Source organism: Lichenicola cladoniae, from assembly GCF_013201075.1.
Taxonomy (GTDB): Bacteria; Pseudomonadota; Alphaproteobacteria; order Acetobacterales; family Acetobacteraceae; genus Lichenicola; species Lichenicola cladoniae.
Map to the genome: position 1 here is coordinate 57672 of NZ_CP053711.1, position 57034 is coordinate 114705.

At 61.9% G+C, this 57034-nt stretch carries 50 protein-coding genes and 13 pseudogenes (2 of these 63 only partly in view); 27 read left to right on the forward strand and 36 right to left on the reverse strand.

The genetic code is table 11. The features are described 5' to 3' along the window. A protein-coding gene (locus tag HN018_RS26200; protein WP_171835199.1) for a substrate-binding domain-containing protein crosses the window boundary here: on the reverse strand, positions 1-798 show its 5' portion. 279 nt of this gene lie to the left of the window's left edge; the window shows 798 of its 1077 coding nt (coding positions 1-798); the start codon lies at positions 796-798; its stop codon lies off the left edge, out of view. Between the two features lie 235 nt (positions 799-1033). Here HN018_RS26200 and HN018_RS26205 point away from each other — a divergent pair, with 235 nt between their 5' ends. The 4 genes from HN018_RS26205 to HN018_RS26220 are packed head-to-tail and all read left to right on the forward strand — an operon-like array spanning position 1034 to position 4915. Continuing rightward, on the forward strand, positions 1034-2077 hold the full coding sequence (locus tag HN018_RS26205) for an ABC transporter substrate-binding protein (RefSeq protein ID WP_172443599.1): 1044 nt from the start codon (positions 1034-1036) through the stop codon (positions 2075-2077). A 23-nt stretch (positions 2078-2100) separates the two neighbouring features. Continuing rightward, positions 2101-2925: an ATP-binding cassette domain-containing protein gene (locus HN018_RS26210; RefSeq protein ID WP_171837530.1), complete on the forward strand. Its 825-nt coding sequence runs from the start codon at positions 2101-2103 to the stop codon at positions 2923-2925. After that, a complete protein-coding gene (locus HN018_RS26215) occupies positions 2922-4166 on the forward strand; it encodes a sugar ABC transporter permease (RefSeq protein ID WP_172443589.1) in 1245 nt (414 codons plus the stop codon). Before HN018_RS26210 ends, HN018_RS26215 begins: the two co-directional genes overlap by 4 nt. 20 nt (positions 4167-4186) lie before the next feature. Further along, positions 4187-4915, forward strand: a complete 729-nt coding sequence (locus HN018_RS26220) for an SDR family oxidoreductase (RefSeq protein ID WP_171837662.1) — start codon at positions 4187-4189, stop codon at positions 4913-4915. Between the two features lie 351 nt (positions 4916-5266). On the opposite strand, the pseudogene HN018_RS26225 reads toward HN018_RS26220, so the two are convergent. Together HN018_RS26225 and HN018_RS26230 are read right to left on the reverse strand one after the other, a co-directional pair. Beyond that, positions 5267-6286: pseudogene (locus tag HN018_RS26225) on the reverse strand (DDE-type integrase/transposase/recombinase). 108 nt (positions 6287-6394) lie between these two features. After that, a pseudogene (locus tag HN018_RS26230) lies at positions 6395-6577 on the reverse strand (transposase); the annotation flags it as partial. 175 nt (positions 6578-6752) lie between these two features. Between HN018_RS26230 and HN018_RS26235 the strand changes: the two are divergent. Then, positions 6753-7103 (forward strand): transposase, encoded by a 351-nt coding sequence (locus HN018_RS26235; RefSeq protein WP_171837926.1) that lies wholly within the window; start codon positions 6753-6755, stop codon positions 7101-7103. Further along, positions 7103-7900: an IS3 family transposase gene (locus HN018_RS26240; protein ID WP_239479430.1), complete on the forward strand. Its 798-nt coding sequence runs from the start codon at positions 7103-7105 to the stop codon at positions 7898-7900. Before HN018_RS26235 ends, HN018_RS26240 begins: the two co-directional genes overlap by 1 nt. 83 nt (positions 7901-7983) lie before the next feature. Here the strand turns inward: HN018_RS26240 and istB (HN018_RS26245) are convergent, their stop codons facing one another. From istB (HN018_RS26245) to HN018_RS26275, 7 genes and pseudogenes are all read right to left on the reverse strand, one after another. Then, on the reverse strand, positions 7984-8712 hold the full coding sequence (gene istB / locus HN018_RS26245; protein ID WP_171837801.1) for an IS21-like element helper ATPase IstB: 729 nt from the start codon (positions 8710-8712) through the stop codon (positions 7984-7986). Next, positions 8699-10200, reverse strand: a pseudogene (istA, locus tag HN018_RS26250) (IS21 family transposase). Before istA (HN018_RS26250) ends, istB (HN018_RS26245) begins: the two are co-directional and overlap by 14 nt. Before the next feature lie 126 nt (positions 10201-10326). Then, positions 10327-11091 carry an IS21-like element helper ATPase IstB gene (istB, locus tag HN018_RS26255; protein WP_171837082.1) on the reverse strand — a complete coding sequence of 255 codons (765 nt, stop codon included), beginning with the start codon at positions 11089-11091 and terminating at the stop codon, positions 10327-10329. Beyond that, the gene (gene istA / locus HN018_RS26260; RefSeq protein ID WP_172443508.1) at positions 11088-12611 is read right to left on the reverse strand and encodes an IS21 family transposase; all 1524 of its coding nucleotides are present in this window, start codon (positions 12609-12611) and stop codon (positions 11088-11090) included. Before istA (HN018_RS26260) ends, istB (HN018_RS26255) begins: the two co-directional genes overlap by 4 nt. Positions 12612-12842: 231 nt before the next feature. Further along, positions 12843-13508, reverse strand: coding sequence for a site-specific integrase (locus HN018_RS26265; protein ID WP_171836903.1), 666 nt, complete (start codon positions 13506-13508; stop codon positions 12843-12845). A 58-nt stretch (positions 13509-13566) separates the two neighbouring features. Further along, positions 13567-14273, reverse strand: a pseudogene (locus HN018_RS28935) (IS110 family transposase); the annotation flags it as partial. Positions 14274-14484: 211 nt separating this feature from the next. Next, positions 14485-14853 (reverse strand): hypothetical protein, encoded by a 369-nt coding sequence (locus HN018_RS26275; RefSeq protein ID WP_171836901.1) that lies wholly within the window; start codon positions 14851-14853, stop codon positions 14485-14487. Between the two features lie 100 nt (positions 14854-14953). Here HN018_RS26275 and HN018_RS29205 point away from each other — a divergent pair, with 100 nt between their 5' ends. Continuing rightward, positions 14954-15907, forward strand: coding sequence for a helix-turn-helix domain-containing protein (locus HN018_RS29205; protein WP_171836900.1), 954 nt, complete (start codon positions 14954-14956; stop codon positions 15905-15907). A 162-nt stretch (positions 15908-16069) separates the two neighbouring features. Here HN018_RS29205 and HN018_RS26285 read toward each other — a convergent pair whose 3' ends face one another. The 4 genes from HN018_RS26285 to HN018_RS26300 all read right to left on the reverse strand — a co-directional run bounded on the left by HN018_RS26285 (position 16070) and on the right by HN018_RS26300 (position 20469). Beyond that, positions 16070-16477, reverse strand: a complete 408-nt coding sequence (locus HN018_RS26285; RefSeq protein ID WP_171836899.1) for a VOC family protein — start codon at positions 16475-16477, stop codon at positions 16070-16072. Between the two features lie 613 nt (positions 16478-17090). Further along, entirely contained in the window at positions 17091-17822 is a 732-nt protein-coding gene (locus tag HN018_RS26290) for an alpha/beta fold hydrolase (RefSeq protein ID WP_171836898.1), read from the reverse strand. A gap of 554 nt (positions 17823-18376) precedes the next feature. Next, complete coding sequence (locus tag HN018_RS26295) at positions 18377-19738, reverse strand: ATP-binding protein (protein WP_171836897.1); 1362 nt, start codon at positions 19736-19738, stop codon at positions 18377-18379. After that, on the reverse strand, positions 19735-20469 hold the full coding sequence (locus tag HN018_RS26300) for a response regulator (protein ID WP_204259810.1): 735 nt from the start codon (positions 20467-20469) through the stop codon (positions 19735-19737). Before HN018_RS26300 ends, HN018_RS26295 begins: the two co-directional genes overlap by 4 nt. A 273-nt stretch (positions 20470-20742) precedes the next feature. Here HN018_RS26300 and HN018_RS26305 point away from each other — a divergent pair, with 273 nt between their 5' ends. From HN018_RS26305 to HN018_RS26315, 3 genes are all read left to right on the forward strand, one after another. Further along, on the forward strand, positions 20743-21498 hold the full coding sequence (locus HN018_RS26305) for an MlaA family lipoprotein (protein ID WP_171836896.1): 756 nt from the start codon (positions 20743-20745) through the stop codon (positions 21496-21498). A 184-nt stretch (positions 21499-21682) separates the two neighbouring features. Beyond that, a complete protein-coding gene (locus HN018_RS26310) occupies positions 21683-21970 on the forward strand; it encodes a YciI family protein (protein ID WP_171836895.1) in 288 nt (95 codons plus the stop codon). 20 nt (positions 21971-21990) lie between these two features. Further along, the gene (locus HN018_RS26315) at positions 21991-22224 is read left to right on the forward strand and encodes an LpxD N-terminal domain-containing protein (RefSeq protein WP_171836894.1); all 234 of its coding nucleotides are present in this window, start codon (positions 21991-21993) and stop codon (positions 22222-22224) included. A 28-nt stretch (positions 22225-22252) separates the two neighbouring features. Here the strand turns inward: HN018_RS26315 and HN018_RS26320 are convergent. Both HN018_RS26320 and HN018_RS26325 read right to left on the reverse strand, forming a co-directional pair. Further along, a pseudogene (locus HN018_RS26320) lies at positions 22253-22598 on the reverse strand (IS3 family transposase); the annotation flags it as partial. Continuing rightward, the gene (locus tag HN018_RS26325; RefSeq protein WP_171836893.1) at positions 22567-22920 is read right to left on the reverse strand and encodes a DUF6880 family protein; all 354 of its coding nucleotides are present in this window, start codon (positions 22918-22920) and stop codon (positions 22567-22569) included. The pseudogene HN018_RS26320 and the gene HN018_RS26325, both read right to left, overlap by 32 nt. Positions 22921-22993: 73 nt before the next feature. On the opposite strand from HN018_RS26325, the gene istA (HN018_RS26330) reads away from it, so the two are divergent. Continuing rightward, positions 22994-24535 (forward strand): IS21 family transposase, encoded by a 1542-nt coding sequence (gene istA / locus HN018_RS26330; protein ID WP_171836892.1) that lies wholly within the window; start codon positions 22994-22996, stop codon positions 24533-24535. A gap of 65 nt (positions 24536-24600) precedes the next feature. Continuing rightward, positions 24601-25310 (forward strand): annotated as a pseudogene (gene istB, locus HN018_RS26335) (IS21-like element helper ATPase IstB). Positions 25311-25413: 103 nt separating this feature from the next. Here the strand turns inward: istB (HN018_RS26335) and HN018_RS26340 are convergent. Beyond that, positions 25414-26136: pseudogene (locus HN018_RS26340) on the reverse strand (DUF6880 family protein); the annotation flags it as partial. A 116-nt stretch (positions 26137-26252) separates the two neighbouring features. Between HN018_RS26340 and HN018_RS26345 the strand changes: the two are divergent. From HN018_RS26345 to HN018_RS26360, 4 genes and pseudogenes are all read left to right on the forward strand, one after another. Further along, positions 26253-27956 (forward strand): annotated as a pseudogene (locus tag HN018_RS26345) (ISL3 family transposase). A 117-nt stretch (positions 27957-28073) separates the two neighbouring features. Then, a complete protein-coding gene (locus HN018_RS26350) occupies positions 28074-28280 on the forward strand; it encodes a hypothetical protein (protein WP_171836890.1) in 207 nt (68 codons plus the stop codon). A gap of 346 nt (positions 28281-28626) precedes the next feature. Beyond that, positions 28627-30624 (forward strand): sensor domain-containing protein, encoded by a 1998-nt coding sequence (locus HN018_RS26355; RefSeq protein WP_171836889.1) that lies wholly within the window; start codon positions 28627-28629, stop codon positions 30622-30624. A 133-nt stretch (positions 30625-30757) separates the two neighbouring features. Next, a pseudogene (locus HN018_RS26360) lies at positions 30758-31712 on the forward strand (IS5 family transposase). A 75-nt stretch (positions 31713-31787) separates the two neighbouring features. Here the strand turns inward: HN018_RS26360 and HN018_RS26365 are convergent. Next, positions 31788-32408, reverse strand: a complete 621-nt coding sequence (locus HN018_RS26365; RefSeq protein WP_239479473.1) for a TetR/AcrR family transcriptional regulator — start codon at positions 32406-32408, stop codon at positions 31788-31790. A 99-nt stretch (positions 32409-32507) separates the two neighbouring features. Here HN018_RS26365 and HN018_RS26370 point away from each other — a divergent pair, with 99 nt between their 5' ends. Then, positions 32508-33245 (forward strand): 3-oxoacyl-ACP reductase family protein, encoded by a 738-nt coding sequence (locus tag HN018_RS26370; RefSeq protein WP_171836904.1) that lies wholly within the window; start codon positions 32508-32510, stop codon positions 33243-33245. A gap of 108 nt (positions 33246-33353) precedes the next feature. After that, on the forward strand, positions 33354-33641 hold the full coding sequence (locus tag HN018_RS26375) for a DUF1330 domain-containing protein (RefSeq protein ID WP_171836888.1): 288 nt from the start codon (positions 33354-33356) through the stop codon (positions 33639-33641). Between the two features lie 472 nt (positions 33642-34113). Here HN018_RS26375 and HN018_RS26380 read toward each other — a convergent pair whose 3' ends face one another. From HN018_RS26380 to HN018_RS29635, 3 genes and pseudogenes are all read right to left on the reverse strand, one after another. After that, entirely contained in the window at positions 34114-35187 is a 1074-nt protein-coding gene (locus HN018_RS26380) for an IS110 family RNA-guided transposase (protein ID WP_171837916.1), read from the reverse strand. Positions 35188-35358: 171 nt separating this feature from the next. Beyond that, positions 35359-36240: an IS3 family transposase gene (locus tag HN018_RS26385; RefSeq protein ID WP_275434471.1), complete on the reverse strand. Its 882-nt coding sequence runs from the start codon at positions 36238-36240 to the stop codon at positions 35359-35361. Continuing rightward, positions 36138-36371, reverse strand: a pseudogene (locus tag HN018_RS29635) (transposase); the annotation flags it as partial. The gene HN018_RS26385 and the pseudogene HN018_RS29635, both read right to left, overlap by 103 nt. Positions 36372-36470: 99 nt before the next feature. On the opposite strand from HN018_RS29635, the gene HN018_RS26395 reads away from it, so the two are divergent. Further along, on the forward strand, positions 36471-37295 hold the full coding sequence (locus tag HN018_RS26395) for an IS5 family transposase (protein WP_171837377.1): 825 nt from the start codon (positions 36471-36473) through the stop codon (positions 37293-37295). A 246-nt stretch (positions 37296-37541) separates the two neighbouring features. Continuing rightward, complete coding sequence (locus HN018_RS26400; RefSeq protein WP_171837378.1) at positions 37542-37814, forward strand: PRC-barrel domain-containing protein; 273 nt, start codon at positions 37542-37544, stop codon at positions 37812-37814. Positions 37815-37961: 147 nt separating this feature from the next. Here HN018_RS26400 and HN018_RS26405 read toward each other — a convergent pair whose 3' ends face one another. The 7 genes and pseudogenes from HN018_RS26405 to HN018_RS26435 all read right to left on the reverse strand — a co-directional run bounded on the left by HN018_RS26405 (position 37962) and on the right by HN018_RS26435 (position 44976). Further along, positions 37962-39047, reverse strand: a complete 1086-nt coding sequence (locus tag HN018_RS26405) for an IS5 family transposase (protein ID WP_171837379.1) — start codon at positions 39045-39047, stop codon at positions 37962-37964. 81 nt (positions 39048-39128) lie between these two features. Beyond that, positions 39129-39944, reverse strand: a pseudogene (locus HN018_RS26410) (IS5 family transposase). A 529-nt stretch (positions 39945-40473) separates the two neighbouring features. Next, positions 40474-41136 (reverse strand): annotated as a pseudogene (locus tag HN018_RS26415) (SOS response-associated peptidase). Positions 41137-41431: 295 nt separating this feature from the next. Then, on the reverse strand, positions 41432-43003 hold the full coding sequence (gene tnpC, locus HN018_RS26420) for an IS66 family transposase (protein WP_172443600.1): 1572 nt from the start codon (positions 43001-43003) through the stop codon (positions 41432-41434). Positions 43004-43057: 54 nt separating this feature from the next. Further along, positions 43058-43405, reverse strand: coding sequence for an IS66 family insertion sequence element accessory protein TnpB (tnpB, locus tag HN018_RS26425; protein WP_171837380.1), 348 nt, complete (start codon positions 43403-43405; stop codon positions 43058-43060). 209 nt (positions 43406-43614) lie between these two features. After that, the gene (locus HN018_RS26430; protein WP_172443453.1) at positions 43615-44661 is read right to left on the reverse strand and encodes an IS30 family transposase; all 1047 of its coding nucleotides are present in this window, start codon (positions 44659-44661) and stop codon (positions 43615-43617) included. A 9-nt stretch (positions 44662-44670) separates the two neighbouring features. After that, positions 44671-44976, reverse strand: a complete 306-nt coding sequence (locus HN018_RS26435; protein WP_338034058.1) for a transposase — start codon at positions 44974-44976, stop codon at positions 44671-44673. A 117-nt stretch (positions 44977-45093) separates the two neighbouring features. On the opposite strand from HN018_RS26435, the gene HN018_RS26440 reads away from it, so the two are divergent. Next, positions 45094-45363 carry an HU family DNA-binding protein gene (locus HN018_RS26440; RefSeq protein WP_171836886.1) on the forward strand — a complete coding sequence of 90 codons (270 nt, stop codon included), beginning with the start codon at positions 45094-45096 and terminating at the stop codon, positions 45361-45363. A gap of 458 nt (positions 45364-45821) precedes the next feature. Here the strand turns inward: HN018_RS26440 and HN018_RS26445 are convergent, their stop codons facing one another. Then, positions 45822-46175: a hypothetical protein gene (locus HN018_RS26445; RefSeq protein ID WP_171836885.1), complete on the reverse strand. Its 354-nt coding sequence runs from the start codon at positions 46173-46175 to the stop codon at positions 45822-45824. Between the two features lie 357 nt (positions 46176-46532). Here HN018_RS26445 and HN018_RS26450 point away from each other — a divergent pair, with 357 nt between their 5' ends. Then, entirely contained in the window at positions 46533-46706 is a 174-nt protein-coding gene (locus tag HN018_RS26450; protein ID WP_171836884.1) for a hypothetical protein, read from the forward strand. Between the two features lie 56 nt (positions 46707-46762). Next, positions 46763-47089 (forward strand): hypothetical protein, encoded by a 327-nt coding sequence (locus HN018_RS26455; protein WP_171836883.1) that lies wholly within the window; start codon positions 46763-46765, stop codon positions 47087-47089. 331 nt (positions 47090-47420) lie between these two features. Here HN018_RS26455 and HN018_RS26460 read toward each other — a convergent pair whose 3' ends face one another. The 7 genes from HN018_RS26460 to HN018_RS26490 all read right to left on the reverse strand — a co-directional run bounded on the left by HN018_RS26460 (position 47421) and on the right by HN018_RS26490 (position 53506). Then, positions 47421-48188, reverse strand: a complete 768-nt coding sequence (locus HN018_RS26460) for a plasmid pRiA4b ORF-3 family protein (protein WP_239479474.1) — start codon at positions 48186-48188, stop codon at positions 47421-47423. Continuing rightward, positions 48140-49792: an IS66 family transposase gene (tnpC, locus tag HN018_RS26465; RefSeq protein ID WP_172443592.1), complete on the reverse strand. Its 1653-nt coding sequence runs from the start codon at positions 49790-49792 to the stop codon at positions 48140-48142. Before tnpC (HN018_RS26465) ends, HN018_RS26460 begins: the two co-directional genes overlap by 49 nt. Positions 49793-49855: 63 nt before the next feature. Then, a complete protein-coding gene (gene tnpB, locus HN018_RS26470) occupies positions 49856-50203 on the reverse strand; it encodes an IS66 family insertion sequence element accessory protein TnpB (RefSeq protein ID WP_172443524.1) in 348 nt (115 codons plus the stop codon). Further along, on the reverse strand, positions 50200-50544 hold the full coding sequence (gene tnpA, locus HN018_RS26475) for an IS66-like element accessory protein TnpA (protein WP_172443593.1): 345 nt from the start codon (positions 50542-50544) through the stop codon (positions 50200-50202). The genes tnpB (HN018_RS26470) and tnpA overlap by 4 nt, the downstream gene beginning before the upstream one ends. Before the next feature lie 46 nt (positions 50545-50590). Then, entirely contained in the window at positions 50591-52195 is a 1605-nt protein-coding gene (locus HN018_RS26480) for a histidine kinase dimerization/phosphoacceptor domain -containing protein (protein ID WP_171837932.1), read from the reverse strand. A gap of 34 nt (positions 52196-52229) precedes the next feature. Next, positions 52230-52568 carry a hypothetical protein gene (locus tag HN018_RS29640; RefSeq protein WP_171837931.1) on the reverse strand — a complete coding sequence of 113 codons (339 nt, stop codon included), beginning with the start codon at positions 52566-52568 and terminating at the stop codon, positions 52230-52232. Positions 52569-52714: 146 nt separating this feature from the next. Beyond that, on the reverse strand, positions 52715-53506 hold the full coding sequence (locus HN018_RS26490) for an SOS response-associated peptidase (RefSeq protein ID WP_239479475.1): 792 nt from the start codon (positions 53504-53506) through the stop codon (positions 52715-52717). A gap of 845 nt (positions 53507-54351) precedes the next feature. Between HN018_RS26490 and HN018_RS29210 the strand changes: the two genes are divergently transcribed. The 4 genes and pseudogenes from HN018_RS29210 to istA (HN018_RS26510) all read left to right on the forward strand — a co-directional run. Next, positions 54352-54486 (forward strand): YecA/YgfB family protein, encoded by a 135-nt coding sequence (locus tag HN018_RS29210; protein ID WP_275434456.1) that lies wholly within the window; start codon positions 54352-54354, stop codon positions 54484-54486. 62 nt (positions 54487-54548) lie between these two features. After that, a pseudogene (locus HN018_RS26500) lies at positions 54549-55710 on the forward strand (IS3 family transposase). Between the two features lie 25 nt (positions 55711-55735). Further along, positions 55736-55963, forward strand: coding sequence for a hypothetical protein (locus HN018_RS26505; RefSeq protein ID WP_171837928.1), 228 nt, complete (start codon positions 55736-55738; stop codon positions 55961-55963). A 409-nt stretch (positions 55964-56372) separates the two neighbouring features. Then, a protein-coding gene (istA, locus tag HN018_RS26510) for an IS21 family transposase (protein ID WP_408886729.1) crosses the window boundary here: on the forward strand, positions 56373-57034 show its start. Its footprint extends 850 nt past the window's final position; the window shows 662 of its 1512 coding nt (coding positions 1-662); its start codon is at positions 56373-56375; its stop codon lies beyond the right edge, outside the window.

The following is a 57034-nucleotide window of genomic DNA, read 5'->3' on the forward strand; positions in this document are numbered from 1 at the left end:
TTCGAATGTGATGGTTGAATTGACGAAGAGCCCAGCCGGGAGCAGGTTGCCGGCGGCGACAAACGCGTCAAGCGCTTTCTCCGCCTTCTCGGCGGCATACCCGCACGGCAGAACATGATCGCCGGAGACAGCCATGCCGACCTCTGCATGCGCGGCATGAAATCCGCGCAGCCGCTCGAGCGTATTGTGGTCGTGCGCACGGCCGCCGATGAACAGGAGCGAGGCGCCATCATCACGACGCTTTTCGATACGCTTTAGAATGCAGGCAGTGAGGTTGCGTGCGCCGGTGTAATTGTCCGAGATCACGGACGGTGCCTTGTGGCCGGGAAGGTCAAGGTTAATCGTCCGCACGCCCGCGGGCGCGCAAAGATCAGCGATACGATCGGGGTTAGTTGCGCCGGTGGCAACGATGCAGGTGACTTGGTGCGATATCATCGCACGCGCCGCCTCTTCCTCAAGCTTCGGATCGCGCAACGTGCAGGTGATGATCGGAAAGAGGTCACGCTCTCGCGCCATGCTTTCAAAGCGTTCAGCGATTGCGCCAAAGTAGCGGTTATCATATTTCGGTACGATCATCCCAATAATGCGCGATGTTTCACGACGCAATGCGCTTGCCGGCAAATTGATGGCGTAACCTTGTGCATCGGCTGCCGACCGGATCCGGTCGGCCAACGCCTCGCTGATCCGCCGCTTCCGCCACGTTCCGTTTAACACCGCGCTCACCGCCGTAGGCGAGGTGCCCACGACGTCCGCGAGGTCGTAGATGGTTAGGCGGCGGCTCAGGCGACGATTGTTCATCGATGTGTGTTGACACTTAGCGCCGACTATCGCAACGATGCTCAATCGATTGAGCGCGTGGGCGTCGTTGATACGTGCGGGACTCGTTCGCATGAGGGAGGATATTGTCCGGTGACCAGCCCTGCGAAGACGGGGCCTCGTCGGGTCAGCAGGATATCGGCGCGCATCTTGCGCCGTGACGGCCTCGCCTCGCGGCGATCGGTTCCCTACCACATAAACGGAGGGAATGCGAATGATGCGGAATTTCACGCTGCTTGCAGCAACAGTGAGCGTTATCGGACTGACCAGTCCGCCAGCGTTTTCTGCGACGTCGGGAACGGTGGCGTTCCTGATGCCCGATCAGGCTTCGACCCGATACGAGCAACATGATTTTCCGGGTTTCAAGTCGGCGATGGCAAAGCTTTGCCCGGGCTGCCACGTCGTCTACCAGAATGCGAATGCGGACGCCTCGCTCCAGCAGCAGCAATTCAACTCGGTGATCGCGCAGGGCGCCAAGGTGGTTGTGCTTGATCCCGTCGACAGCGCGGCCGCGGCCTCTCTCGTGCAGATTGCGCATGGACAGGGAGTCAAGGTGATCGCCTACGACCGGCCAATCCCGAAGATGCCGGCCGACTTTTACGTCTCCTTCGACAACAAGGGGATCGGACGCATGATCGCGCAGTCGCTCGTGGCCGACCTCAAGGCACATGATGCCTCGACGTCGAAGGGTGGCGTGCTCGAGGTGAACGGCTCGCCGACCGACGCCGCTGCCGGCCTTATCCGGGATGGCATTCACGAAGGCCTGGCTAGCAGCGGCTACAAGACGCTCGCGGAATACGACACGCCGGACTGGGCGCCCCCCAAGGCGCAGGAATGGGCGAGCGGGCAGGTCACGCGTTTCGGCGACAAGATCGTCGGCGTCGTCGCGGCCAATGACGGCACGGCGGGTGGCGTCATCGCGGCCTTCAAGGCGGCCGGCGTGAACCCGGTGCCCCCAGTGACCGGCAACGACGCCACGATTGCGGGCCTGCAGCTCATCATCGCCGGCGACCAGTACAACACAATTTCGAAACCATCCGAGACGGTCGCGGCGGCGGCGGCAAAAGTTGCGGTGGCATTGCTGGACGGACAGAAGCCCGCCGCCTCGACCACGCTGTTCGACACGCCGACCGAGTTATTCACGCCTGCCCTCGTGACCGCGAAAAACATCAAGTCGGTGATCTTCGACACGCACCTGCAGACGCCGGCACAGGTCTGCACGGGCGACTACGCCGCGCCCTGCCACGCGCTCGGCATCTGAACGGTCTAGGTCGGAGACACGCCATGACGATGACCGCTTCCGTCACGCCACCGCGCGGCGCGCCTATTCTTAGCCTTCGAGGCATTACCAAGAAGTTCGGCGCGGTCTCCGCACTCACTGACATCGATCTCGACGTGCATGCGGGCGAGGTCGTGGCGCTGGTGGGCGACAACGGCGCCGGCAAGTCGACGCTGATCAAGGTGCTCGCCGGCGTGCATCAGCAGACCGAGGGCGAGATCAGCTTCCTCGGCGAGCCCGTCACGCTCGACGGGCCCTCAAGCGCGCTCAGTCTCGGGATCGCAACCGTGTTCCAGGATCTCGCCCTCTGCGAGAACCTGGACGTGGTCGCCAATCTCTTCCTTGGCCAGGAGAGGAACCCGTGGCGGCTCGATGAGGTGGAAATGGAGGTGCGCGCCTGGACGCTATTGCGCGAGCTCGCAGCGCGCATTCCGTCGGTGCGCGAGCCGATCGCCTCGCTGTCGGGCGGCCAGCGCCAGACCGTCGCGATCGCCCGTTCGCTGCTGCTGGACCCCAAGATAATCATGCTTGACGAGCCGACCGCAGCGCTCGGCGTGGCGCAGACGGCGGAGGTGCTAAACCTCATTGAGCGCGTGCGCGACCGCGGCCTCGGCGTGATCGTCATCAGCCACAACATGGAAGACGTGCGTGCGGTGGCCGACCGCATTGTCGTATTGCGGCTGGGCCGCAACAACGGCGTGTTCACCGCCGAGACCGGTAACCACGAACTGATCGCCGCGATCACCGGCGCCACCGACAACTCCGTGTCGCGCCGCGCCGCATCGCGTGACCTCGAAGCGACCAACGTCAACGAAAGAGGTGCAGCATGACCGTCTCCGCACCCGTGCCGTCACTGGATCGCGGCGACGAGCGCGTCCGTCACGATGAAGGCCTGCGCGGCGAGCTCCGTGCCTTCCTCGACCGCGTCCGCTCGGGCGATCTCGGCATGTTGCCGGTGATCGTCGGCCTGATCGTCATTACCATCGTGTTCACCAGCCTAAACCCGATCTTTGTCGCCCCCAACAACCTCGTGAACCTGCTGTTCGACTGCTCCTCCGTTGGGCTGATCTCGCTTGGCGTCGTGTTCGTGCTGCTGCTGGGCGAGATCGACCTGTCGATTGGCTCGATGAGCGGGTTGTCCTCGGCAATGCTCGGCGTGTTCTGGGTCAGCTCCGGTTGGCCTGTCTGGGCCGCGATCGTGGCCGCACTGGTCGCCGGAGCGGTGATCGGCCTCGTCTATGCCGAGCTCTACAATCGGTTCGGCATGCCGAGCTTCGTGGCGACGCTGGCGGGGCTTCTGGCGCTGCTCGGCCTGCAGCTCTACTTGCTGGGTGACACCGGCTCGATCAACCTGCCGTACGGCTCACCGATTGTGCGTTTTGGGCAAACCCTGATCCTGCCGACATGGTTGTCGGTCGTGCTGGCACTGGTGCCCGGTGCTGCGATGCTAGCCACCGGGCTTGCCGAGCGCGGGCATCGCGTGGCCGCGAATCTGTCGGCTAAGCCGCTCCGCATCCTGTCGCTTAAGGCCGCCGCCACCACAATCCTGCTGCTGCTTGCCATCTTCTATCTCAGCCTCGGGCGCGGCGTGCCCGCGATCTTCGTGCTGTTCGCATTGCTCGTGATGGCGACCGAATACGCTCTGCGCCGCACGAAATGGGGCCGCTCAATGTTCGCAATTGGTGGTAACCGCGAGGCGGCGCGTCGCGCCGGCATCAACGTTCGCAACATCTATCGCTCAGCTTTCATGCTGTGCAGCGCGTTCGCGGCAGGGGGCGGCATCCTGGTCGCCGGTCGCCTTGCCTCGGCCAGCCGCCAAGCGGGCACCGGCGACGTCAATCTCAACGCTATCGCGGCTGCCGTGATCGGAGGTACCAGTCTGTTCGGCGGCCGCGGCAGCGCCTATTCCGCCCTCCTGGGTGTCATTGTAATCCAGGCGATCTCCAACGGCCTCACGCTCCTCAATCTTTCATCGAGCCTGCGCTACATGATCACCGGCGCCGTGCTCGCGGTCGCGGTGATCGTCGACTCACTCGCCCGCCGCTCGCGCGCCTCACACGGCCGCGCCTGACGCATTACGAAGGGTTCATCATGGCTTCCTCGATCAGCGGCAAGGTGGCCGCCATCACCGGTGCCGCGTCCGGCATCGGCCTCGAATGCACCCGCCATCTCCTCGCCGAGGGTTGTCGCGTGGTGATGATTGACCGGGCGGCGGACAGGCTCCGCGAGCTCTGCACGGAGCTCGGCGCAGGAGCGATGCCACTCACCGTCGACCTGCTCAACCCCGCAGACGTGTCCAGCATCCTGCCGCGCATCCTCGATCTTGCAGGCGGCCTTGACATCTTTCATGCAAACGCGGGCACCTATATTGGTGGTGCCATCGCCGACGGCGATCCGGATGCTTGGGATCGCCTTCTCAGTCTTAACGTTGCCGCTTCTTTTCGGTCGGTCCATGCGGTGGTGCCGCATATGATCGCGCAAGGCTCCGGCGACATCATTTTCACGTCTTCCATCGCCGGTGTCGTGCCGGTGGTCTGGGAGCCGATCTACGTCGCATCGAAATACGCTGTGCAGGGCTTCGTGCACGCGACGCGCCGTCAGCTCGCGCCGCACGGCGTGCGGATGGGTGCGGTGCTGCCGGGTCCCGTGGTCACCGCGTTACTCGCGGACTGGCCGAAGGCGAAGATGGAGGAGGCGCTCGCGAATGGCAGCCTGATGCAGCCCAGCGAGGTCGCCGAGGCGGTGGTGTTCATGCTGACGCGCACAAAGGGTATTACAGTGCGCGACCTCGTCATCCTGCCCAGCAGCGTCGAGCTCTGACACCGTGGATCCTTACTTCCTCGGCATGGTTCTGTCAGCCTTTGAGCCAATGACGGATCTGGTAGCCGCTGGATGGTTGACGTAGCATCGCCAGTCATGGCAACGGGCGGGTTATCGGGATAAGCCGCGCGTGCCTCGGGTTTGCTGCCGTTACAGGGAGGCCGGAGGTGATGGCGGGCGGCTATCGGCTGTCCGCTACTGGACCTGTGGGCGGCAGTTCAACGAGCGCAGCACCGGGTTCTCAAACAGACCTCTCTGTCCAGCGACATCGTCGCCTTCGTGGTGTTCTGCCGGCGGCGCTACCGGCTGACTCAGCATTGCTTGAGATCCTGGCGCTGCGCGGAACCGAGGTCACCCATGAGGCCAATCGTGACTGGGTATGTCTGGTTGTGAGACCTCCTTGGCGGCTTCTACGATCAGTCGAGCCTTGGTGAGGTCGCATGGACCTGCTCTGGTGTTTGCCTCGCGATGATCGGTTGAACACATAGAAGCCAGTTGTTCCTGCACGACCTGGTTTGGTTTTCTGGCAGCGAGGACCCGCTGTCTGCGCGCGTTGTAGGCGACGTTGAAGCCGCGGAGAACCTGCTCGAGAGCACGATGCGAATAGATGTTGATGCCCAATACCTCGCTGCTAATGCGGCCGTTGAAGCGCTCCACCATGCCATTTGTTTGTGGGGTTCGCGGCTTGGTATGGCGATAGTGCGCGCCCAGGCTCGCGCGTACCTTTGCGAAGGCCGGCGTGAAGCAGCTGCCGTTATCGGTCAGCACGTCGGTGAGCGGGGATGGAAAGGCAGTGGACGCCTCGCGGAGGAAGGCAATGGCGCTCTTTTCGGTTTCGTCGTCTTTGACGGCAAGGTGGACCGAGCGTGAGCATCGGTCGATGGCCACGTAGAGAAACCGTTTGCGCCTTTCGCCATTGGCCGTTTTGCAGCTTTGGCAGTTGCTTGATGTCGATATGCACGCAGCCGAGGTCGTATTCGCGGAACGTTCCCTGGCCTTTGGTGGGCTGCTCGGATGAGGGTTTAAAGGTCTGCGATTGAGGCCAGCTGCCTTGAGAATACGCCAGATACTGTCGCGTTTGAGGTGTAGCAGGAAGTGGCAGACGACGAAAGTCAGATCATCCAGAGGAAAGTCAGTTTCACGTCGCATGGTGCAGACGATCGCACGCTCTTCATCAGTCGCCTTCCAGGGAAGTCGGTGCGGGCGCGCTGAGTGATCGAGGCAGTCAGCGGCACCTCGCTTGCGCCACTTGCATACCGTTTCGGCGCTGATGCCGTAGCGCCTGGCTACAGTGCTACTCGGCTCCGTGGATCGGGCGATCTCGATGCGGGTGGTGGGTGTGGTACGGGCTTGCGGATGGATCTGCGGCATGCGTCTCCTGTGTCCGGTTACAGCGGCAAGGCGGTTAAACCTGTAGGCCTAGTCCTGGATCGCCAACCCTACCGGATCCCAACAATGTTCCGCAACCAAACAGCGCCGGATAGCAAGACAAGGCTTGGTTGCGAAGGCTGTTCCATCGGGCACATGTGCCGCCGTCATCCGCGCAGCGTCACCGGTCCAGGCCTTGGGTAGATACAGGGCCCGGTCGATGAAGGCATGTCCGTGCCGCGACACGTAGGCTGCAAACACACCAATCTGACAGTTGGTAATCTTGCCGGCGTTGGTGCATGGACCATCCGGCTGACGCGACTTTCGTGAGCTGGTAAATGGCTGGGATGCCCTTCAAGCTGTCAAACAGCATTGAAAATTGACCCCCATCTGGAGTGCGCCCCTGCGGGTGGACAGGATGGGGCGATCTGGTTGACCCCCTGCTGGAGGGCTTTACAGGAGTAAGGTCATGGCCAAGCATCGCGTCCACAGTATCGAGTTCAAGCGCCAGCTTGTCGCTGAATACACCGCAGGAGAGACGCTGCACGCGCTTGCCAGGCGGCACGACATCAGTCGGAACCTGATCCGCATCTGGATCGCCAAGGCAGAGGCCGGCGCGTTCGACGATGAGGCGGAGGCAGCGGATCTATTGTCTGGATACGAGGCGAAGATCGCAGCGCTTGAGCGGCTCGTTGGACGACAGGCACTCGAACTCGAGTATCTAAAGGGGGCTCTCAAGCACGGACGATCGAGCAGAAACGTTTCTATGTCCGTCATCACCGGCCCGGTGGTCTCAGCATTACCCAGGGATGCCGGCTGATGGGCATAGCTCGTTCGACTTACCACGACACGGTTGTCGCTCCTCGGCAGGATGATGAGATTATCAGCCGGATCCGGGCGATCGGCGAGGAGTTCGAGGCGTATGGCTACCGCCGGATCTGCGCGGAACTGCGTCACCAGGGGCTGGTGGTGAACAGCAAGAAGGTGCGTCGCCTGATGCGCGAGCATGACCTGCAGCCCAAACGCCGCCGGCGATATGTCGCCACAACCGACAGCGACCACGAGCAGCCGATCCACCCGAACCTGGCGCCTGGGATCGACACGAGCAGCCCTGATCAGCTCTGGGTTGCCGATATTACATACATCGCCATCATCGGCGGTTTTGTGTATGTTGCGGTGATCCTGGATGCCTGGTCTCGGCGTGTCGTCGGCTACGCAATCAGCCGCTCCATCGACGCTCGCCTAGCTATCGCTGCCTTGAATGCAGCCATCCAGGCACGACGTCCAACGGCAGGATGTGTGCACCACAGCGATCGCGGGTCGCAATACGCAAGTGCCGCGTATCGCAAAGTTCTGTCAGATCACAAGCTCGTCGGCTCCATGAGCCGCCGCGGTAATCCTTATGACAATGCCAAAGCAGAAAGCTTTATGAAGACGCTCAAGGTCGAGGCCGTCTACCCCATGGCGTACGAGACGTTCAGCGATGTCGCTGCAGATCTTCCCCGCTTTATCGACCATGTCTACAACGCTCGTCGACTACACTCAGCGCTGGGCTACGTCAGCCCTGTTACTTTTGAAGATCAACACGCCCGCCAGCAGGTCAAAGTCGCCGCCTGAAATCGTGCACCCGCAGGGGCGCACTCCAATCGGCGCCGAATATTGACCCCCTTCCGGGTGCCCGATCTTGCTGCTGAGTTTGCCTAGTTCCGGTTGCGAAACCGCCAGCTGTCGTTGCCGGTCTCGATGATGTCACAGTGATGCGTCAGGCGGTCGAGCAGTGCTGTCGTCATCTTCGCGTCGTTGAACACCGTGGGCCATTCGGCAAACAACAGGTTGGTCGTCACCAGGATCGAGGTCTGCTCGTAGAGCCTGCTGATCAGGTGGAACAGCAGTTGGCCGCCGCTCTGGGCAAACGGCAGGTAGCCCAACTCGTCCAGTACGATCAGGTCGAGCCGGGTGAGCTGCTCGGCAAGCCGTCCAGTCTTGCCGGTGCGGGCTTCGGCTTCGAGCCGGTTCACCAGATCGATCACAGTATAGAACCGCACTCGGCGCCCGAGCCGGATGCAGCTCAGCGCTATCGCCACCGACAGGTGCGTCTTGCCGGTGCCCGTGCCGCCGACCAGCACCGCGTTACGCTGCCCGTCGAGGAACGATCCGGTCGCCATATCGCGCACCAACCCCTCGTTGATCGGAGTGCCGGAGAAATCGAAGTCGGCAATTTCCTTGATCAGCGGCAGCTTGGCGGTGGTCACCTGGTAGCGGATCGAACGTGCCTGTTTCTCGGCAATCTCGGCCTGCAGCAGGTTGCCGACGATCTGGCCTGCGGGATGCTGGCGCTTGAGCGCGTTGCTCATCACCTCGTCGTAGGCGGCTTTCATGCCGGCAAGCTTGAGTTCGCTCATCAGCGTCAGAACTTCATGTCGTTCCATGGTTCATGCTCCGTAAGGTGTCGTAGCGCGCGCAATCTGCCAGCGGCTCATGCCGGAGGCGCAGTGCGTCGGGGGTGATGATGTTGGCCGGTGTCAGGGTCGGACGCAGGCGTGACAGGGCGTTGAGCACCACGTCGCTGCTGCACAGACCGGCGGACAGCGCCTCGCCACAGGCAGCCTCTACCGCCGGTAGTCCGTCCAGCGGCACGGCATTGAGGATGGCCACCATCTGGCGGTCGCCATCGACGGATCCGCGCAGTTTGCCCTGAATGCGACCGAGCGCGCCAGGCAGCACCCAGCCTTTGAACGGCGCGCCGTTGCGCAACGCACCTGGCTTGCGTGCCAGCACCGGCACGTAGTGCCAGGGATTGTAGACCGTCTGCTCGCGGCCAAAGCAGCGCGGATGATCGGCTACCGTCTGACCATCCTGGCGAATGTTGATGTGCTCGGCATAAGCATGCACCTCGACCGGCCGTCCGACCGCCTGCGACATGACCGAATACTTGTTGCGATCGAACGTCACCAGGCAGGTCTTGGACACCGCCGCGGTGCGCGCATTGAACCCGTCGAAGCGACCAGCATATGGCACCAGGTTGGGTCGCTCCTGCTCGAACATCTCCCACACCGGACAGTCCCGCCGCTCGGGGTGCGGATGCCCACGCGCATACAGCACGCACTGCTCGAGCAGCCAGCTGTTCATCTCGGTAAAAGTATCGAACCGCAGACGTGGTTTGAATAAACGTCCCCGCATGATGTTGACCTGGTTTTCGACCTGGCCTTTCTCCCAGCCCGACGCCGGCGTGCACGCGGTAGGCTCAACCAGGTAGTGGCTGCACATTTGCGCAAAGCGGCGGTTGAACTGCCGCTCGCGGCCGATCAACAGCGCATCCACTGCGGTGCGCATGTTATCGTAGATGCCGCGTTGGCAGGTGCCGCGGTAAAACGCGAACGCCTTGTCGTGCGCGTCGAACACCATCTCCTGCGCCTGGCGCGGATAGGCGCGTACGAAAGGCATCCGGCTGTGACAGAGCCGAACCTGCGCGACCTGCACCGAAGTGGTAATGCCGTGCATGACCACGATCTCGGTCGACCAGTCGAACTGGTAGGCCTCGCCGGGGGCAAAGCTCAGCGGGATGTAGGCGTCTGAGGATCCGGTGCCGCGCTTGCGTTGTCGTGTTTGGGCATAGCGGCGGACGGTGTCGTAACCGCCCTCAAACCCCTGGGTACGCAGGTCCTCAAAAATCCGAACCAGATCCAACCGCTCCCGGTTCGCCAGCCGGTCATTGGCGCCAAGTCGCTGCTCGAGTTCCTCAGTCCAGGCACCGAGCTTGGGTCGCGGCTGAACCTCGCGCTCGTAGGAAAAGGCGGTCTCACCGGACCGCAGCACACGCCGCACCGTGTTGCGCGCAAGATCGAATTCCGCGTGATCTGCTTGATCGACTTGCCGTCGACGAAGTGCGCCCGCCTGATCCGGGCAATCGTATCCACTTGGCTGTGACAACGAATTTTGGCCCAGTTGTGCTGATGAATTCTGGCCCACCTCCCGGTGTTTGACGTGCTGGTCCTGGCCGCGGCCAGGACCAGCACGTCGGTCGTCTTCTTGGGTTCGCGGTGTCAGGGCTTGGGCGCTTTGCGCTGTGCCGTCGTACGGCGGAACCGATAGGAGTCTGTGCCGGTCGTGATGATGTGCGCGCGGTCAGTCAGGCGATCGATCAGCGCCTTGCACAGACGCGGGTTGGGGATGACCTGTGACCATTCGGAGAATGGCAGGTTGGTTGTGACGATCACCGCCGCCTTCTCCGCCCTGTCGGCGATGACCTGGAACATCAGCTCGCAAGCGGTTTCGGCGAGCGGCACGTAGCCCAGTTCGTCGATGCAGATCAGGTCCAGCCGCTCCCAACGACCCAGCGCGCGGCTGAGCTGGTTGGCGTGCGCCGCCTCGGCCAGCTCGTTGACCAATGCCGTTGCCGTGGTGAACCGGACCCGTCGCCGCTGCCGGCAGGCGGCCACGCACAAGCCCGTCGCCAGATGGGTCTTTCCCGTGCCGGCATCGCCGACCAGCAGGATCGGCTCTGCCCTGGTTATGTAGTCGCCTTCGGCCAATGTCCGCAGTTGAGTGGCGGCAACCCCGGAGCGGTCGAATTCGAACGCGTCGAGGGTTTTCATGCGCGGCAGTCTGGCCTCGTGCAGCAGCCGCGCAATCGCCCGGCTCTCGCGCTCCTCCATCTCGGCGGCCAGCAGCGCCTCGAGGTAGCCGATGTGGGAGTGTCCCTCGCGGGTGGCGGCGTCTGCCAGCCGCGCGAACTGGCCGCCGATCGTCGGCATGCGCAGCGCCTTGCAGTGCTGCCGGATGGCTTGGTCCTGGAGGTCGGCCATCATGCCGTGCCCGCGCAGGGCGCCGAGAGCAGCACGTCATACTCGGCCATCGTCGGCATCGGCCGGTCGTAACGGGCCAGTTCGCCAACATCGACCGCACAGGGTTGGCCTTTGCGCAGCGCTGCTTCTGTCAGCAGATAACGCACCGCCGCCACGTCACAGGCCCCAAGCGACACCGCCGCGGTGACCGCGACGCGCAGCTTGTCGTGGCCGAACTCCTGCCCCAGCGCCACGACCGCCACCATGGCGCGGGTGCCATTCTGTTTGCCGTGCCTGGCCAGCAGCCGCTCCCAGAGTTCGTCGTAGCAGGCGGGCCAGCGACCGGCCGCGCGCCATTGTGCCAGCGGCTTGGAGCCTGCAAAGGCGCCTGGCTTGTGGCTCAGCACGTCCAGGTAATGCTCAAGGTCCAGCACCTGCTGGCGACGGCTGTGGCAGCGCTCGTGCCGTGCAACCCGGCGGCCGGCGTGCCAGATTTCGACGTGCAGCGGATATACGCGTGCTTCCACCCGCGTGCCCGCGCGGAGCGGCACCGAGTAGGCGTTGGTCTTGACCATCACGCAGCCCTGCTTGTCGACCAGAGGTGTCGTCACGTCCGCTAGATCGAATCCTTCGGGCACACGCGCCAGAAGATGCGGGCGCTCCGCCGCCATGGCGATGCCGACAGGCTCCGTGCGGCCATCCAGGATCCGCGCCTCGTCGTGACGGCACCCGGTCAGCAACAGCGCATTCAGGGCGTCCAGGTCGGCAACATGGGGCACCGGGACAAGGTGGTTGCGGCGGAAGTAGCCGCCCTCTCCCTCGATGCCGCCTTTCTCATGACCCTCGCCGGGCGTGCAGAACTCCGCCTGGAAACGCCAATGCGAACGGAACGCCACGAACCGGACCGTCTCCTCCCGCCGGTAGCCCCGCAGGATTTTGCGCACCGCGCTGGCCAGATTGTCGTAACGCAGCAGCCGGAACACGCCGCCGAAATAATCGAACGCATGCTCGTGCGCTTCGAGAAACGCCTGTTGCGTCGCATGCAGATACGCCCGGTGGAACGCCGCCCCGCTAGCCATCGAGCGCATCGCGAACACCTGCACCCTGGTCCGCTCGTCGCCCAGATCGACCCAGGCCTCATACCAATCCACCTGGGCCTCGACGCCCACGGCGTAGCTCTGCGGCACGAACGTCTCGCGCCGGACCAGGCCCAGGGCCCGTTTGCGGGACCGAACATGGTTGCGCACGGTAGACTCCGCGACAGCCGCGTCCGGAAACTCGGTCAGGATCCGGCGGTAGATGCGCCGTGCCGTATGCCGCTGCTTGCGCGGCGCACGTCGATCCTCGTCCAGCACCTGATCGATGAACGCCATGACCAGGCCGAGTTTTGGCTGCGCTCGCGCCGGGTAGCGATGCGCCGGCGGCACCGCACCGACGATCGCCTGCCGCACCATCCGTCGATGAACCCCGAACTTGGCCGCCACACCGGCAATCGTGCCGACGCCAAATTCATGCTCCTGACGCAGCTGCTCGAACAATTCCACTCTGGCTTTCCAATCCACTCCGAGCCTCCTGGCAGAACCAGGATGACCGTAGGTTGAGGGACGGAAGGTGGGCCAAAATCCGTCAGCACTCTGGGCCAGAATTCGCTAGCAGAGCCACCACTGCCAGCATCTCCCCACCACCCATCTGCATGGGCAGCATCATCTCAGATCAGGGGGGGTCAATTTTGGACGCCGATTACCCCACCCAGGGGGTCAATCTTCCACGCTTATCTACACGAAGCGGATGTAGTCGCGCCTTACCTGCTCGCCGGCCCGGCCGCGGAAGGCGTGGTTGCGCGCCACGATGCGCTCGCCCATGCGCCCACCCAGCCAGTCGCTGGAGAGGAGCCGGTCCAGCGCGACGGCCGTCTCAGCCCGGGCCTCCTCGTCGATGAGTTCGTGCAGCTCGAAGTCGGTGCCGACGTAGCCGCGCGAGGTCATGACGACCGAAATGTGCTTGAAGTGGGCCGCGAGCGCGAGGAGGTTCGACCGGTCTCCACGCGCCACGAAGAGGGCGAAGGTCTTGCGGAACTGGTGCGGCGACAAGGGCCAAATCCTGCCCTCGTGCAGGGACGCGCCGACATCTCGGGCAAACGTCTGAAGCCGACGCGTGATCGCGCCGGTGGAGACGGTACCGGTGCTCGATGGCAATTTTTGTATGGGCACGAACAGGTCGGCCCCATCGGTGTCCTCTTTTAGGATGGCGCTGAGCGCCTCCAGGCACTCGACGGCCCGCACGACCGGTTCCGGCGCCACCCAGCGCTCAGGCCTGCCCATGGGCTCGTCACTACCCTTGAAGAGGCGCGCGGCGATGTAGGCCTGATCGGCACCGGTCTCGCCGAGCGGGTGGTGCTCGACCGCCCCGGCCTGCATGGACAGGATCTCGCTGACGCGCATGCCGACGAAGCCCGCGACTATCACGAAACAAGCGGTCGAGAGGTGAGTCACGCCCCTCAGGGTCGTCCACGCCGGCGCGATACGTGAGCGACACCAAGGCGCCGACACCGGGAACCGTCATCAATCGCCTGCAGACCTGGTCCTCCTTGACGATGGCCAGGACCTCGCGAGGCAACCTGGCAAACTCGCTCCAAAACGCCCAGCGTGCCGTCAGCATCGGCTCCGCGATCCGCTCCAGCATGGCGTGCCCCGTCACCAGCTCGCGGATGCGCGCTGCCAGCTTGCCGCGGCTCACCTCGCCGACCTTAAGGCCGAAGCCGCGCAGCAGCCGCGCAAGGTCTGCTCCAGGTCCATGGCCTTGATTTGCATCTGCTTGCGCGCGGCGAGAAGCGCCCGGACTTCCTGCGAGGGGACCGACATGCGGTGCACGGGACGATACCAACCCATGCGCAGCAACTGCGCGATCCCACGGGCATCACGGCGGTCCGTCTTTATTGCCATGGCCGATAGCGCGGCCTTGACGTGGCGCGTCTCGAGCAAAACCGTCTCGTATCCTGCCGCCTGCAGCCCGTCATACAGCCACTGCGATAGTGGCCCGACCTCCAAGCCGACGCGAACGATCGTCACGCTGAGACCGCGCAGGAAGGCGACCAGCGTCTCAGGTTCGCTCGCAACCTTCGCTTCCCGGATGACCTTGCCGGTCGCATTCAGCACGCACAGGCTGCTCAGCTCCAGCGATGCGTGGATCCTAACATGGTGTTCCATGACCGCCCTCCTGATGGACGGACCCGAACCGCGTTCGGGCCCGCGTTGTGCCATCACTCTGGAAGCGACCCGCCCCAGATGTCAGCCCCGGTGCAGGCCCATTACGGCATCTACCGGACCCCCAACACCAGAAATCTTCAAACCAAATCCATTTCACCCTTATCCCGGAACCAAACAGCTCGTGTGAGTGGGCTCGACCATTCTGCTCACGTCAGGTCTTCGGAAGCGAACCCCAGAAGCCAGCGAAGTGTGAGATGCGGCCTTCGTCGTTCAGACGCGCATAGCTGTGCGCCGTGAGGAACTCCAGGCCATCCGAACTGATCTGGCTCCATTCTGCCAGTATCTGACCATGCTGCTCCAAGTGCCAGTTCAGTCTGAAGCAGCTGCCCGGGTAGAGCGCCTGAAAGCGGGCAACATGCGTCAGTAGACTCTGAAGCCCGCGGCCGTTCACACCGGGATTGGAGAAGGCAACATCCTCTGCTACGTTCGTGCGCAGCACCTCTTCTCTTTTTGCAACCGACCTCTCGGCGAGGGCGCCGAGATAGTTCATAAACGTGGTTCGCAAATCCTGATTGGTCATTCAGATGCTCCGGGTCGGCTGGCCCTATGCCATTCGTGTACACTCTGAGCAGTAAGGTGCCTGCGAGCCTCGGTCTATGACACGGAATCCAGAAAAGATAATGGGTCGTCCAGATCTGACGGAAGCGTTCCTCGAAGTCATTAGCCTCGTGCGTGCGCGGGCAACACTCTGGGGCACAATTCAGGCGGCTGGTCGTTGGGGCGTGTCGTTCCCAAGACGCCATGACCTACTGTTCTTTCGCGTTGATTATGGGTCGTGTCAGTTCGTCCGGGCGGGTTCCGGGGCGGTTGGGCTGAAGACCGGCGATATCCTCCTGGTAGGCACTTCCGCCTCGTTCAGGTTAACATCGGACCCAGAAGCCCAAGCCCAAGCGGTCGATAGCTGGAAACTCGTGGCCGCTACGGGCTCCCGCGAGATGCGGCTTGGGCAGGGAGATGAGGCGCCCGTGCTGCTCCGCGGCGGGCGTCTAGTCTTCGATGCTACCATGGAGAGATTACTGGTCGATTTTCTCCCCTCATTCGTTCACGTCACCCCTCCGGCTCCGTCTTGGGAACGGGTGCGCGCACTCCTTGCGATGAACGAGGCGGCTGCAGCAACGGACGGGGTTCAGAGTAGGTTCGTTGTGCCACGGTTGATGGAGCTTCTCCTGGCCGAGCTGCAGTGCGGCGAAGCTGTCGTCGCCAAGCTAGGGAGAGGCGGGATACGTCCGGCTCTTACCGACTCGATGGCGACAAAGGCGTTGGCAGCATTGCACGGCGACATAGCAAGAAAGTGGACGACGGCCGAACTGGCCCGGCTATGTGGTAAATCGCGGTCCGGCTTCAGCGCCCGCTTCAGCCAGACCGTTGGCATTGGTCCAATGGCCTATATCCAGCACTGGCGAATGGCGGTTGCCAAAGACCAGCTGAGAACGGGGCGACGGAGCGTGACGGAGATTGCTTACCTCGTCGGCTTCCAGTCCAGCAGCGCATTCATCACTGCCTTTACCCGGGAAAACGGTTGTTCGCCGACCCGCTGGAAACGGCGGGCTACTGATCTCGACCAAGATGATTGAGCCTAAAATGAACACAGCCGCCGGCACCCGTGAGGAAGACGTTCAAAACAACTTTCCTGCACTGACTCACTATCGTTCGTAGGATGCCCAACGAGGCGCCGCCTTCAGCTTCGAAGGATTGTCGAAACGGGTTTTAGAAAAGCCTCGAAAGACGCTTTCAAGCTAAAGCTGCGAGGACAACTTGCCGTCCCGTTGCGGTCCTCTGATCCATTTTTCAATCAGATCGGGCCGACATTCGACATACTCGACGTGCAGACCGTCCGCATGCTTGGCATAAAGCATGCGGCCCGTCGGCACGTCCGAGATGGGCTGGGTGATATGCCCGCCCTCTGCCTCGATCGTCCGTTGCGCTTTGTCCAGGTCGTCCACGATGAACGGGCCGTAGCTGTCGCGGATCGGGGCGAGCGCCTCGTCGGTGCCCGCAACGATGAACACGTCGCCGATGCCAACCAGGTCCCATTCGCCAAACCTTAGCCGCAGATGCGGCGAGGAGCCGTGCAATGCCTGAAACGTCCTGAGCGCCTTCTCGAGGTCGTTGGTAAAGACGCGGGCATAAGTCTTGAGGATCATCGGGGCCTCCCTGGTAGTGAAAGCAATGATTGGCGAACGATGCCCTGCAGCTCAGCTCCAGTGGCCCCGTCGCGGGCCTGTATTGAAAGACCATGTATGAGGCATGCGGCCTACCGCGCGAGTGCCGCCGCCTTTCGACTGTCCAACCAACGGAGCAGTTTCATCCCGAGTTGGTTTTGAAACGCCCGGCGACGCCCCGCCATTTCCACTGCAAGGCTGTCATGTTCTGGCGCGCAGGCGATCATTCCGCTTGAAACTATGCATCCCCGGCCAGCGCCTCTACCCGCGACCGCCCGCGCGGAGTGTTCCAGCAATTCCGTGAGGGCCTGCTCCAGCGTCCCAGCCCGATCCAATCGCGTCAGGTCGAAACTCATGGTCTCGGACCCGTAGCGATCCAACGCCTCGCGATACAGCTCCGCCTTGCTACCGAAGGCGGCATACAAGCTTGGAGGGGTGATGCCGATTTGCAGACGTGAGCGCCATGATCGAAGCGCCCTCGTAGCCGTGTGCCCAAAACAGCTGCATCGCTTTTTCCAACGCATCCTCGCGGTCGAAGCTGCGGGGGCGGCCTGCGCGCGCATTTGCCGCTTTGGCCATCGTGAAACCCATCTGCTCAGGCCGCCACGGCCGATTTCGCGAACGCGGCCAGCTCGCGGTCGAATCGCCCGGCGGACCAAAAGAACGGGCTATGGCCGGCGGCGGCGTACACCGACAGCCGGGCCTGACGGCTCAGCCGCACAATGCGGGCGGCGGCTTCCGGGAACAGCCAGCTATCCCTGGCCCCGAAGGTGACCAGCGTCGGACCACAAAAAGCCGCCAGCCCCCGGTCGATACCAGGATCGGTAAGCCGGCCCAGGCCGGTCTGCACCGCCCTGGCGACCATGCCGTTGTAGACAAGCATTCGCTTATACTCTGCCAAGGGCGGCGGAGACGCGAAACACAGGTCCAGGAGAGCGAGCCATACTACCGCGGCACTGACCACCAGCAGACTACCTTGCAAGTAAGGACTGTTCGGGCCGAACTGGAACCTACAAGAGAGAAAATGATTGAACATACGGTGGAAGAAGACGTGCCAACGGCGCTTGACCGCAGGAATTGTTCCGGCCGCTCTCTTTGCCTTCAGCTCAGAAAAGAGCGTTCTGATCGTGGTTGGGGTAACACCGTCCGCATGCATCACCGCTTGGATCATGTCATCGGCAAGCAGTTCTTCCAGGCTCGATTGATGTTGAACGAATTGCCGATTGGTGGTGAAGGCTGCGCTCGTGACGCTCTTTATGGGCTGAAATCCGGCAACTAAATGACAACGCAGACGACCGACCCATGATCGGTAAAAGATCGGCGTCACCGGCCAAACGCCCACATGGCCAGCGTAATCATGGGCATCAGCTGATTCACGATGTGTTCGCCCCGTTCGATAAGGGCGACAACGTCATCCTTTAACAAGGGTGCATAAAGACGAGTTAGCAAGGCGATCTTCTGAATACGGTGAAGCATCGACGTGCCCTTTCCAGGGTTGAAGATACGGTGACACCGGAGCCGTCGCGGCAGGTAGCTTGACTTGTAGTGGAGCCTGCCGACTAGGGCCGTGAAGCCACCGGTACGTGCCCGAAGCGCGGGTCTTGGCAACCTATTGTCCCAGGGTCGATCCCCGCAGTGCCGCAAGCCGGAGCCGCACGTCGGTGCGGCTCGGCAGATCGGCGTGGCCGCGATCAGAGAAGGCCTCCTGTTCTGACTTCAGGAACGTAGCCGACGTGTCGTGCCGCATGATGTGCGGTTTGCGGCTATCGCTGCACATTGTCTAGGCTCTGACACATTTGGCCGTGAGTGCCGTCGCTGCGTGCCTATCCTACTCCAGCGAGCATTTCTCATGCCCAGCCTTGGAGCAGAAGCTCGCCTTCGTCAGGCCGGAAGGGTCACCCGCAGCTCCAGGCCGCCGCTTTCGCGGTTATGGAGCGTAATGCTGCCGCCATGGCCCTGGATGACAGAGCGTGCCGAGGTCAGGCCTAATCCCACGCCGCCCGTGGCGCGGTTACGCGACCGTTCCAGGCGATAGAACGGTGCGAACACCTCCTCGAAGGCCGTAGTTGGGATGCCTGGGCCGCTATCTCGGACGGCGACTACGACCGTGTCTTCCCTGCACCTCAGTTCCAGCTCCGGCGCGTGGCCATACTTTACCGCGTTATCCACCAAGTTGGTAAACGCCCGCTTCAAGGCGAACGGTTTGCCCCGGTGCACCAAGTTGTCCAAGCCGTCGTAGGCGACCGGATGCCCCTGGTCAGCGTAGTCGTCAGCGATAGTGCGGAGCAGCTCGGGAAAGTCGAACGTCGTCACCTCCTCGTCCTGCAAATCGTCGCGGAAAAAGGCCAGCGCCGAGTCCACCATCGCTTGCATGTCGTCCACGTCGCGGAACAGCCGCGCCCGCTGATCATCGTCCTCGATGAACTCGCCGCGAAGCCGAATCTTGGTCAGCGGGGTCCGCAAGTCGTGGGAGATCGCGGCCAGCATGGCGGTACGGTCGCTGACGAACGCCTGTATCTTCGCCTGCATCGCATTGAAGGCCCGGACCGCTTCCCGCAATTCGACAGGCCCGGCCACCGGCAGGGCCGCAGCGCGCGGGTCGTTGCCGAAGCGGCGGACCGCCTCAGTGAACCTGCGGATGGGCCGCGAAAGCTGGTAGGCCGCAGCCACCGAGATGCCGATGACCGTCAGCGTCAGGACCGCCAACTTGATACCATTCCTCGCTTTCTGGTCGAGGCCCCAGAACCGCGTCGGCGCCGTAAACACAACCCAACCGCCATCCTGCACCTCGACAGCGAGGACGTAAGAACCTGGACCGGCGCCGACGCCGGTGTCGAGGACGCTCCTGTCGGCCGTTGTCGCGCTGCCACCGGCGAGGCGTAGGACCAGGCGCTGGCGACCATGCTCGGGCGCGAAGACCTCCGGCTGTGGCGGCTGGCGGTGCGCTGCTGCGTCGAGCGATACGGCGCCGGCCGAACCGGGTGCCTGAACATCGACGCGGAAGCTGCCGTCCGCCACGGCCGCGGCGGCAACCTGGCGCCCGGCAGGCGGAACTGCCTCAAGCAGGAGGACGATGTCGTTGATTCTGTCTACCAGCCCCATTCCGCGCGCTGAAGGCCGCACCCAATCACCAGCGAGCAGGGCGGCGCCGTTGGCCAAGGCGAAAACGAGTCCGATCACCACGATGATGGTCAAGGCGAAGCGCCGCGCGATGGTGTCCCGCAGCCACGGCGGGCCTGTCATCCGCGGTGCACGGCGGGAGTGAAGATGTAGCCCCCGTTCCGGACGGTCCGGATGAACTGCGGGCTCTTCGCATCCGACTCCAGCTTTCGCCGCAAGCGGCTGACCTGCACGTCTATGCTGCGGTCGAAGGCGGCGTGAGTGGCGCCGCGGGCCAGGTCCAGCAACTGGTCGCGCGTCAGCACGCGCTGCGGGTGCTCGGCAAAGGCGAGCAGCAGGTCGAACTCGCCGCCGGACAGGATCATCAGCGTGTTGCCGGCCGACCGCAGCTCCCGCCGTGCCACGTCCAGCCGCCAGCCGCAAAACTCCAACATGGGACGGGTGGCGGTCGCGGCCGGGCCTGCCGCAACCCCCTCGGTGCGGCGCAGGACGGCCTTGATCCTGGCCAGCAGCTCCCGCGCGTCGAACGGCTTGACCAGGTAGTCGTCAGCGCCGATCTCCAGCCCTACTACCCGGTCGGTGTGGTCGCTCATCGCGGTTAGCATAATGACGGGAACCTTGGACTGCGCGCGAAGCCGGCGACACAGGCTGAAGCCGTCCTCCCCCTGCAACATGACGTCGAGGATCACCAGGTCGATCCGTTCCTTCTCCAGCGCCGCGAACATCCCGGCGCCGTCCGCCGCGACGGTCACGGGATGGGCGTGGCGGCGGAAAAAGCCGGTCAGCAACGACAGGATGTCCTCGTCGTCGTCAACGACCAGGATGTGAGGCAGGATGTGAGGCAGGGAAACCATGCCCCATCGTAGCGCAGTACCGTACCGGATTGATGACCGAGTATGTGCGGGATGTGTCTGTCTGACAGCATTGTTGCAGCCAGCATGCAAGTGGAACATCAAGCGGAAACCTGGCCCCTCTAGCGCTCCGATCTCGGAACAAAAGGCGCTGAGATGGAACCTCTCGACACGACGGCCGGCGGCAAACGCCGACAAGCGGCACAAGAAGGGCCACGCAGAGCAGGATCACGGGGGCCTCGATGGCAACAAGGAGGACAATGGCTTTGCGGAGCGGTGCTACTCGTCACCGCCGTGGCGCTCACCGCTTGCGCCCATGCCCCCGCCGATCCTGCAGCACGTGCCGAATTTCAGAAGAACAACGACCCGGCCGAGCCGACCAACCGTGCCATCTTCGGCGCCAACCAGTACGTTGATCGCAACGCTCTCCGGCCGGTGGCGCGGAGCTACGCCACATACGTGCCGGGCGCCGTCCGTCGCAGCTTGCACAACTTTGTCAGCAACCTGGAGGAGCCGAGCACTGCCGTGAACGACGTGCTGCAAGGCAACGTAAGCCGCGCCTGGAACACCACCCAACGCTTCGTCGTCAACACCACGGTGGGCGGCGCAGGGCTGTTCGACGTCGCCACGGACTGGCACCGCCCGCACCACGAGGCTGATTTCGGGGAGACGCTCGGGGTGTGGAATATCGCCCCCGGCCCGGCCGTGCAGCTACCACTCTTTGGCCCCTCGAACGTCCGCGACGCCGTTGGCAAGGTTGGCGGGCTAGTCCTGGACCCGCTGACTTTCGTGGGTGGTAGCACTCTGTCCACTGTGACCGCGGTGAGCGGTGGCGTCGGAGTTGTCGATGGCAGGTCTCGCCTGCTCCCCACGACTGACAGTCTTGAGCGGTCTTCGCTGGACTATTACGCAACGCTACGAAGTGTCATGGCTCAGCGTCGCGCCTCTCTCGTTGCTCAAGCTAAGGTGGGCGTGGTCAGTGAGGAGAAGGGACCGCCTAATCTCGCCCCCGCAGACGTGTTGGCGAAGTAAGTGGCGCCTGCCCTTGCGCCCTTAGGCATCGCGTTCCAAAGGCAGGTGTGCCGGTCGAGCGGCACGGATTGAAGCACGCATCGATGCAGACCGGCGACTGCACGCCCAGCGAAGCGCGGCGGATCGCATTCGTCTTGCAACATGCCACAGCCGAAGATACCCGGCACAACAGCGGAGCAATAAGGTGAAGGTTATAGCAATTATGAATTATATTCAGGACAAGGAAAAGCTCCAAGTGACTTGGCCTGCCCATCTCTTATATAGACAAGGCTTCCTTGAAGATGGCCGATTGCGCGCCGCTGGGCCGTTTGCTGACGAACTCGGAGCGTTGTGGACACTCGAAGTCGAGACGGTCGATGAGGCGGAGACGATCGTCAAAGGCGATCCATTGGCTGAGGCAGGTGTCTGTGTGAGTTCGAAGCTTTATCCTCTTGGCCCTGTTGTCGTGTCGCCGGTCAAAGTGCCGATTTGAAATGGGTATGTGAGTGACTCATGGATGATGATGTGGTCGGTGACGCCCGCTTCTTTGCCCGAAGCGGACCGTACAGCTTGGCGGAGGTCGCCCATGCGGCAGGGGGAACCGCCGCCGCCTCCGATCTGATCTTCGATGGTGTGGCCCCCCTACAGTCTGCCCGCGCCCAGCAAGTCAGCTTCCTGCACGATCGCCGCTACGTCGGGGTGCTAGACACCACGCAAGCCGGCGCAATACTGGTCCCGGCGGATTGAGCTGCTGCCGGTTCTGTGGACACACATCTCAAGCTGACGCTTTGATACGCTCGAACTCCATAGGGCTCAGATATCCGATGGTCGAGTGGCGTCGGCGCGGGTTGTAGAACCGCTCGATGTAATCGAACACGTCAGCCCGGGCCTGGTCCCGGGTGCGATACAACCTTGCGAGCTGTCCGCTCGGTTTTGAGCGAGGAGAAGAAGCTCTCCATCGCTGCATTGTCCCAGACGTTACCCGACCGGCTCATGCTGCATGTGACGCCGTGATCCACTAGCAGCTTCTGAAACTGCTCACTGCTATATTGGCTTCCCTGATCCGAGTGGTGGAGCAGCGCGTTTGGTTTACCACGGCGCCAGATCGCCATCATCAGCGACGTCGTCGAAATCGGGCAGGCCACGGAGATAGGCCCGCAGGTGCTCGACGCTGAGGAAGCGCTGGAACGTCGTCCAACGCAGATCCTGTGCGTCTGTCTTGCGCCCGAGTGTGTCCAGCGCTGCGATGCGCAGGTCGATCTGCCGGCCTTCATCGTGACGGACGGCAGCGCGGTCCAACCAGCCTAAGGCTTCGGCCGGACGGTGGTGGGTGATCAGCCGTTCCGCGATGTCGCCGGCGAAGTTCTCCGACTGCGGATTCCGAGGCAAAGCGGCCGGTGATTCCGATTGAATGCGGCCACTGATTCCAACGAATGCGGCCACCCCATCGGGGCTGGTTTTGAAGTCGACGATCTGATGCCCGGTAGCGTGGCTCCCATGACGAGTGGGGGACGCGATGCCAGCCGAGAGAGTGTCGATGCGCAAGGTTCGCGAGGTTTTACGGCTGCGGCACGCCTGTGGGGCGAGCGAGAGGACAATTGCCCAGTCGGTGGGGATCAGCCGGACGACGGTGGGCGAGTATCTGCGGCGGACAGCGGTGATCGGGATCACCTGGCCGTTGCCGGCGCAGATGGACGATGCCGAACTGGAGCGGCGGCTGTTCACGCCGGCCGGGTTCGATACGGCCCTGGTTCGGGCGGCGCCGAACTGGAACCATGTCCACGCCGAGCTCCGCCGCCGGGGTGTGACCCTGGTGCTGCTCTGGGAAGAATACAGAGCAGAACATCCGGACGGCTACGGTTATAGCCGCTTCTGCGGGCTCTACATCGGCTGGCGCCGCGGTGTCAGCGCCACGATGCGACAGACGCACGTTGCCGGCGAAAGACTGTTCGTCGATTACGCGGGCGACACCGTGCCGGTGTTCGACGGGGCGACCGGAGAGGAGCGGCCGGCGCATGTATTCGTCGCGGTGCTGGGTGCGTCGAATTACACGTATGCCGAGGCCAGATGGAGCGAGGGGCTGGCGGATTGGATCGGCGCGCACGTCAACGCGCTGACGTTTCTGGGCGGCGTGCCAAAGCTTCTGGTCTGCGACAATCTGCGCTCTGGCGTTACGGCCACCTGTCGCTACGAGCCCGGGATCAACCGTACCTACCAGGAGATGGCGGCGCATTACTGCACGGCGGTGCTGCCAGCCCGCGTCCGCCATCCACGCGACAAGGCCAAAGTTGAAACCGCGGTGCTGATCGTCGAGCGGTTTATCCTGGCGCGGCTGCGCAACCGGCGGTTCCTGTCACTCGGCGAGCTCAACGAGGCGATCCACGCCGTCCAGGGCGACATGAATGCCCGACTGATGCGCAAGCTTGGCGCCAGCCGGCGGGAGTTCTTCGACAGCATCGACCGGCCGGCGCTGATGCCACTGCCAGCCGAGCCCTACGCCTATGCCGAGTGGAAGCGCTGCCGGGTGGCACCCGACTACCATGTCGAACTGCACGGCCACTTCTACTCGGTCCCGTCGCGTCTGATCCGCGAGCTGGTCGAAGCCCGCATCACCGATACGACGATCGAGGTGTTCCACGCCGGCCAGCGGGTCGCGGCGCATCCGCGGTCGGCGCTGCGCCGGCGGCACACGACAACACCCGAACACATGCCGAGCGCCCATCGCCGCTACGCCAGTTGGACGCCGGCGCGGATCCTGGCGTTCGCTGCCGAGGTCGGTCCGGGCACCACCGCCCTGGTCGAGACGATCATGAGCGCCAAGCCGCATCCCGAGCAGGGTTTCCGCGCCTGCCTCGGCATCCTGCAATTGGCCAAGACTTATGGCGGCGCTCGCCTGGAGGCAGCCTGCCAGCGTGGCGTGAGCATTGGCGCCCGCAGCTACGGCTCGATCGCCTCGATCCTGCGCAACGGTCTCGACCGCGCATTCCAGGAGGATCCGGCCCCCGATACCGCTCCCGTGCTGCACGAGAACATCCATGGTCGCGGCTACTACCACTGACAAAGGAAAACCCGATGCTTGCCCATCCTACCCAGGAACGCCTGATCGCCCTTGGCCTCGGCAGCATGGCCAAAGCGTTCGACGACCAGCGACGACAGCCCGACATTGCAGCACTGAGCTTCGAGGAGCGGCTGGCACTGCTGATCGATCGCGAGAGCACCGACCGGGAGAACAAGAGACTTGTTGCCCGCCTGCGCTTCGCAGCGCTCCGCCAGGCGGCCGTGGTCGAGGACGTCGACCTGCGCAGCGCACGTGGACTCGATCGGGCATTGTTCCAGAAACTTGCAGCCGGGGACTGGATCGACCGCAAGCAGAACCTGCTGATTCTGGGACCAACCGGTGTGGGCAAGTGTGGCTTGCCTGCGCGCTCGGCCACAAGGCCTGCCGGGACGGCCGCTCTGTCGCCTACTACCGGATGCCCAGGATGCTCGAGGCTCTCGCACTGGCCCGTGGCGACGGACGTCACGCCCGCATGCTGAAGACGATCGCCCGGGTGCAGGTCCTGATTCTGGATGACTGGGGTCTCACGCCGCTCACCGCCGAGCAGCGACGCGACCTGCTGGAGATCATGGACGACCGTCATGGCAAAGGCTCGACGATCGTGACCAGCCAGGTTCCGGTCGATCATTGGCACGAGGTCATCGGCGATCCGACCATTGCCGATGCGATCCTCGACCGCCTCGTCCACAACGCCCACCGCCTCATCCTGAAGGGAGAGTCACTCAGAAAACAGGCCGCAAAGGCGATCATGCTTGACGCCGAAGTCACCGCCTGACCCCATAACCACGTCGATGACGACCCCGGCCGGGATCATTGGAATCCCTGGCCGCCTTCGATTGGAATCGGTGGCCACCATCGATTGGAATCAGTGGCCGCATTCATCGGAATCCGCACTCCGACCGGCCGCCGGCTTCGATCGCAGCGATATAGGCGTCAACATCGCCCTCGAGATCAGACAGCTCCCGCAAATGCAGCGACACCATGAACCGGCCGCGCGAGTCTCCGAAGTCATCTCGTCCGCGCACACGCCGCAAAGTCGCAAGACGGGCGTGCAGCAGACGGCGCAGCTCGGCCCGGCCTTCAGACCCAAGCGCCGGACCTGACGCCTCAAGAAGACGATCGGTCGTGCCGTAGCCGTCCGCATCAAGCAGGGACAGCAGTTCGGCGGCCAGCGCGACGGGGTCACGGCTGGGAAGCAGCGCCCAGAGCCGTCCTAGATCGGCACCAGCGTCGCGGAACACGTCACCCAGGCTGCCGCTGCCGTCGTCGCTGCGCTCGAACACACCCTCGGCAAGTTCCAGGAACAGACGCATCTGCGTTGTTGCCGCCCGTGGATCCGCCTGTGCGAGCGGACCAGCGATCGTCTCGCGTAGACCCTCGAGCTCGCGGACGAGCGGCCGCACCTTGTCCCACTCGATGAACCCACGCGAGCGCTGGATGGTCCGCAGCCGCTTCTCCATCTCCGCTGCCAGCCGGGTGCCACCGTCGGTGCCGGCCAGGACGAGGCGCAGTGAGCGCCCAAGCGCCGGATCGCTTTGCGCCTGTGCCATCAGCAGCTCGGCCAGGTGCCGGGCGCCCAGTTGTTCCAGGGTGTCGACGCTTAGTGCTCGCGACCGCTGTCAGGTTGCACGAAATTGGGGTCACTGCACGAAAGAGGCTCCTCCTCAAACTCTGTGGAGCTTGATCTTCATCCCGAGTGACAGCGCGTTCGGTGTGGATGAAAAGCATAGCACAATGGTCGCCTGGCGCTTCTGTCAAGCTCGTAAGCGTCTCATGTCTTGACGAATGTTGGCTGATTTCGGCCACTTCAGACGGTGCCGGCACCTGTCCGCGGTGTTCGGTCCGATCGAATGCCCGCCATGGTCATTACGTCCGACATCTCCAGGATCTGGCGGCGCAAGGGGCGGTCGTGAGGCTCAGCATCCGGATGGCGCGATGGTGGTGCCGGAACCGGTTGTGCGAGCAGAAGACGTTCGCCGACCAGTTGCCGAGGGTAGCGGCGCGCCATGCAAGGAGGACCGACCGTGTGGCGGAGTTGGTTCGATTGCTTGGCCACGCCGCCGGCGGCCGGCCAGCGGAACGCCTGATGGCCCGGCTGGGTATGCCGGTCAGCGACGACACCATCCTACGGCATCTGAAGCGGCAGCCTGCGGCCCGCACCGGCACGCCACCAGCCTGTCGCGTGGTGGGCATCGACGACTGGTCCTGGATCAAAGGCAGTCGCTACGGAACGCTGATCGTCGACCTGGAGAGGCGTGAGGTCGTCGACGTGCTGCCGGATCGCTCCGCCGAAAGCACCTCTCGATGGCTCAGCCAGCATCCCGAGGTCGAGATCGTCAGCCGCGACCGCTGCGGACTCTACGCCCAGGGCGCTCGACAGGGTGCCCCACAGGCGCGACAGGTCGCCGATCGCTTCCACCTGCTCCAGAATCTGCGCGAGCGCATCGAGCAGCAGTTGAGCCGCGGCCATCCGATCAAGGCTCCTTTCCCGCAGGTTGCCGATCCGGACCCGGTTCAGGTAGCGCCGTCGATCCCCTACAGCCCGGGCGGGGAGCCGGAACTGGCGGTGCATCACCACCTGGTCAAGCAGGCACGGCGTGACGTGAGACAGGCGATGTTCGACCGTGTCAGGGCGCTGCGCGACGCCGGCCAGTCCCTGATCGCCATTGTCAGGGAGACCGGGTTCAACTGGCGGACGGTGGCGAAGTGGGCGCGGCTGGACGTGTTCCCGTTGCGCCGCATCATGACCCCGAAGCCGAGCTCGCCAGCCTACTGTGAAGCACATCTGGCACGTCGCTGGGCGGAGGGATGCAAATCCGGACGACGACTGTTGCGGGAGATCCAACCCCTTGGCTATACCGGCAGCCGCTCGCATCTGGAACGCTTGCTGACACAATGGCGCGTGGCCGAACCGGGTTGTCGCACGACGCCTAACCCCCTTTCGGTGAGTGCCGCACCCGCCGCCGAGCCGCTACCGGCGGCGATCGATCCTGCGAACGACCACCTGATCTCGCCGATCATTGCCGCGGTGCTGTGCATGAAGCCGCGTCCGCTGCTGACGCCGCGTCAGGTTCCGAAAGTGCAGGCGCTGAAGGAAGCATCGCCAGACTTCGTCGCCATGCGCCGGTTCGTCATGCGTTTTCGCGGCATCATGCGCAGCGGCGATATCGACAAACTTCCCGGCTGAATCGATGATGTCCGCCACTGCGGCATCTATGCCATACAGAGGTTCGGCAGGTCGTTGCTGCAGGACCTCGATGCAGTCCGACATGCGATGACCGAGCCCTGGAGCAACGGGCAGACGGAGGGACAAATCAATCGCCTGAAGACACTGAAACACGCGATGTATGGTCGTGCTGGTGTCGAGTTGCTGCGGGCTCGCATGATGCCGCTTCTACCCGCTGTTTCTCACACAGATTGAGGAAGAGCCCATTTTGTGCAGCCACGCAACTGCCTGTTCGAAATATCATGCAGTCAGCCCTGCATTTCCCTGAAGCTAACACATTGCAGTTAATTGAAAGTCCTGTCCGGGATTTTCATGCAGCGCGACATCGATGTACTAGGCCAACGCCAATGGCTCAATCACGCCATCGCGGAGGCAACGCTGGCTCTTCTCGGCTTATTTTTGCTCATCATGCTTAGGCGCACAGGCTGCCTGCCAACTGGCGAACAACGTCCCGAGCAACGCCTTGGTATTCAGACCGCAATCATCTTGCAACAATACGCTTGCTCGCATCGACTGTGAAGCCTGCCCGGTTTCTAGATCTCCACAAACAGGCCGAAACCCGTTGAAACATCCCGAACAAAAACAATACATGGATCGCAACGGCCTGCCACGCTACCTCGATAAACACATGCGGGCTAGTGCCAGTATCTCACAAAGAAGACTTTGATAAATAAAGAGTTACTCCGTTCGGGTGCAACTTTCTAATACCTTACCAATTTCTCCTTATAATGTTATGTGGGTAGTGGCAAGCTGAGACTGGTGCACGTGCGCGTGTCCGGCGGATCGCTCTGGGATTTCGCACAATGACCCTTCAGAATCGGATACCGATTAGCTTCCTCTACCTGAGCGCGTTCGTAGATGTGTTATGACTCTGTTTTCTCAGCGTTCTGTCAGCGCTAAATCAGACATTGGCGAGACTGCAGGCGTGTCTTCAAGCGCATTTGAATATACCCTTTTGCGCGTACTTGCTGGAAATATCCCGCACCGCATCTATGCAAAGGATATCATGGGCCGGTTCATCTTTGCCAACGGGGCAGTGGCCCGGGGCATGGGCGTGTCCGACCCTGCAGAGCTGCTGGGGAAGACTGATTTCGACTTCTATCCATTTGAGTTGGCAACGGAATACAATCGACAAGAGCAGGAGATTTTAACGCACGGGCGATCGATTCTTAATCAGGAAGAACACGCCAGATACCTGCTCCTCAAAGACGAAGCTTGGATGATAACAACCAAGGTAGCAGTGCGTGACGATACAGGCCAGATTATTGGGCTGGTGGGGATCAACTATGAGGTAACTACGCAAAAGGCCGCTGGACTGGCGCTGCAAGCTGCTCACGCGCAAGCGGCGGAGGCGACGGTGCGGCTGCAGGCCAACGTTGCACGGCTGGATCTTGAAGTGAAGCAGCGACAACGCTTCGAACGGAATCTACGCCATCAGGCAATGCACGACAACCTCACCGGCCTGCCAAACCGAGCCTTGTTGATGGACCGGATCGAACAGGCGATCGAGGTCGCTAAACGGCAAAATCAGCAGCTGACGCTTTTATTTCTCGACTTCGACCGGTTTAAGATCGTCAATGACAGTCTCGGTCATGCCGCCGGCGATGAGTTATTGCGCATCGTGACCGGACGGATTGTCCGCCTTCTGCGCCCTGGTGAGACTCTCGCTCGCATTGGCGGCGACGAGTTCGTCCTTGTGCTTGCTAATCCGATGCCTGCCGAAACACTTGCAAACTTGACCAGCCATCTCTCCCGCATCGTGGCAAGGCCTGTGCACATTGCCGACCGCGAAGTCTGTGTCACGTGTAGCCTGGGTTATAGCGTCTACCCGCAGGACGGTAAGGACGCAACGACGCTGCTCAAGCATGCCGACGCCGCGATGTACGAGGCCAAGAAAGATGGCGGAAACCGGATGCGACGCTACGCGCCCGGTCTGAGTTCGCAATCGGGCGAGCGATTAGAGGTCGAGACCCAGTTGAAGCAGGCTCTCCGACGAGGCGAGTTCCTGCTGCATTACCAGCCGCAGATCCAGATCGCCAGCGGTCACATCGTCGGTGTAGAGGCCTTGGTGCGCTGGGAGCATCCGGTACGGGGATTGGTGCCTCCAATGCAATTCATCCCGCTCGCCGAAGAGTCGGAGCTGATCGAGGCGATTGGCGAATGGGTACTTCGTACCGCATGCGCCCAGGCTGCTGCGTGGCAGCGGAGCGGATTGCCAGCTATACGCCTCGCTATCAACGTTTCGGCGCGCCAGTTCCACGACCCCGCGCTGGTATCGGTAGTTGCCCATGTGCTCGCCGAAAACGGGCTTGAACCTCAGCATTTGGAGTTAGAGATCACCGAGAGCATGTCGATGAAGGATCCGGAGGAGAGCTTCCGCATCCTGGCCAGTTTCAAGGCACTCGGCATTAGTATCGCGATCGACGATTTCGGCACTGGCTACTCCAACCTTGCCTATCTCCGTCAATTTCCCGTACGTCGCATCAAGCTGGATCGGGCGTTTGTCAGTGAGCTTGGTACTCAGTCGAGCAGCCACGCCATAGTCGAGGCGATCGTTGCCATGGCCCACAAGCTCGATCTTCAGGTCGTCGCCGAGGGAGTCGAGACTGCCGAACAACGCGATCATTTGCTGCGTTACGGATGCGACGAGCTGCAAGGTTATTGGTTTTCGCGGCCAGTCGATGCGGCCGCGCTTGGCGTTCTGTTGCACGAGCAACATAAACTTGGGTGCGGTTGTTCCGTCGATGTGGCAGTGGCCAATGTTGGACGGATGGATTCAAAAATGGGTAACCCAATAGATAAAAAGGGCGATGCAGCGGAGCTTGACGTCGAATGCGACAGCAGCCACGTAGTCGGCTTTTGACGCGGGACGCTGACTTCGGGTTTTTCTGGGTTCGTTCGAACACGTCGCCTTTTGAATGTTTATGCAGCCGCGATCCGCGGGAGCTGTAACATGTCGATCAGTGAAAACCGTCCGCCTATGGTAGAGACATGGGATGCCGTTCAAGCACAACGCCTCCCGCCGCCACCACATCCCGAAGATACGTCGTCGGGTCACGAGCTGGCCGGGGTATGAGGCTGGCCTTCAGCGGCGTGGGGACCTGACGTTCTTTGTGGACGATGCTGCTATGGCCGGGTAGCATGCCCCGCGTCGAACGACATGAATGGGTTAGCCGGTCTATGACGAGGTGGCGATCGAGTTGGTGCTGATCCTGCGGCTGTTCTTCCATCTGGCGCTACGTCAAGTCGAAGGCTTTGCGCGTTCGGTCCGGCGACTGCTCGGGCCGGACCTTCGTGTGCCTGACCATTCGACCTTGAGCAGACGGGGCCGTGCTTTTGCAGGACGTCAGCCACGCGCCGCCCGGCATGATAAACCCGTTCATGTCGTGCTGGACAGCACGGGCCTGCGGGCCTTCGAGCAAAGTGAGTGGGATGCCGAGAAACACGGTCGTATTCTCAGGCAGTGGCGCAAGCTGCATCTGGCGATCGATGCGCAGACCGTCGAAATCGTGGCGCACAGCCTGACGGACAAGGATGCCTGCGACATCACGCATGTTCCAAGCCTGCTGGCGACGGTGGAGGGGCGGATCGCCGGCGTGATCGCCGACGGCGCCTATGACGCTGCCGCCGCACGCCAACACGAGCTGCCACCTCATATCGTCATCCCGCCGAGAGTCTCTTCGGTCGTCAACCCTGACGCCGACACCCAGACCGTTTGCGACGGGTCATGTCAAATACATCGCGGAGCAAGGACGCCTGGCTTGGCAGAAGGCCAACGGTTATGGCCGACGCAGCCTCGTGGAGACCACGGTCGGTCGCTACAGACACATCATCGGTCCGAAGCTCAGGGCACGATCCACTGCAGGTCAGAACGGTGAGGCCACCATCGCCACACGCGCCCTCAACCGGATGATACAGATTGCCAAGCCGATCTCCGTGCCAACCGTCTGATGTGATATCCGGGTAGGTCGACTCAAGGCTTCATCCCGATCCGTGCACCAACGCCCTCCCGAAACGGAGTCTGGTTCAGTCTGAGAGCATTCCAGGGAGCAGGGTCACCGGCCAAGCCGCCATACCCCTTTCAGCTACCTTCCTGAGTTGTTGCGAGGAGGCGCCGTCCTTTGCCTGAGCGGCCATGCCCTGGTAGATCCCCAAGAAGAGGCGAGCCGTCCCGTCTACGTCGGCGCCAATCGGCAGTTCGCCGTCCATCACTCCTGCCGCTAGATGCGCGCGCAGTCTCTCCAGGCTGCCGTCACGCATCTGCCGTGCAGCGTCGGTAATCGCCTGCGGCCAATCGTCCGACAGCGCCGCCAGCATCGCCATGCAACCGGCTGGACCGTCCGCCGACTCCGGCAGCATGTCCGCCGCGGCCATGAGCATATTTTCTACGCCGGCCCGTGCGCTTTCAGCATCGTCGAGACGACTCCAGAGCGCGGCACCGACGGTCGCCGCGTAACGGTTGATCGCTTCCAGGTAGAGCGCCTCCTTGCTGCCGTAGGCGGCATAGAGACTGGGCGATCGTATGCGCATCGCATCGCAGAGCTCGGTCATCGACGCCGACTCGAAACCCTTGCGCCAGAACAGGTGCATGGCTGCATCCAACGCCACCTCACGATCGAACTCCCGCGGTCGGCCGGTCATCACCATCACACGCCTTCTTTGCCGTTTAGCACATAACTCCATTGACCGGCGCGATCAACGGCTCCACCCTGTTATGTGTCATACGGCACAGAACTGGATTTGACCATGCTGATCAGCGGAAAGCGCGCCTTTGTCACCGGCGCAAGCAGGGGAATAGGCGCGGCCATTGCCAGGACGCTCGCCGTAGAGGGCGCGGACGTCGCGATTGGCTATCAGAGGTCTACGGGTCTTGCCGAGGCGGTGGTCCGCGACATCCGCGCGCTTGGGCGCAAGGCTGTCGCGATCCAGGCGGACAGTGCGGACGTCGCCGCGGTCACGCGTTCAGTGCAGAAGGCAGCGGAAGAGCTCGGCGGGCTCGACATTCTCGTTAACAACGCGGGGATCCTGCGCACCGGCGAGTTGAGGGACATGTCTCTCGAGGACATCGACGCGACATTGAACGTTAATGTCCGCGCGCCGATCGTGGCCGCCAAGGCGGCGGTGGCCTATCTAGGCGAGGGGGGACGCATCATATCGATCGGCAGTTACTTCGCCGATCGCGTGCCGGCATCCGTGCTCAGCGTCTACGCCGGTTCGAAGTCGGCGCTCATCGCCTTCACTAAGGGCTTGGCTCGCGAGCTCGCGTGTAAGGGGATCACTGTCAATTTGGTGCAGCCGGGTTCGATCGACACCGACATGAACCCGTCGCAGGGACCTTACGGCGACGTGCTTCGGCAGTTCATCGCGACCGGGCACTATGGGACCGGCGACGACATCGCCAATGCGGTTGCGTTCCTGGCAAGCGACAAGGCTGCCTACATCACCGGCTCTTCACTGACCGTGGACGGCGGAGCAAACGCCTGACTTCGACAGTCAGAAGTCTCGCTTGTCTCGACTGATGCCTAACACGCCGAAACACCGAAGACCGGAGTCCTGCCACTTCGCCTTGAGTCTTAATCCTGGAGTATAGAGATGCCTGCTTACTTCATACTTGACATAAGCGTCGCCGATCCAGCCAAGCTAGAGCAATACGGAAGCGGCGTTTTGCGGCTTATACAGAAACACGGCGGAGAGTTCATCGTACAAAGTACGGATCATGAGGTCATCGAAGGAAACTGGCGGCCGCAAACGCTAGTCATCGTCCGCTATCCGAACCGGCAGGCCATTCATAGTCTATACAATGATCCAGAATATGCTCCGCTGAAAAGACTGCGGCACGAAGGGGCATATACCAACTCGCTGGCTGTCGACGGTCTCTGAGAATGTTTCTTAACGTGCATCACGGCATTCCAGCAATGTGCTGCTTGGGCTAAAAGGAAATTGACAAAACCTTCAGCTAGAGCGGATTCGCTGAAGTACTCTGGTCATCGAGACCACAGAATGGATTGACCTTGCCTGCGAGGCGCACGAGGCATTTGATGCCAAGCTTCCAAACGTTTGATACACAGGGAGCCCGTGTTGGTTGAGCGGCAGGTCGCTGCCGAGGTCGGGGCTCTACTCGACATCTTCAATAGCAGGCCTTCTGTCCACAATCAAAAAGCTCAAACTTCATTCTTTGTTGCTTAAGTTCACTGCGCCGCTATCGATCATCGCTAATTAGTCATTGTTACGATCAAAATGACAGGTAAAGCATCGCTGGAGGCGCCGGCGCAGCATTAGTTAGAGGCGATGAGCAAGCGGCAAGAGACCATCGCCACAGTCCCCATGCAAAACCCAGATGCTCCTATATCGGTCAAGAGCCAGACAGCGTTGATTGAGTTGGCCCGGGTGAACGGCAGAGATAGCCGAAGATTTCACGGGCCACGAAGCGCTTCAGGCAGCGGATAATCTCGGGCTTGCTCTTTCCCTCGGCAGTGCGTCGCTTGACGTAATTGAGGGTAGGCTGGTGAGCGCGCATGCGCACGATGACCACACGGTACAGGGCGGCATTAGCCTGTCGGTTGCCGCCGCGGTTGAGGCGGTGGCGATTCGTCTTGCCGCTGGAGGCCGGGATCGGGCAGGCGCCGCATAGCTTGGCCATAGCCGCCTCGGAGCGGATGCGCTCGGGGTTGTCGCCAACGAGGATGAGCATTTCGGCGGCGGTGCCTGCGCCCATCCCGTGCGCCTTGACCAGCTCAGGGGCGAGTTGGCTTGTCAGCTGCTCGAGATGAGCGTCATGGGTTTTGATCTCCTCGTTGAGGGTCAGCCAGCGCCGGGCGATGGCCCGCAAGCTGGTCTTGGCCGAGGCTGTCGTCGAGGTGAGTGGGCCTGGGCGCAGAGCGGCGAGGTGTCGGACCAGCGTCATCTTGCCCGCCAAGCGGTCGAGTTGCTCGCGCAGGGCCGAGGGTGCACTGACGATGATCGCTTTCAGCGTCTGCATAGCCTGGCTCCGGCCTTTGACCGCAGTGTCGCGGGCCACCTTAAGGTGGTGGATCATCTCGACCCTGTTCGTGCCGGACTTCGGTAATGCCATGGCCTGACCGGCAAGAACACTTCGGGCGGCGCTTTCGGCGTCGAGGGCATCGTCCTTACCCTTTTGGTGCCGCAGCTGACGATTGGGGCGGTTGACCTCGAACACGGGGTAGCCGTGCTCGCACAGGAAGCGGGAGAGGCCGGCACCGTAGGACCCGGTGCCTTCGATGCCAAAAGCGCGGATTGATCCCAAGGATTGCGCCCAGGCCTGCAGAGCCTGATAGCCACTGCAATTGGCTGGAATGGTTGTGGTTCCGAGGCGGGCTCCGAGTGCGCTGATCGCCACGGCGGCATGGGTGAGCTTGTGGGTGTCGACACCGATAATGATGTCGGTGCTGGTTGAGATTTCGTTCATAACGTGAGGCTCCAGGCCGGTGCAAGGGCCTGACGATCGAGCGGGCGGACAGGACTGTGATGGGAGGGCGGCCCTCAAGCTCCTATGAAGTCACAAACCATTCGACCGGCAGGTGCAGCCTGGAAGGCCGACACGTCAACGCAATGACACGAGGTCAATCCCAGACAAGGGTCAGGCCTTCCAGGCCGCAACCGTATACTCACAATCCCAGCAGTTTCCTTTGCTCATGGAGCAGAGCATGCCGGTGTCGGCGAGCAACTGGCGATAGGCATGAGACGCATATTGGGATCCACGATCGGAATGATGCAGCAGGCCCGGTGCTGGACGCCGGTTGGTGATCGCCATCTGCAAGGCGGCGATGGTCAGTTCCTGCGGCATCGTGTCGCTCATCGACCAGCCGACCACGCGTCGCGAGAACAGGTCGAGCACGACGGCCAGGTAGAGCCATCCTTCGGACGTCGCAATGTAGGTGATATCGGCCAGCCACGTCCGGTTTGGAGCAGATACCTCAAACTGTCTATCGAGCAGGTTTGGGGCTAGCGGCAGGGCGTGCTGGCTGTCGGTCGTGCGCGGTCCCCGCCGCTTATACCGGCCCTGGATACCGTGATGGCGCATCAAGCGGGCGACCCGGTTCACGCTGACCTGGTGTCCTTGAGCACAAAGTGCTGCGTGCACCCGCGGACTGCCATAGATAGCGCGGTTGTCGGCATGGACGTGGCGGATTTGCCCGGTCAGGTCGCGGTCGGCAATAACACGTGCACTTTCTGGTCGTCCGCGCCACGCATAGTAGCCGCTGGCACTGACCTCAAGCACCGCACACATGAGCCGGACCGGGTAGACCCGCCGGTTGTCATCGATGAAGCAGAACCTCATCTCGCTGGGCCCGAGAAGATGCCGATGGCTTTTTTTAAAACGTCGCGTTCCATCTGCGCATGCTCGAGCTCGCGGCGAAGGCGACGGATCTCCAGCTGATCGGCAGACGGCACTATCTTCGAAACTGGCAGAGCAGATCCAGTCGATGGCCTTGCCACATCGTCCGCCGGACCCCGCCAACTCCGCAGCATCGATGGCTGGATGCCCAATCCGGCCGCGACCTGGATCAGCGGCCGCCCACTCGACGCCAGCAACGACACCGCCTCCCGTTTGAAGTCGTCCGTGAACGATCGGCGCGTCTTGTTTGTCATTATCACACCTCGCCCCCTCAGGAGCTTATACGAGGTGTCCACCAAATCAGGAGAGGGTCAGTCCTTGGCGACCTAGTCGTCTTGTGATTCAAGCTTTGGATGTGGACCCGAGTGAGCCGTGGCCGGATGGCCAAGATTGCGAAGAAGACGAAGCGCTACCCGAGTGACCTGACGGACGCAGAGTGGCTGTTGATCCAGCCACTTCTACCGCCTGTTGCGAAACGGGGCCGCAAACCGACGGCAGACATGCGCGAGATGCTGAACGCCGTCCGCTACATGGCACGCAGCGGCGGCGGATGGCGCATGCTGCCGACGAACTTCGGACCGTGGCAGACGGTCTACTGGTGGTTCAGACGGTTTGTCCGGCGGCTGCTGTTCCGCACGATCCACGACGTGGCGTTGATGCTCGACCGGGAGCGCGCCGGACGTGAAGCCAGCCCAACAGGCGGCGTGCTGGACAGCCAAACGGTGAAAGCGCCATCAGCGGAACTGCGAGGCTATGACGCCAACAAGAAGATCGTCGGCCGCAACAGGCATATTGCCGTAAATACCGATGGACGCCTGCTGATGGTCAATCTGACAACTGCCGACATCTCGGACAGCGCGGGCGCGCAACTCATTTTGGACGGTATTCGCAAGCGTTGGCCATGGCTCAAGCACCTGTTCGCCGACAGCGCCTATGACAGGACGAAGCTGATGGACAAGGCGGCCCTGCGGGACCTTGTTCTGGAAATCATCCGACGCACGGACAAGCAGCTCGGCTTCAAGGTGTTGCCGCGTCGGTGGGTGGTGGAGCGGACGTTTGGCTGGATGATGCGTTGGCGTCGCCTGGCGCGCGACTACGAGAAGCGTCTCGATGTTTCCGGCGCCATGATCGAGGTCGCTATGGGGAGCCTGCTTCTGCCCCGGATCGGCCACCCATAAACATTCTCAAACGGTCTCTAAGCACGGCTGGCCCCAGCATAAAACTTATAGCGCCTGCCAGCGTTTCAATACAAACCGGATTATGTCCATCCAGGAATGCATTAATTGCGAGCAAACTCAGGGCCAAAAGGAAGAACACCATGGCTAGCGTAGACAATCCAAGCGAGACCGGTGGCCGTGTCATCGCTGCCAGCAAAGTAAGCGGGTACAAGCGTCTACAGCGAGGCCGGCGAGAAGCTAGGCAACGTGTACGATGTCATGCTAAACAAGGTGTCTGGAAAAGCAGAGTATGCCATCCTGAGCTTTGGCGGCTTTCTCGGAATCGGTGATAAATATCATCCGCTGCCTTGGAATCAGCTGAAATACGACCCTCGCCAAGGCGGCTATGTGATCAACCTCAGCCGGGACCGACTTGAAGGCGCACCAGCTTACGCAGCCGGTGAGATGAGTGTGTGGGATGATCTCCGCGGCCATGACATCGATGATTATTATGGGCATGGAACCGGTCTCGCTTCCTAACAGGCTGCGGAAATTTTACGGCTGCGTTGCCTGGAACCTCTGATTTCAGGATGTGTGGAAGTTGTTATCGAACAGGCTGGCTGCGGGGCGGTTGGTAGCAACCGTGTTTTGCAGACCGATCGTGCGTGGGTTGGTTTCGGATGCTTTTCATATTGAAGCTCTCAGCAGCTTTGGTAGTCGAATGAGATTGGCGGCGGTCGCGGTTAGGGTGACGATCCAACCGACGCGGCCGAGGCAGCGGTGCCGGGTCTTTCGCAGCCCGGCCGTGGCCTTGATCCAGCCAAATGGCTCCTCGATCCGCTTTCGAATGCGCTGGCTGATCGCATAGCCGGGGTGACGGGTGGTGCGGCCGTCGATGGCAGAGCGTCTACCGGACAGGTTCTGCGCCACGTGCGGCGTGACGCCCATCGCGCGCAGGTTCGCGACGTGCTCTCTGGTGTCATAAGCCTTGTCCGATCCGACGGTGATCCGGCGCCCCCGCGCCGGCCCTGCAAGCATGGTCTCGGCCGTCTCACGTTCTGCCCGGCCCGTCCCATGCGTAGTGCGGACGTCGACAATCAGGCCGTGCCGGTTCTCGATCAGTAGGTGCCCCATGTAGCAGAGCCGAGACGGTTGACCATCGGACTTGCGGTAGAGCCTGGCATCGGGATCTGTAACTGATGCATGCGTCTCGTTGCTGCGCTTGTCGCCCCGGAAGTCGCGCTCGGCATTGCGGCCTGAGCCGGGCGGATCATCGTCGCTGCCATCCTTGCGCCGGAAGCTCTTCATCGAGGCCCACGCGTCGATCAGCGTGCCGTCGACAGAGAAATGCTCGCTGGACAGCAGCTGCTTGACTGCCGGATCGTTCATCACCGACAGCAGGAACGCGACTGCGATATCGCCTGCCAGCAGCCGAACCCGGTTCTTGGTGAACACTGTCACATCCCAAATCGGCGCGTCCATCGAAAGCCCGATGAACCAGCGAAACAGCATGTTGTAGGTGACCTGCTCCATCAGCTGGCGTTCTGAGCGGACCCCGTAGAACGCCTGCAGCAGTAAGGCTCGAAGTAGCTTCTCCGGCGCAATCGAGGCACGACCACGAAGCGAGTAGAGCTGCGAAAACCGCGGCGACAAGCGTTCCAGAGCCGCGTTCACCAGCGGCTGGATCGCCCGCAGGGGATGGTCCGACGGGACCAGCGCGTCCGGGCTCAAATAGCTGAACAGTGATCCAGTCTGATCGTCCGTCCCGCGCATCCCAGCCTCCAATCCCGCAGGATTAGAGAATCAGATCAGCGCAATCTTTGCACCTGAATTTCCGCAGCCTGCTAGAGGGTGTTATGAACTTTCATAAGGTCTGCGGCCTCGCTTGAGCATGTATCCGACGAAAGCGATCACGTGGAAGCCGGCGAGGGTTGTGGCATAGCGTTCGTAATCCTTGACCAGCCGACGGCAGCGTGTGGCCCAGGCGAAGGATCTTTCGACGACCCAGCGTCGGGGCAGCAAGACGAAACCACGCTTTGCCTCTGGCAGTTTGACGACATGCAACTGGATGCCTTCGGCGGCCGCCGCCTTCGCCGCGACCTTGCCAGTATAACCCTGGTCGACATAGGCAAGACTGACGCTGTCGCCAGTCGCGTCCTGGATCTCGGCGGCAAGACGCGTGATCGCAGCCCGGTCACCGACATCGGCCGGTGTGACGTGCAACGCGAGCAGGTGGCCGAGCGTGTCCACCGCCAGATGCACCTTCGACCCGCGTTTGCGCTTGGCCCCATCGTAGCCAGCGCGGGTGCCGCTTTCCGGTGTCGAACGCAGGGTACGGCTGTCGATGATCGCAGCACTCGGCTCTTCCCGCCGGCCGCAAGCCAGCCGCAGCAGTGCCCGCAAGTCCTGCGCCAGCATCTCGAAACATCCCGCCGCCAGCCAACGCTGGGACTGCTGATACACCGCCGCCCACGGTGGGAAATCATTCGGCATGGCGCGCCAGGCGATGCCCTAGCGAATCACGTAGCGCAGGGCGTTGAACAGTTCCTGCAGGGAGTGCTCACGCTGCGGGGCCGCCTCCGTCATCAGCGTCAGATACGGGACAACCAGTGACCATTCCTCGTCGCTGACGTCAGATGGGTAGGGCTTGCGAGGCAGCACGGGAGACATCCATCTCCATTAGACCGCAGCCTCGCCGAAGTACATAACACCCTCTAGCCGTTTAGCCTGCTTCTCCGTCAGATTGAGGCAGTTCTTCACTGCTGCCCAACGTGGCTCCCTAGTGCCTTTCCGGATGTAGACAGAGCGCGCCGATCCAACAGTGCGTTTGAGAAGTTCGTCCATTGGATAGCCGATTAGGGGGTCAGCCATCAGTAGCTCCCTGGCCCGGCGATCGCGCCAACGCGGCCGTTACGCTCGAGCCGAACGGCGCCAGGTGATTTCAGACAGATCACGCATCGCAAGCGGGCCAGGGCTCTCGACACTGTAATATCCGGCCGGCACTTCACCAGCACCGCTACCAGAACGACGCCCTGTCGGGAGCATCGATCGCGATCAGCGATCGGGTGCCAATCAGAATACTCGGCAAGAAGCTGCTCGCGTACGTAGGCTGCTGCCTTCTGGCGTGACGTGTTGTGACCCATGGCAGTGTATCTTGTCGGGTACGAACGAAACAAGAACAAGAGGGCTGTGGCGATCGTCAGCTAGCTTGATCGCGATCCTGTTTGGATCCCCGCGCCACAACCTTGAGCCAGTCGTCAGGCAGCGGTCGCTGGAGCGCCAGGGCGTCCTTGGTCGGTGCGGAGAGGCATAGACTGACCTCCTTAGCCGTCGTCGAATCACCGGCATGGCCTTCGGATGGTAGTGGCTGACAACGGCGTTCGGCTCGGTGGTCAGGAAACCATACAGGTCGTTGGTGGTCTCGCCTTCCTTCACCTTCCGGGTGGAGGTCCATCACGTCCAGACGCCGGCAAAGCAGGCCAGGGAGCGACTGTCATCGAGGGCAAACCAGATTGGCGGCTTGGTGCCGTCCGGCAGATGTTCGTGCTCCGAGAAGCTGTTGAAGGGCACGATGCAGCGGTGCCCTGGCCCCAGCCAGCGCCGCCAGTGCGGGGAGGCTACGTTGCGGATGTTGGTCACGCCGCTGTCGGCGTTACGGCCCTTGATGGCGAAGGCCGGAGACGGCATCCCCCCACCTGGCCATGGTCAGTTCGCGCCCACCCGGGCTATTGCGAACGATCAGCGTCGAGTAGTCCGGGAAGATCCCCGACAAGGGCGGCAGGTTGCCAGTGCTGTCGAAGATCGCCTTAAAGGCGGCGCTCGGGGCCGTTTGGCCCGCCATACTGCTGTAGAGATTGCAGATGTGCCTGCTTCCTTAATTAGAGTTTCATACGACATCAAGACATGCGATCTGTTTTGGGACGGCGTCGCAAGTTTGGGATGAGTATGGCTAGATTTTCAATTGGACAAGTCGTTCGCTGCAAATCCGGCAGCCGGCCGATGATTTTCGGAGGAACGTTGGGGGACACGGATACTGCATATCTCACCTGGACCGATGGAACGGATGCTTATGCCACGGTGATAGATAAAGACGAGCTAGAGGGGTTGCCTAAAGGCTCGTCGTAGCGTATCTATCCGCTAAGCACCACGGATGCGCTTCAGGCGGCTGCGGCAGCCAGCGTTTTTGGTTTTGACCAATTCCATGGCAACAGATCGCCGAGATCGCGATCGGGTTGATCGGCAATACGGCGTAGGACATCGGCGAGCCAGGCGCGCGGATCGACCCCATTCAGCTTGGCGGTGATGATCAGCGTGTAGACTTCAGCTGCGCGCTCACCACCACGGTCGGATCCGGCGAACATCCAGGACTTTCGCCCGAGTGCAATTCCTCTGAGGGCACGTGCCGCGGCGTTGTTGGTCAGGCAGATCCTGCCGTCGTCGAGAAACCTGGTGAATGCAGGCCAGCGTTTGAGCATGTAGTCCATTGCCCGGCTGACCTCGTTGTGGCGAGACAGCCGGCTGCGCTCAGTGCGCATCCAGGCTTCCAGCTCTGCGACCAGAGGCACGACCTGTTCTTGTCGTGCAGCGCGTCGCTGCTCAGGTATGAGGCCGTTGATGGTGCGCTCGACGTCAAAGATCAGATCGATCCGGCGCACAGCCTCGATGGCGATCGGCGCCTTGGCCACGTCGGCCAGCACAAAGAATTTCCTCCGGCCGTGCGCCCAGCAGGCGGCCTCGGAGATCGCATCTGGTCTGCGCCCGGGCAGGTAGAGCTCGTTGAATCCTGCATAGGCATCGGCCTGCAGAATACCTGCGTACTGCGCCAGGTGTCGGCGTGGATGCTCGCCGCCTCGGTCCGGTGAGTAGAAAAACATCGCCGCTGGTGGCTCCGGACCGCCGAATGGACGGTCGTCGCGGACGTAGGTCCAGAGCCGACCGATGCTCGTCTTGCTCTTTGCCAGTACCGGCACCGTGGTGTCGTCGCCGTGCAGCCGGTCTGCTGCCAGCACGTGCTTGCGGATCAACGCCAACAGCGGCGCGAGGGCCGCGGTGCACGCGCCGACCCACCCGCCCAGGGTCGAGACGTCGAGGTGGATGCCCTCCAGGGCGTAGCTCTCGCTCTGCCGGTTCAGCGGCAGGTGCTGGCCGAACTTCGCTTCCAGGATCATGGCCAGAAGTTCGGGCCCGGCACGACCGCGGGCGATTGGATGAAACGGTGCCGGCGGCTGGGTGATGCTCTCGCAGGCACGGCAGGAGAACTTCTCGCGCACTGTCTGGATGACCTTCCACTGGCGCGGGATCACCTCGAGTGTTTCCGTGATCGTCTCACCGAGCTTGACCAGCCGGCCGTGGCAGTTGGGACAAGCGGTCGGGCCTGGAACGACGACGCGCTCGCGCGGCAGATGGGCTGGCAGCGGCCCGCGCACCGGCTTTGCCCGGCTCGAACCCGGATGCGGATCCCCAGGTGCTGCTGGCTCGACGTCAGCCTCGGCGGCATTGGCCTCCGGCTCCTCGAGCTGCAGCTCCAGCTGGTCGAGCAGCCTGCGACTGCGCTCCGACGTTGGGCCGAACCGGTCACGCTGCAGGTTGGCGATCAACAGCTTGAGGTGCGCGATCATCGCCTCCGCACCGGTCGCCCGCGCCTCGGCTGATAACCGGGCCGCGCGCTCGGCAACGAGTGCCGCCCGCAGCGTGTCGATGTCGTCAGGCAGGATGTCGGCATCGGGCATCACGCCGGCGATTCAACCACATCCCGGCTGGCTTGTGTACCGATTGTCTCGTCGTCAGCCTGCGGCCTCGGGCCGCCAGGTGCGCTGCGGATGCCGCCAATCGATCCCTTCCAGCAGCATCGAGAGCATCGCCGGTGTCAGCGACACCACGCCCTCCTGCGCCTGCGGCCATACGAATCGGCCGCGCTCCAGACGCTTGGCATACAACGACATGCCGAGCCCGTCGTGCCACAGGATCTTCACCAGATCACCGCGGCGCCCCCTGAACACGTAGAGATCGCCGACATGGGGATCACGCTCGAGCGCCTGCTGCACCTGCAGGGCCAGGCCGTTCATGCCGCGGCGCATGTCACTGGCTCCGGCCGCCAGCCAGACCCGGACCCCGGACGGAACCGGGATCATCCGCGCAGAACGGCCACGATACGCCGCAGGGCCGCCTGGTTGACCGTCTCATCGACCCGCACACAGACGCCGCCCGGAAACTCGATCTCGATCAACGCAGGCTTAGTCGACGCTTTCGGTGTAGGCCGTGGCACCGGGCGCGATTGGTCAGGCTGTTTCTCGGCAGCACGCAGCTCGTCAACGAGGTGAACCGGAACAAGTCGGCGGATTCAAGTTCCGGAGCGAACACCCACGCCGAAGACTTTGTTTACACCAGCCTGCCCGGCCAGCAACATGCTGAATTGCTCGCTTGGCGTCGCGTAGTCGAGCGTCTTTCGAGGACGGCTATTCAGGCTGTCGGCAACGATGTCGAGATCGTCCTGATCCAAGCCCGACAGAGCCGTGCCTTTCGGGAAATACTGGCGCAGCAGACCATTGGTGTTTTCGTTGGAGCCACGCTGCCAAGGTGAGTGAGGGTCGGCGAAGAAGATCCTCATGCCAGTGCTCAGCGCCACGCTTTCGTGCTGTGCCATTTCCTTGCCTTGGTCGTAGGTCAGCGTCTTGCGCAAAGATGCGGGAATGGCATTCAGCGCGCCGGAGAAAGCGCTCGCCACCACATCGGACTTGCGCGTAGGCATGTGCACCAGCACCACAAAGCGGCTTGTCCGCTCGACCAACGTGCCGATGGCACTCGCTCCGCCGGTGCCCAGAATAAGATCGCCTTCCCAATGGCCCGGGACCAGCCGGCCCTCGATTTCCTCAGGTCGTTCCTTGATGTTGGTCATGTTGCAAAGTTTGCCGCGGCGTTCGCTGCCCTTTGGCTTGCGGCCGCGCATTGGCTTGTCCTGTCGCAAATACGAGATCAGCTCACGGCGTAGTTCACCGCGCGGCAAGGCGTAAATCGCCGTGTAGATTGCCTCGTGCGATACCGACAGACCAGGTGGCTGCTCCGTTCCCGCCTCCATCCGCTTACGCCTGCCCGATATCTGCTCGGGGGACCAACCCAGACGCAAAAGCCCCGCCACACGGCCGAACAGCTCACCATCATGCGCCAGAACAGGCCTGCGTCCAGTCAGGCGACGATCTGCCTCGGCCTGCGTCGCCGCAGCCTGCGCCCGGTAGGAGGTCGCGCCGCCATGCCGATTGATCTCGTCCGAAATCATGCCCGCAGAGCGATCCAAGTCGCGTGCAATCGCCCGCACGCCCCAGCTATCACAAAGGCGAACCTCGATCATCGATCGATCAAACACCGTTAGCTTACGTCGTTGCCCTGCCATCCCACCACCCTACACCCGTTGGCCCGGCGTGGGTGTTCGCTCCGGAACTTGAATCCGCCGTCGTAATGCGGATCCAGTCTTTACCACCGCGGCTACTGCCCGCTCGCGGCGCCACCGGTAGACAAGGCTTGTGCAGATCCCGTGTCTGGCCGCCAGTTCTCGAATCCGAGTGCCGGGTACGTAGGAGTTCGCAACCACAAGCGCGCGAAACGCCGGATCATGGGCACGACGCCGATCGCTGACGATCTCGATCCGCTGCATCGAAGCTGCCTGAGTGGCTGCCACTGTGGCAGCCTCATCTGCTGTGTTCACCATGAGGCTAAGCAAATCGGCATTGGCTTATTCCAGCAAGACGTCACTCGCCGGGCGGATACGTCGTAGCTTTCAAAGCGTATTGATATCTACAGTGCCTACCGCGATCGGATAACGTTCATGAGCAAAGCCTTCATCACTGTCGTGCTGCAGGACAGCCTCAACTGCACTGGTGTTGCGGCCAATCAGGCCGCAGAAGACCTCATGACCGCCATCGTCCACGAGATGAAGAAGGAAGGCGGCTTCACCCTGCCGTCCTTTTGTACATTCAGGGTTGTCAAGACAAAGGCTCGTAAGGCGTTGAACCCACGCACCGGAGAGGCAGTCAAGGTGAAGGCCGGGAAGACCGTGCGGTTCAAGGCCAGCCCGAAGCTTAAAAAGGCGGTTTAGGTATCCCTCGTGCATGCTTCTCTGACGAGCGCAGAGACAGCATATGTGGCGTCACGGTCACAAGCCTAACGTGATGACCGGCCCAAGCTGTCGTGAATACCGATCCTGTTCAACATGTAGGCTTATTGCTTGAGTTTTAGCGAGTGCCTAGCGTGTCCCATTTTGACGACAAAAACAAAGAAGCAAGCTTAATCGAACGCGGCCAGGCTGCAATTGAAGAAAGTCGGGTCACTCGGGCTTGGGTGGAGCTTTTGGCGGCTGAACGGCGAAAGGTTGTCGCTAAAGCTGCTAAAGCAAGAGCTTTCCGGTATCTAAGAGCCGTCAAACACAGCTGATTTTAATACAAAATCTCACAAGATGGCATGAACCGCTTTGCGGCCTTTACATCCGAAAAGCACGGAGAAGATAATTGGTGGCCGTGAAGAACTGCTTCAATTTGACTGATAAGCGGGTCACTGTCAGTGAAGTCGGTGAGAAGGGCGGCTGATTGGTCTGACGAACTCTTGGTTCATAAAGTAGCGCCGTGAGCCCATATATTTACCTTCGCTATCGCCCTCACGTTTTATGAACATGACTTCAAGCAATACTAACTCCCTTACGATCTGACTGACGTGCCTGGGAGACAGCATGAGCGTTTTGGCTATTTCTCTACGGGTTAGCATGATCTGCGTGGCGATCTCCCCGGTCTGTGGAATGACATATGACACTAAATGGGTAGATAGCATCGCCCATAGGTTAAGGGCTTTATAAGGGTGCTTGCTGTTCTCGATAAGCCACCTCACAACTGAGGAATCTTTCTCTGGATCAATCATGATCTTATCAAGAGACTTAGGAATCATCAAACTCGGCTTTAGACAATTCGGACCTCGGGGTTCAAGCATTAAAGAAGGTGAAAGCATCGATTGTCATAACCACCGCTCATGGCAAACTCACTACGTACACCGGCTATGGTAGGCACGAAGGATGTCCGTGACGCCGTGTCTATGTCGAGGTTGGTGAGATATCTTTAATGAGACGCTTGCTCTCACTGAAACTTGGTATGCTTAGACGCCGATCTCGAATGTCAGGTTGGTCCGCTGGGGCGGGGGTGCCGGGCGATTATATCCAGGGCCGCCCGGCACCCAAACACTCCACGGTTCATCTGGACACAGGAGCGGTATGCTGCTGCGATGATCAAGTGGTTCAAGCCTACCGAGGGCGCTGGCACGCGGATGGAGGGCCAGTTCGTGGCGCTGGCCAAAATAGCCCAGCGTCTTTCGGAGGATGATCGGCTGACCTTGCTAGAAGTGGCGAGGAAGCTGTCCTCATCGCCGATTAGCTCCTTCAAGAGTGAGGATGCCTGACGGCCAACGCAATCGACCTCGTATGCGGCCATGATGTCCGCAACCAGCCCAACAACATGACCTTTGACGCAACGACGAGAGCCTTCTGGTCCGGATTCTGGAACCTCAAGGAAGATGAAGCCGAGCCTCTGGTCGGCGGCTGGCTCTACCTGCACCTCACGAAGACCGATCTGTCCTACTACGGAGGACCTGTCCTCGAGTTCGAATGGGTGGAGATATCCGGTGTGGTGCGCACCAAGAGGATCAGGTTCCGATTTCAGCCGTCTGCCGCTGCAAAGGGCGTCCGCTGGCGTGGCCAAAGTCACGCTCGCGCTTGGACGGGCGGCCCTGTCGACGCGGCCTATCCGCATGAGCGGACAACAACCCCTCTGGTAGGGTCGTGAACTTCGGATTTGGCGCGCACCGGCGCGCTGGCCGTCTCCGGCACTACAAGGCCGCTTTTGGTATGTGCACAGGAACGATGACTGTAACCCGCAGCCCTGGCTGATTGTCGCTGCGGATCAGCTCGCCGCCGAGTTACTTTACCAGCCCCTCCATGATGTGTGGGCCGAACTCCCTGCGGAAGGTGTTCTTCGTCAGGCCCTTGTCAGAGACGACCATGTGGATGTGCGCACGATCGTCCTCCAGCTCGATCTGGACCTGGATCTGGATCGGGCCCGGGCTTCCGGCATAAGGTATCCATCCGGCGGGAGCCGCGGCTGAGTTTACATGTTCCTATTTGCTGGGATCGTGTGATGTTTTCAGGATCCTAGTTCTAGCGGCATTGCGCCGACTGGCGATGCGGCCAAGGGCTATCCTAAGGGAGAATTCGTCGATCTTCTTGGGGTTCCAGCCCTCCAGATATTCGGCGACCCTGGCATGATCGGGGTGCTCGGGGTCGGCGAGGGCGTCGAGCAAGTGGTAGTAGCCGGGGATGCCGCCGCAGTCGTCGGGTGGGCAGTCCCATTCGCCGCCAACGTAGTGGGGGTAGGAGACGTCGTGCAGGCCGTGGCGGATTTTGGTGACGGTGATGCAGTGTTGCCAGCTGTCGCCAATGTCGTAGAGGTAGTCGATGTTGGTTTTGCGGGGTTTCAGAACGTCGCGTAAGCGGACCTTGATCGCCTCGGTGCGGGGTGCGGAACCCCAGTCCTCATCCATCGGCAGCCCATAGATCTTCTTGTCGATCGTGAACTCCCACAGGTGCTGGTCGAGCCAGCCCATGGTGATCTGGACGATGTCGTGCAGCACCTTGAGCGTGATGGAGGTCGGCACCTCCACCTCGCGCCAGATCAGCGGGTCGGTGTCCAACAGTTCGATTTGGACCGTGCAGATCTGGTTGACGCTGTCTGCAGCAGAGGTGTCGTTGGCAGGGACTTTGCTCGGGCTCATGCGGCCAGTTTGACAGCCTGCTCCATTCAGTTCCAGGGCAGCAACCCGTCGAGCCGCGATGCGGGTTAGGCGGCCTGATCGACGGCGCTGGATTTGGCTGCGGCCCAGTTCCAAGGCAGCAACTCATCGAGGCGCTGCGCCGGATGTTCCGCGATGCGGGCCAGCACGTCAGCCAGCCAAACCTGCGGGTCGATGTCGTTCATCTTGGCCGTGACGATCAAGCTGTACATGACCGCAGCACGCTGTCCGCCACGATCCGAACCACAGAACAGCCAAGACTTTCGCCCAAGTGCAATGCCCCTCAGCGCGCGTTCGGCCGCGTTGTTGCTGAGGCAGACACGTCCATCGTCCAGGAACCGGGTGAACGCCGTCCAGCGTTTCAGCATGTAGTCGATGGCTTTGGCGACGTCGTTGCCACGCGCGAGCTTGACCCGTTGCGCGCCCAACCAGTTCTGCAGGTCGATCACCAGGGGAAGTGACAAGGCCTGCCGGGTCGTCCGGCGCTCAGCAGCGCTGTGGCCGTTGATGTCGCGTTCGATGTCGAATAGGGCGTCGATGCGTTGCACGGCTTCCAGGCAGATCGGCGACAGAACCGCTGGGGCCTTGCCGTGCGCTGCGCGGCGCGCGCTGCCCGCAAGGTCGGCCAGCACGAAAAACTTCCGACGTGCATGCGCCCAGCAGGCGGCTTCCACGATCGGCCCAGGTCTGCGTCCCGGTTCATAGAGCTTGCCATAGCCGCCATAGGCGTCGGCCTGCAGGATGCCGGTGTAGGCTGCCAGATGGCTTTGCGGGTGTTCGCCGCCGCGATCGTGCGAGTAGTGGAACACCGCGCCCGGCGGAGCGGGACCGTTGAACGGCCGATCGTCGCGCACATAGACCCAGAGACGGGCGATGTCGGTCTTGCCGCGGGCCAGCACCGGCACCGTGGTGTCATCGCCATGCAGCCGTTCTGCCGCCATGACATGAGCAGCCAAGCGCCCAAACAGCGGCATCAGCACGGCTGTGCAGGCACCGACCTGGTCGGCCAGGGTCGACAGGCTGACCGCCACACCCTCGCGGGCATAGCGTTCTGCCTGCCGGTTGAGCGGCTGATGCTGGCCGAACTTTTCGAACAAGATCATGGCCAGCAGGTTCGGTCCGGCCCAGCCGCGGGGCGTCACGTGGAACGGCGCCGGGGGCTGGCTGATGCGCTCGCAATCGCGGCAGGAGAATTTCTCACGCACATGCTGGATGACTTTCCAGCTGCGCGGGATGACCTCCAGGGTCTCCGTGACGTCCTCCCCCAGCCTGGACAGCCGTGTGCCGCCGCAGCAGGCGCAGGCCGACGGACCTGCGATGACGACGCGCTCGCGAGGCAGGTGTTCGGGAAACGGGCGCCGGGCCGGGCGCTTGCGGGTAAAGCCGGTGACGGCCGTGGTCTTGGCCGCGGCGGCCTCGGCAGCCAGCTCGTCCTCGGTGGCCGATGCTTCCAGCTCCTCCAGCTGCAGCTCCATCTGCTCCAGCAGGCGGGCGGTGCGCTCCGAGCGTGGCCCGAAGCGGTCGCGCTGGAGTTTCTCGATCAGCAGTTTCAAATGGGCGATCAAGGCCTGGTCGCTGGACTGCCGCGCCAGCGCGGCGGCGGCCTCGGCAGTGACCCGGACGACATCGGCTCGTGCTGCCAGCAGCGCTGCCTTGAGCGTGTCGATGTCGTCCGGCAGGGCGGCGAGCTCGGTGTCCACGCTGGTGACTCAATCACAAATCAGGGCGGCATAGTACCCGTTTTTCAGGCCAGGACGACCGCATTATCCCGCCGATTGCGGCCGCCACGTCTGCTGCGGATTGCGCCAATCAATTCCCTCTAAAAGATAGCTCATCTGGCCAGCTGTCAGGGCCACGACGCCGTCCACCGTCTGGGGCCAGACGAAGCGCCCGCGATCCAGGCGCTTGGCATACAGCGACAGTCCAAGCCCGTCATGCCAAAGCGCCTTGAGCAACGAACCGGTGCGGCCGCGGAAAACAAAGACGTCGCCCGCGAACGGGTCGCGGCCAAATCCCTCCTGCACCAGCAGCGCCAGGCCCGGCATGCCGCGACGCATGTCGGTGTGACCGGTTGCTATCCAGATGCGCACCCCACTGGCGATCGGGATCATCGCAAAGCCTGAAGTGCGGCGGTCACCAAAGCTGGCGACGCCTGGGCGTCGATCCTCAGTCGGGTTCCGTTGACCAGTTCCACGGTAATTGCTGTCGTGTCGGCCGGAGACGCGATGGGTGCTGCCTCGGGCAGCAGAACCGCCGGTGCGAACGGCATGCTCGTCTCAGTCATGGCTTGTCGTCGCCACTTGTAGATCAGGCTTGTCGAGACTTCGAACTGGCGGGAAACGTCCGCCACAACGGCGCCAGGCATGAAGGCCGCATTCAAGATCCGGCGACGCTCGTCCCAACTCCACCGACGTCGCCGCTCCGGACCCGTCAGCAAGGTTATCTGCGGCATGCTGTGCTGCTATGAGCGCTCATAAGGACTCCTTACGAGCGCAGACTCACAGTTGAGCTACCGCACCACAAGGCGGCACCCGGCGGAGGGATACGGCATAAGCATACTTGTTTGAGTTGATCAGCAACTCGGTCAGCACCAGACCCAGGGTCACCGCGCGGTCGGTGGCGATCAGCACTGGCATCAGATCCAGGGCTAGGTGCTTCGCCCAGTCCTGGCCCATAAAGGAGAAGGTGTCCGCGCACAGCTCTTCGATGTAGCGGGCGCCGTCGACCACCTCAACATGGTCACCGCGGTAGAGCCGGCGGTGGACCAGTGCCACGGCGGTCAGGCGCCGGCGGGCTTCTTCCAGGGCTTCCTGCAGCTCCACGTTGGTCGATGTGTTGGCCTGCAGACCCAAAAAAGTGAAGACCAGCAGAATGCTGTTCTGCACGCGATGATTGACCTCGCCGATCAGGAACGCCTTCTGTTGCAGGAGAAGATCCTTGTCCTGCAGGATCCTGGTCAGGTTGCCGTTGAGCTCGCGCAGGCGCCGGTTTCGCTGCACGTCAGCCAACGCAGATCGCAGCCGCGTAGCCGCCTCGACCTCCGCGAGCGACCAGGCCCGAGCGCGTCCGCGGACGATCTCGGCGCAGGCCTCGAACGACGCCCGCGGCGTCAACGGTATGCAGGAATCGAGACTATGCTCCTTGTGCGGGTTGCCGGCCCACTCGACGGTTTCGATCTCTTCGGCCCGGAACCAGAGCAGCAGCCACGGCTCGTCGACCGACAGGGGCACCGACAGCACACCGCTAACCAGTTTCTGGAACCTGGCGCCGGCCGGGTAGACGCGCGACAGGCTGTCGGTAGAAAACACCGGCACGACGGCGCGATCCGACAGCCATACCGCGAGAGCCCCGATCTCATTATCGCTGGGGCAAATCCCGCTGGTGATCAGCTCGCGCCCGCGCAGCACCGCCACGCCATCGCCGCCCATCATCCGGCCGATCTCGTCCAGATGGTCGGACAAGGCATCGTACAGCGAGCCCTCCCGGGAGAGCAGGGCGACGATGTCATCCTCGAAACTGCGCAACCGGATGCGTTGGCGAAAGTTTTCCGCCTCGTCCTTCGCCTTGATTTGCCGTCTCAGGCTGGCTGCCAGCGACCGCCAGGCGGCGCTGACATGGTAGGTCAGCGATCGGGGCATCTCATTGTGACAGGCGACCAGGCCCCATAGGATGCCATTGCGCACTATCGAGAACGAGGAGGAGGCCTGCACACCCATGTTCTGGAGATACATCAGGTGCATCGGCGAGACGCTGCGCAGGCTGCAGTCGCTCATGTCGAGCGGCTCGGATCCCGTCCGGCTCGGTCGCAGGGCGACCGGCTCGTAGAACGCGTCGGGAATGACCCGCAGCACATTGCGGACATACAGCGCTCGCGCCTGCTGTGGAATGTCGGATGCGGGAAAGTGTTGGTTGAGGAACGAGTACAGATCCTTCCTCTTGTCCTCCGCCAGGACCTTGCCCGCGGCGTTGTCCAATAGCCGGTACACCATGACCCGATCAAACCTGGTCAGCCGCCGGAACTCGACGGCGGCCTGCTCGAAGACAGATGTCAGTGACGCAGCCCGCTCGAATGCGGCCGCTGCCACTGCTACCCAGTCGATCACGCGCGACGCCGACAGGCCATCGACGGACGCTGTCTCAAGTTCGACTATGATGTGGGTGCCGCCGCGATGGGCGGTGACGTCCAGCAGCTCGCCGGCCGACGTCTGCAGCTGTCCCATTGAACCCGCCCATACCATACGGCATCGCCAGAGCGGCGATCTTCTCGCCGATTACGTCGCTGATGAGCACCTTGAGGGGCTGACCCTTCGATGCTGTCACACCAGGGCGATGCTCAATGTCGCCTGCCACATGCTGCACACGCAGGTCCTCCGTAGCAGCTACCAGCATCATGCCGTGTGGTTGGATCGATCCTGGCGCGTGGATTAGCTCCCGGTCGCAGGAGGTCGGGTCAAGTGGTTCAAGCGTGACACTCATCTTTTAGTACTCTTTCGCGCAGGGCGGAGTACAAGCAGGCTCTGAATCGCTTGTGCTCTGAGCCCGGCAAGCGGCGCTAGACGATAGCAGCGCTTTATTAGTATTCGAGAACAACGCTCACGCTGAGCATGAACTCGGCGATAAGTTCAATGGATCTTCTGAAAGGGAAGCGATGCAGTTGCTGAAATCAGATTTCTTGAGTCGTTGTTGTCACGTTCATTGACCCGGTTGCTCACCCGCCACCGACACAGAACGTCCTCTCTTGCGGGTCGCAATAACTCAAGCGGCCCTTTGTTAAGCCACACGTCCCAATCTTCAGGCTCAAGAACCACGGGCATGCGGTCATGGACCGCCGCCATCAAGGTATTGGCTGTCGTAGTTATGATGCTGAAGGAACTTACTTCGTAGCCGAAAGGATCCTGCCACAAGTCCCATAATCCAGCGACGGCTAGCAGCGCTCTGTCCTGTCGATCGAACGCAAAGGGTTGTTGTGCTCTGGTTGTCTGATCCCATTCGTAGAATGCATCCATCGGCACGATGCAGCGCCGCAGGGCCACGGCGAGCCTGAACATTCCCGACGTCTTAAGTCGCTCTACCGGTGCAGCCGTCGGTTGCTTGCCCCTGCCTTTCGACCAGCTGGGGATCAGGCCCCAGTGCATCAGCTGCAACTCACGACGACCGGTGACCATGTTGCGGCGCACAACCGAGACCTTCTGGCCCTGGCTAACGTTGAAGTTGGGGCCCGTGCCCAGGTCAGAGCTAGCCGTTGCGAAGACGGTCTGCAGAATATTCTGAGGTTGAGCGGAGACAAATCGGGATGTCATAACGAAACTGTGATGCAAAACTTGAGATATGTCGAGCGGCCACAGCGGGACGCGGGGGAAATGGCGCTGCGTTACCCACGCGGCAGTGGAGCTTTGCCGCAGTCTTGGGATCATTACCACGGCCGAGGGCATCAAGACGCCGGAGCAGCTGGCAGAGATCGTCAGGCTGGGCTGTAACGAGCGGCGAGGCTACTTGTTGGCGCGACCCCGGTCAGTGGCTGATATCCCTCCCTTGGTTGAGAGCTGTCCAGCGCCACAACTGGACGGCCAGCCCTAGCTTCATCGGCGGCAAGGAACTGCATCGACCTGAAGAGAAACGGGCCAGGAGGCCCGTTGAATGAGAGGGGGTCTATTCGGAGACGTTGGTAAACCGGTAGCTCGCCCGCCGGCTAGGTTCTAGAACCGCTGCGCTTGTCATTAGATTTCTGGTTATACCTAGCCCATCATATAAATTGACCTTGCGTCATGCCCAACCTTGTCGTGCCCTGGAGTAGATCATGCCGACCAATCGCAGAGGCTACCTACTTCCGACCGTGGTGGGTGCCTTCGTTGCGGCGGCTGCAGTTGGCATTCTTTTGAGCTATGTCACGCCGCATCAGCACCATTCCCTTGTTGATGGATCAACAGCTGCTACCGAGGCCGTAGGCCGCCCAGGGCAATAGCTTCCGCCTTCGTTGGCACAGTCGTTAGCGATAGATGCTGACAGACCAATCCGTTGATAAAGCGAACCCTTAACCCGCCCACAGAATCGAATGGCAGAAGCATACAGGTCTATATTATTTTGAAGTCAGTGATCTGGTAGTAGCCCCCACACGGTGGAGGCTACCCACCAGACACGGTATATTTAAAGCTTAGATGCCAGACGTTCGGGTCTTATCGATATTGGCCGTTGCAGATCCCGTACGGGTTGTCGGCCCATCAATTTCAACCTCCTCGCGACGCAAAGTGTCCTTGATCGTTTGTCGCTCACGCCGGACAAGCATGCACCGGTGTTCGAGAAGGCCGACGATGGACTGGTGGATCTCCATCCGTGGTGCATGGGGTTTATCCTCGCGATGCAGCTGCGGCTCAAGGAGTGGCAGCCGCTCCTGTGAGGTGGTCCCCGATTTCCGGACAGTAGGTTAAGCTTGGTTTGCCTTTGAGAAGGACGAACCTGATGACGGGCAAGCCGAAGAGATATGCGGCGGATTTCAAGGCCAAGGTTGCTCTTGAGGCGTTGCGTGGCGAGCTGACCACGGCACAACTGGCGACGAAGCATGGCGTGCACCAAACGATGATCAGTGAATGGAAGCGCCAGGCGGTAGAGGGTCTGGCCGGGGTGTTTTCCGACAAGTCTGCAGCCCAGGAAACGGCCAGGGCGTCGGAAGCGGACGTAGAGAAGCTGCACGCGAAGATTGGCCAGCTTCTGGTGGAACGGGATTTTTTGGCGAAGGCCTCCGGTCGATGAGCGTCGAGCGGAGGCGGCAGATGATCGAGCCCGGGCATCCGAACCTTTCGGTGGTGCGCCAGTGCGCGCTGATATCGATCAACCGCTCCGGGTGGTATTACCAGCCGAGCGGGGAGACGCTGCTGAACCTGGAGCTGATGCGGTTGATCGACTTGCAGTTCCTGGAGACGCCCTGGTATGGATCGCGCCAGATGGCCCGGCACCTCTGCCGGGAGGGCTATGTCGTCGGTCGCAAGCGGATCCGGCGGCTGATGGCACGAATGGGACTGGCGCCGATCTACCAGCGGCCGCGGACGACGGTTCCGCATCCTGAGCACCAGATCCACCCCTATCTGCTGCGAAACCTGGTGATTGATCGTCCAAACCAGGTCTGGTGTGCCGACATCACGTATATTCCGATGCGGCGTGGTTTTCTGTATCTGGTCGCCGTGATGGACTGGGCCACGCGCAAGGTTTTGTCCTGGCGGGTCTCCAATACGATGGACATGGAATTCTGCATCGCGGCGCTGGAAGATGCCCTGGCGCAGTTCGGGCGGCCGGAGATTTTCAACACGGACCAGGGCAGCCAATTCACCTCGCCGCAGTTCACCGGCGTGCTGCGACAGGCGGGCGTGCAGGTCTCCATGGATGGGCGGGGACGTTGGATGGATAACGTATTTATCGAGCGCCTCTGGCGCAGCTTGAATATGAATGCGTGTATCTGAACGCGTTTGAGACCGGTTCGGAACTGCGCGCTGGCCTCGCAGGCTGGATCGACTACTACAACGCCAAGCGTCCCCACTCGACCCTGGCCAATCATACACCGGACGAGGCGTATTGGGCTTCCGGCATGGAAAATTGGCGGCCTGACGACAACCAGAACCAAGCTTAACCGAGCCGTCAAATCGTCCGATGGTATGGGACCACCTCACCTGGATCTGGACAGGATCGACCATGCGCTGCTGCTGCCGATCCTGCTCTACTGCACGGACCCGCTCGGAAATCCTTTGCTCGGGCCGCCGCGCGAAGGTCCCGCGACCGACGAATTCATCAGCAATGCCTACCACAACATCCCGCTCGTGATCCCGGCCATCAGAGAGTTCTGGATGCCGAAGCGACTCAAAGAAGGGCGCCGTCAACGCTGAACCTGAGCGGTCAGCTCGCACCGGTTACCGACATTCTCTCAAAAGCCTCGGCCTGGTTTGCACGAGAGACCGGCGCGGTGCCGTCGAGCTCTTCCGGTTCAGGAGCGCGAACCAGGCCTGTTTCCCGATTGCCACCATGGCGCGCGTCCTCGGAGTGTCCAAGGCGGGCTACCATGCTTGGATCTGCGTGTTCCGGCTGATCCTGATCACTGATTCCGTTTGATGGTGATCATTGAATCCGTTCGATCTCGATCATGCATTCCGTTTGATGGCGATCATCGGTTCCGGTGATCCTGATCATGCTGGAGATGACGATGCCGGTCGGCTGCCGCTGACAGTCTTCAACCGAGGGTAGTGTCGACCTGTTGCCGGGGAGCAAGGGGTCGGGATGCCAGGCGAGAGAGTGTCGATGCGCAAGATACGCGAGCTTCTGCGGCTGCGGTTGGAACAGCGGCTGCCGCAGCGAACGATCGGACTGAGCCTGCGGCTGGGCCAGGGAACGATCAGTGATTACCTGGGCCGGGCCCATCGTGCTGGCCTGGATTGGCCATTACCGGATGACATGGACGACACGCAGCTTGAGGCGCTGCTGTTTCCGCCACTGCCGGATGTGCCGCTGGATCAGCGGCCGGTGCCAGACTGGGCGGCGGTTCACCGCGATTTGCGCCGGCCAAACATGACGCTGGCCCTGTTATGGGAAGAATACCGCGCAGGATCGGCTCACGCGTTTGGCTACTCGTGGTTTTGTGATCTCTATCGCGCGTGGGCCGGACGGTTGAAACCGACGCTGCGCCAGGTGCACACGGCCGGCGAAAAGCTGTTCGTCGACTTCGCCGGTCAGAGCATGTCCGTCATCGACGGGGCAAGCGGGGAGAAGCATCAGGCCGAAATCTTCGTGGCTGTGCTGGGGGCGTCGAGTTTTGTCTACGTGGAGGCGACCTGGAGCCAGACGCTGCCGGACTGGATTTCGGCTCATGTCAACGCTCTGGCCTTCTTTGGCGGCGTGCCGCACCAGATCGTCAGCGACAATCTCAAGGCCGGCGTCACCAGGGCCTGTTTCTTTGAGCCGAC

Bases quoted from the DNA above. Each gene is read 5' to 3' on its own strand.
- HN018_RS26205 (WP_172443599.1), top strand. From the start codon at position 1,034: ATGCGGAATTTCACGCTGCTTGCAGCAACAGTGAGCGTTATCGGACTG.
- HN018_RS26210 (WP_171837530.1), top strand. From the start codon at position 2,101: ATGACGATGACCGCTTCCGTCACGCCACCGCGCGGCGCGCCTATTCTT.
- HN018_RS26215 (WP_172443589.1), top strand. From the start codon at position 2,922: ATGACCGTCTCCGCACCCGTGCCGTCACTGGATCGCGGCGACGAGCGC.
- HN018_RS26220 (WP_171837662.1), top strand. From the start codon at position 4,187: ATGGCTTCCTCGATCAGCGGCAAGGTGGCCGCCATCACCGGTGCCGCG.
- HN018_RS26235 (WP_171837926.1), top strand. From the start codon at position 6,753: ATGGCCAAGCATCGCGTCCACAGTATCGAGTTCAAGCGCCAGCTTGTC.
- HN018_RS26240 (WP_239479430.1), top strand. From the start codon at position 7,103: ATGGGCATAGCTCGTTCGACTTACCACGACACGGTTGTCGCTCCTCGG.
- istB (WP_171837801.1), bottom strand. From the start codon at position 8,712: ATGGAACGACATGAAGTTCTGACGCTGATGAGCGAACTCAAGCTTGCC.
- istB (WP_171837082.1), bottom strand. From the start codon at position 11,091: ATGATGGCCGACCTCCAGGACCAAGCCATCCGGCAGCACTGCAAGGCG.
- HN018_RS26265 (WP_171836903.1), bottom strand. From the start codon at position 13,508: ATGCGCGTCAGCGAGATCCTGTCCATGCAGGCCGGGGCGGTCGAGCAC.
- HN018_RS26275 (WP_171836901.1), bottom strand. From the start codon at position 14,853: ATGACCAATCAGGATTTGCGAACCACGTTTATGAACTATCTCGGCGCC.
- HN018_RS29205 (WP_171836900.1), top strand. From the start codon at position 14,954: ATGGGTCGTCCAGATCTGACGGAAGCGTTCCTCGAAGTCATTAGCCTC.
- HN018_RS26285 (WP_171836899.1), bottom strand. From the start codon at position 16,477: ATGATCCTCAAGACTTATGCCCGCGTCTTTACCAACGACCTCGAGAAG.
- HN018_RS26295 (WP_171836897.1), bottom strand. From the start codon at position 19,738: ATGACAGGCCCGCCGTGGCTGCGGGACACCATCGCGCGGCGCTTCGCC.
- HN018_RS26300 (WP_204259810.1), bottom strand. From the start codon at position 20,469: ATGGTTTCCCTGCCTCACATCCTGCCTCACATCCTGGTCGTTGACGAC.
- HN018_RS26315 (WP_171836894.1), top strand. From the start codon at position 21,991: ATGGATGATGATGTGGTCGGTGACGCCCGCTTCTTTGCCCGAAGCGGA.
- istA (WP_171836892.1), top strand. From the start codon at position 22,994: ATGCCAGCCGAGAGAGTGTCGATGCGCAAGGTTCGCGAGGTTTTACGG.
- HN018_RS26350 (WP_171836890.1), top strand. From the start codon at position 28,074: ATGCAGCGCGACATCGATGTACTAGGCCAACGCCAATGGCTCAATCAC.
- HN018_RS26355 (WP_171836889.1), top strand. From the start codon at position 28,627: ATGACTCTGTTTTCTCAGCGTTCTGTCAGCGCTAAATCAGACATTGGC.
- HN018_RS26365 (WP_239479473.1), bottom strand. From the start codon at position 32,408: ATGGTGATGACCGGCCGACCGCGGGAGTTCGATCGTGAGGTGGCGTTG.
- HN018_RS26370 (WP_171836904.1), top strand. From the start codon at position 32,508: ATGCTGATCAGCGGAAAGCGCGCCTTTGTCACCGGCGCAAGCAGGGGA.
- HN018_RS26375 (WP_171836888.1), top strand. From the start codon at position 33,354: ATGCCTGCTTACTTCATACTTGACATAAGCGTCGCCGATCCAGCCAAG.
- HN018_RS26380 (WP_171837916.1), bottom strand. From the start codon at position 35,187: ATGAACGAAATCTCAACCAGCACCGACATCATTATCGGTGTCGACACC.
- HN018_RS26395 (WP_171837377.1), top strand. From the start codon at position 36,471: ATGTGGACCCGAGTGAGCCGTGGCCGGATGGCCAAGATTGCGAAGAAG.
- HN018_RS26405 (WP_171837379.1), bottom strand. From the start codon at position 39,047: ATGCGCGGGACGGACGATCAGACTGGATCACTGTTCAGCTATTTGAGC.
- tnpC (WP_172443600.1), bottom strand. From the start codon at position 43,003: ATGCCCGATGCCGACATCCTGCCTGACGACATCGACACGCTGCGGGCG.
- tnpB (WP_171837380.1), bottom strand. From the start codon at position 43,405: ATGATCCCGGTTCCGTCCGGGGTCCGGGTCTGGCTGGCGGCCGGAGCC.
- HN018_RS26430 (WP_172443453.1), bottom strand. From the start codon at position 44,661: ATGGCAGGGCAACGACGTAAGCTAACGGTGTTTGATCGATCGATGATC.
- HN018_RS26435 (WP_338034058.1), bottom strand. From the start codon at position 44,976: ATGGTGAACACAGCAGATGAGGCTGCCACAGTGGCAGCCACTCAGGCA.
- HN018_RS26440 (WP_171836886.1), top strand. From the start codon at position 45,094: ATGAGCAAAGCCTTCATCACTGTCGTGCTGCAGGACAGCCTCAACTGC.
- HN018_RS26445 (WP_171836885.1), bottom strand. From the start codon at position 46,175: ATGATTGATCCAGAGAAAGATTCCTCAGTTGTGAGGTGGCTTATCGAG.
- HN018_RS26450 (WP_171836884.1), top strand. From the start codon at position 46,533: ATGATCAAGTGGTTCAAGCCTACCGAGGGCGCTGGCACGCGGATGGAG.
- HN018_RS26455 (WP_171836883.1), top strand. From the start codon at position 46,763: ATGACCTTTGACGCAACGACGAGAGCCTTCTGGTCCGGATTCTGGAAC.
- tnpB (WP_172443524.1), bottom strand. From the start codon at position 50,203: ATGATCCCGATCGCCAGTGGGGTGCGCATCTGGATAGCAACCGGTCAC.
- tnpA (WP_172443593.1), bottom strand. From the start codon at position 50,544: ATGCCGCAGATAACCTTGCTGACGGGTCCGGAGCGGCGACGTCGGTGG.
- HN018_RS29640 (WP_171837931.1), bottom strand. From the start codon at position 52,568: ATGAGTGTCACGCTTGAACCACTTGACCCGACCTCCTGCGACCGGGAG.
- HN018_RS26490 (WP_239479475.1), bottom strand. From the start codon at position 53,506: ATGATCCCAAGACTGCGGCAAAGCTCCACTGCCGCGTGGGTAACGCAG.
- HN018_RS26505 (WP_171837928.1), top strand. From the start codon at position 55,736: ATGGGACCACCTCACCTGGATCTGGACAGGATCGACCATGCGCTGCTG.